The sequence below is a fragment of the Agarivorans sp. QJM3NY_29 genome, from assembly GCF_050870835.2.
GTDB lineage: Bacteria > Pseudomonadota > Gammaproteobacteria > Enterobacterales > Celerinatantimonadaceae > Agarivorans.
Map to the genome: position 1 here is coordinate 4,927,517 of NZ_CP194036.2, position 57,671 is coordinate 4,985,187.

Genomic DNA, 57,671 nt, shown 5'->3' on the forward strand with positions numbered 1-57,671 from the left:
GTAATATCCATAAAAATATGGATGATAATCACATGACTGGAGAAGGATAGTAAAAGCTGATACTTTGCGTTAGGCAAGAGGTTGAGTTAAAGCGATTAATCGCCTAATAGGCTTGTATCTAAGAGGCGAATTACAAGTGGTTAAATTGATGGTTGTTTGATTTTAAATTATTAATCAATGAGAAGATCCAAACCTAGATTAAGCGAATTATTCAAACTAAAAAGGGTGGTGATTTAGTGTTTTGAGGCTTAAGTATTCACTTGCCAGGAATTCAAACTACCCTTAAATCGTCACCTATAGGCGAATGAGTGAGGCACTAAAAATCGCTAGTGATTTTAAAATGACTCTGACCCCTTTTATACTCTTCAAACGGCCACTAACCGATAAACAATGAAGCTGGCACACCAAAACGCGCCGATAGTGCCTTAATGTGGTTGAGTGTTAGAGAGCGCTTCCCATTCAAGATCATTGATACCGTCGATTTTGCACCAATCTCTTCTTTCAAGTCACTTAAGGTCAATTGATGCTGATCGATGATAACTCTTAGCATGGCGATGCCGGGCTCTAGTTTTTCGATAGCTTGATTAAATTCACTAAACTGTTCCGCTTCTGCTTCATACCTTTCAATCACCGGAAACATCAAGTCGATCACTGGCTGATGAGCATCATAATCTTCGATAAGTACTTCCATCGTGGCAATCAGCTCTTGATATTGCTCTGGTGAAGAGATACCACTCACCCAAGGCATGACTTGGCTCAGTTGGTTAGCGACTTTGTCTAAAACTGCGATATCTAACATAGGGTTACCTTTTCAGCTTCTTTTCACGGTATTGCTTTGTAATGCAGTCTTACTCGGCATGGCTGACAATGTTCTTAATGAAGCATCGACTTCCTACAAATTCGATAAATGCAATAAGCCTAAGGTTGTTACCACCAATATCAATCACCCACCACTTATCAACATATTTAAAGTTGTCTAATGAGGGAAATACTTTTCGTAGCTCATCCGGGCTTTTTGCTTTACTCTCTTTTAACACCTTGTACGTTGCATCTAGTGCATCGGAATCGTTTGGATAGCGTTTTTTCGCATTTTCAAAAGGTTGCTTACTTATAACGTGCATGTACTATCCAGCCTGTTCACTATATGTGAACACTATACCTAAGCCAAGTTTAGTTCACCATATGTGAACATCAAGAAATTATTCAAATTTGAAGCAAAGTAACTAGTGGTGGTTAACAATGAGCAGCAAAGATAATTAGCGTTGCAAGCTTTTGGTTTACAAAGGGTTTATTATTTAAATCTACATTCAGATCCAAACCTAGATTAAGCGAATTATTCAAACTAAAAAGGGTGGTGATTTAGTGTTTTGAGGCTTAAGTATTCACTTGCTAGGAATTCAGACTACCCTTAAATCGTCACTTATAGGTGAATGAGTGAGGCACTAAAAGGCGCTAGTGATTTTAAAATGACTCTGACCCATTTTATAAGGCCTGCTTAGAAGCCAAAGTGGAACGCTCGCGGTTGGAGCAACGCTTACGCCAGTTGGATGAAGACATCGCTCAAAAGCAGCAAGCACGAGGCTTATTAGCGGCCCTACTGGGTGAAGGCTCACTGCGAGCTTGGCATCAACAGACCAATCAACTAGCGCCAGATGCTCATCTGGATTGGTTAAGGCAGCAAGGCTTTAATGAAAAACAGGCTTTGCATTTGAAATGGTTGTCAAAAGATATGAACGCACACGAGCAATACATGGCCGACTTTATGACGGTGTTCCAAAATTTAGAGCACTGGGGGCCCGGTACCGATGATGACTCGCTTAAGGCTTTGTTATCACTCCCCACCGAGCCGCAAAGCATCATTGATATTGGCTGTGGTAAAGGCTTTTCTACCCGGTTATTAGAGCAACATACCAACGCACAGATTGTCGCGGTAGATAACGAACAAAGCGCCCTCGATGAACTTGGCGAGCGCCTTGCTGAGCAACAATTAGGCTCGCGGGTTACCCTGAGCTGCGCCAGCATGACCGAACTGCCGTTTTCAGCTTCGAGCTTTGATTGTGTTTGGTCAGAGGGCTCGGCTTACATTATGGGGGTCGAACAAGCGTTAACACAGTGGCGACCGTTACTTACAGAGAATGGCTGTATGGTACTCAGTGACTTGGTTTGGTTAACCGACAACCCAAGCCCTGAGGCCTTGGCATTCTGGCAACAAGAATACCCCGATATGCAAAGAGTACCAAAACGCTTGGCGCAAATGCGCCAAGCAGGCTTTGAAGTAATTGACCATTTCACCCTAAGTGAACAAGCCTGGCTCAATTATTACCAACCACTTAAAGCGCGTGTTGCGCAACTCAAATCAAGCCTGCCGGACTCAGCAGCCATTGCTGATTTAGAGCGAGAGATTACGATTTATGAGCGCTACTTAAGCGAGTTTGCTTACCACATGTTTGTGCTACAGAAAGGAGCGTAATGCGACGCCTCTTATAGCAAACCCTGCACGGCTGGAAAGAACAGACACCATAATACCCATATAAATAAGCGCGCCTTTCTGCGTTGGCAGATGGCTATTACAAAGAACACTAGAAAATCGGCAAACTCTACTCGATAAAATCCTTCAAACTGCTATTTCTTAGCGCTAACAGCAGAATACGCAGCGCGCTCTTCAAACATGCAATCTTTCCATTTACTTCCAAATAGTTAAACTTTAAGCTCACAAGCTGTCACTCTAAGATGACTTGCATCATTTAACCGCTTTATTTAGATAGGAATTGTTTGTGACCAAAGATGATTTTTTAGAACTGCAAATGATCAGTACATGGCGCTTATTTTTCTATTCTGCGATTACTTTAGGGGTTTATTCGGGCTACTACATCAAAGCCTTAAGCCACAAAGTGAACCAACTAGACAATAACTTGCCCGCCATTCATAACACTCTGGTCGAGACTCTATTTGTGTTGTGCTGGCTCGGCCCATTGAGCCTAGTCAAAGAGATTTGGTTTAAGGATCAGCCTATCTTTGTTTTGGCCGATGCACTGCTTAACTGGCTAGGTTTCATTTTAGTCGTTGTTTGGGCCTTTAAAGTGCGCAACCGCATCAACCTTACCTTCGACTTTGCAAAAACAGATCACCAGTTTTGGTTCTATGGTTTCTGGTGCTTTGTGTTTAACTCGTTCTATATCAACTATCGACTCAATCACGTCTGTTTGTGGGTACGCGCAGACCAAGATACAGCTGCGCCCCCCGAAGATCGATAAACACCAGCTAAGACAGAGCAACAATACCAGCCCTTCACTGGTTCGCAATGCTTACCCCATCGTGAATCCGTGAGGCGGCCCTTGCAAATTAAGCGCTACTTTTAAACTAAACTCGATTAAACCTTGCGCTATAGCCTAGAATCATTACAGTATCTGCCCCCGAGCCTGAAGCTCACGTCCTAGGATTGTCATGAAAAAAACCTATCTGTTAAGTCACCCCAAACGTAATCTGGCACGCATTATTGAAGCCGCAAAACATGATGCTAAAAAGTACATTAAGCGAGAGAAGGGTAAAACCTTGCCAGCGGGTGATGACTTTTGGGATTTTGATTGCAAATACGGCATCAATGAAGCCGAGGCAGAGGTAATTCATGTCTCGCAAATTAATGCCTGCATGGATAAAGCAGAGCAGCAGCAACTGCCTTCGTTCTATCTAGAAATTATCGCCAGAGGCGCACAACGTCCACCAAAACCCTTGTTCAGCGAAACCGATGAGGCTGCAGAAGAAGTCGCACAAGAAACAAAAGAAGATGAAGCCGAAAGATAAAGGTGCTGCTAGCGCACTCTCCAATCAAAAGCCTTAATGGGAGCTCCATTAAGGCCTTGTTCAGAACAGAGTAGCGCGCGTTTAAGTCTCGTGGTTTAACGCGTCCCATAAGCCATTGATATACATGATGCCGAGGGCACGGTCATACAAACCATAACCAGGGCGAGCCCACTTTTCTTCTCCCCAAATATGTCGACCATGGTCCGGACGCACATAACCCTGATAGTTATGTTTGTAGAGCATTTTCACCACTTGTACAATATCAATCGAACCATCGCAGGCGCGGTGAGAACTTTCGATAAAATCACCATTGTCGAAGCGCTTCACATTACGAATATGCATGAAGTGGATCCGCTCGTGGAAAGTATCGATTAGATCAGGAATATCATTGTTCACCGATCCTAAAGAACCAGAACACAGGGTTAAGCCGTTATAAGGATTGTCCACCAAGCCTAGAAAACGTTGGATGTTTTCTTTATTAATAATAATTCGCGGTAAACCAAAGATCGGGAAGGCCGGGTCGTCGGGATGGATCGCCATCTTGATACCACATTCTTCCGCCACCGGAATAATTTGCTCAAGGAAGTACTGCAAGTTTTTCCAGAGATCTTCCGCCGTAAAATCTTTATATAGCTTAAAGGTTTCTTTTAAATTGGCTAAGCGTTCTGGCTCCCAGCCCGGCATGGTCACGTCGGTATTTTTAGAAATCGTTTCAATCAGCTCGATGGGGTCAATTTCGCTAATCTTACTTTTCTCAAAGAATAAGGCATTCGAGCCATCAGGTAAGCTTTTATAAAGCTCGGTACGAGTCCAGTCAAACACCGGCATAAAGTTGTAACACACCACCTTCACACCAAATCGGCCCAGCGCTCGCAGGGTTTGTTTGTAGTTTTCGATGTATTGGTCACGGCTCTCTAGCCCCAACTTAATATCTTCATGCACATTGACACTTTCAACCACATCGATATTAAAGCCAGATTTTTTGATCTGCTGTTCAACTTCAGCAATCCGCTGCTCGTCCCACAACACCCCCGCAGGCATGTCGTGTAAAGACCAAACGATGCCTTCCACACCAGGGATTTGCTTAATTTGGTCAAGGGTGATTTGATCGTTGCCCTCACCGTACCATCTAAATGTCATTTTCATTGCGAATATTCCTGACAGGTTTAATTCACTCGCGTAGATCAAACCTTAATCGTTATTTAGCTCATCAATTCAACAAGCTAACATTTAAAATCGTAGACTGACTGCTTAGCGCCTTTTTCAAGGAGCAACTCTAATGCATGCAGTAAGTTCGCCTTAAAGGCGGCTTGTTTGGCCAATTTAGGTGGAAAAATTGCACTTAACTGCAAAAACGCCTCGACCACTTCTTCGACCGATTCATTGGTCAGCCAAATGTCGGCAAACTGTTCTGCCATGGGGTCACGAACATCAATCACGGCACCACGTTCATCCACCCCTCGGGTATACTTCATCCAAGCGGCCAAAGCCAAATACAAACCCGGACTCTCAATATTGTGCTGTAAGCCATAGGCAATCGTTTGTAAGAAACGTGGCGGGATCTTTTGCGAACCATCCATGGCAATTTGCCAAGTACGGTGTTTTAAGGCGCTATTTTTATAACGGGCGATCAGTGAGTCTTTGTAATGCCCAAGATTGATCCCCTCAACGTTCAGCGATGGGCTGATTTCAATATCCATTAAGTAACGAATGAAGCGTTCATAAGCCTCATCTTGAATGGTTTGGTTAATGGTTTGATAACCCGCCAAATAACCAAGATAAGCCATGGCCGAATGGGTGCCATTCAGTAAGCGCAGCTTCATCTTCTCGAAGGGCGTCACGTCATCGGTAATAATAACATTGTCGATTGAGGTTTTTTCCCAAGCGGGTCTTTCATTACAGAACTTGTCTTCAATCACCCACTGTAAGAAGGGTTCGGTAACCAGCGATTGCTGGTCTTCAAGGCCGAGAGCCTGATTAACACGCTGCTGATCTGCGGTGCTGGTTTGCGGCACGATACGGTCAACCATGGTTGACGGGAAACTCACCTCGGCGGCAATCCAATCATGGAGTTTTGGGTCCAGCTGCTTGGCAAAATCTAATATGATATTTTGCAACACCACACCGTTGTGCGGCAAGTTATCGCAAGATAAGGGAGTAAAAGGCGCAATTTTATCTTCACGGCGTTTTTTGAGTGCTGCCACTAAAAAGCCAATCGCGGTATGCGGTTCACCTAGATGCGCCAAATCATGCTGGATCTGTGGATGCTCTAGATTCAAACGCCCTGTCGCAGGATGATGACAATAGCCTTTTTCGGTAATCGTTAAACTCACCACCTTCACCGAAGGCTGAGTCATATAACCAAGGATCGCATCCACTTGGTTACTAAAAAGTACTTGTTCTACCGCACCAATAATCGCCAGCGAAAGTGTCTCGTCTTGGCCGACCGCTACGGTATAAAGATTATCTTGGTTAGCGAAGCTGGCTTCAGGGCCGGTTTGTTCGATTGACTGACCTGCCGCTCCCCAATTACACACCCCAACAATTTTCCAATCGCCACCATGCTCTTTGAGCAAAGTATCCGTGATTAAAGCTTGGTGGGCTCGATGAAATGCGCCAAAACCAAGATGAACCATGCCCACCCCAGCATTCATGCTCTGTTCCGTAGGTTTACTTGCTGCGTTCGCGCTCGGCATAGAGCTTTTATTTAGTTTCATTAAAACCTCAATAGTAGCAGCGTTAAAGGCAAAGCTTTGCTGGCTTAGGTCCGTATATAAACAAATAAAGCAATACCCAAGCGCAGTGTTGAGTATTGCTTCGAAGTAATTTAGCTAAAAAAGCCTAAATCATTATTTGGTGTTTTGAATATCATTCAACATACCAACAAGCTCTGGGTTTTCAGTTTTAAATTTCTCATAAACTGATTGAACCGCTTTTTGGAATGCAGGAGTATCACTCTCAACAAAGGTAATCCCTTGTGATTCTAAGTCAGTGCGAGCTTTAGCAACGTAATCGCTCCAGTTTTTCTCTTGCACTGCAACTGTGGCTTGCGCATCTTTACGTACTGCTTCTTGCTCTGCTTTTGACAAGCTATCCCATACGCTGGTAGAAATAACCAATACGTCAGGCACCATGGTGTGACGGTCGTAAGAGTAAACTTTTTTCACTTCAAAGTGACGTGAAGAGTAGTAAGACGGAATGTTGTTTTCCGCACCATCAACCACACCTTGTTGTAAAGCAGAGTACAACTCACCATAAGGAAGTGGCACCGGCGTCGCACCTAGCGCTTTGATGATATCAATCGCTAATGGTGAGTTTTGCACACGAATCTTCATGCCTTTCAAGTCTGCAGGAGTCACAATCGCTTTATCTGTGTAGAAGCTACGAGCACCAGCATCTAAGAACGCTAAACCAACAAAACCTTGGTCACGAGAAGAAGCTAAAATACCTTGGCCAATTGGTCCATTTAACACTTTGTTGTAATGGTCAAGATCACGATATAAATAAGGCAATGACAAAATTTTGTAAGCCTTTGAGAAAGACTCTAGTGGCGCAGCACTTACTTTGGTAAATGCAATGGTGCCATTTTGAACCATTTGCAATAACGCTGTTTCATTCCCTAAGGTTCCATTTGGATAAACCTTCACTCGCAAGTCACTATCTTTGGTCACACTTTTCGCGAACCAATCCAAAGATTGGTGAACAGGGTGCTCAGTTGGTAATGCGTGAGCCAATTTCAAAGTTTTTGCATATACAGCCGAGCTACAAGACATCCCTGCAATCACACCAGCCAGTAAGAGTTTTTTAAATTTCATAATTTCACGTCCTTAATCAATTTATTATTAGGATTTATATCCTGCCAAGTGAGGCAGCCACATGGTTAGTGAAGGAAATACCACTATCAATCCGAGTGTTATTACCATAATTAAGAAAAGGGGCAGTAACTTAGGCACCACTTCTCCCAGTTTATTTCCAGATACACTACAGCCTACAAATAGAGCTGTACCCACTGGAGGTGTACAAATACCGATACATAGATTGAATACCAAGATAATACCGAAGTGAATTGGATCCACGCCTAATAGCACCGCTATCGGTAAGAATATCGGGGTAAAAATCAATACCGCTGGTGACATATCCATGAACGTGCCCACAACCAATAAAATCAAGTTCATGAGCAACATAATCACAATTGGATTGGTCGAGTAATTCAACACAAACTCAGCAATCGCAGTTGGAATGTCTGCATTCGCCATTCCCCATGACATGGCCGAAGAAGTTGCAATCATCAGTAATACAATCGAAGTGGTTAACACGCTATCAATTAAGATTGAAGGTAAGTCTTTGACTTTTAATTCACGATAAGCAAAACCGAGGATCAAGCTGTAAACCACCGCGATGGCTGAAGCTTCGGTCGCGGTGAAAGCACCACCCAAGATACCGCCCATAATAATCACGACTAAGAATAAGCTCGGCAATGCATCGAGAATAACTTTAGAAGTTTTTTCGGTTTGAACAATTTTTTCTTGAGGAATACCATTTCGTTTACCCAAGATGAAGATACCAAGGATGATACCTAAGCCCATGAGTAAACCTGGGACATATCCGGCAATAAATAGGTATTGAACAGAAGTACTGCTCACAAGTGCATACAGAATAAGAATGTTTGACGGCGGAATTAACAAGCCAGTCGGGCATGACGCCACGTTCACAGCTGTCGAAAATGCCCGCGGATACTTATGCTCTTTCTGCATTGGCCCCATGATGCCACCAACAGCCGCGGCAGCTGCCGCTGCAGAGCCAGACAAAGAACCAAACATCATGTTGGCAATCACATTCACATGGGATAAAGAGCCTGGTAAGCGACCACCAAGTAACATCGCAAAGTTAATTAAGCGTACCGCTAAACCTCCCCGGTTCATTAAATTACCGGCCACAATAAAGAACGGTAAGGCTAATAAACCAAAGCTATTTAAACCATTTGCTAACTGCTGCGAGACGAGTATCGAGGCTTTATCGATAGGGAAATCGAGAAAAATCGTCAATAATGCAGCACTACCAATCGCGAAGGCAATTGGCATACCGATGATAAGAAAGATAGCCAAGGTGCCAAACAAGACAATAATAGGCAATAGGTCAAAAAGATAATCAGGCATAACGCTGATATATTCTTGAGTGAAAATAAGATCAATTAAAGTCATTACTTATCACCTTTCTTGCCAGAGGCGATATTCGCGATAGAAGCAAATATATCTAACAAACCGTAATAGTTAATAAGAACACCGGACAAAGGCAATACCACGTATACGTAGCCGATAAGTAGATGATTTCCACCAATAGCAAGTCCAGGCGATATTTGATGATGCTGTAAGGTTGTTGCCACAACCATGCTGCCACCATAGATAAGCGCAATCGATGAAAAGGTTATCACCAATATATTAATAAAAATGCTCAGTAAATTTCTATTTCTAAAATTCAACTTCGGCATCACTAATTCTAAAGCGAGGTGCCGTTTTACTGAATAGGTATACGCCCCACCTAAAATACCTATCCAAATAAGTAGGTATCTAGATAGCTCATCGGTAAAGACTGAAGGATCGTTGATAATAAAACGGGTAAAGACTTGCCAAACCACCGTTAAAATCATCGCCCCCATAAATATAATCAGAACCGTAGCCAACACGCGATTGACGATCTGATTCAAGGTAGAAATAATCATTGTTAATTCCATGTATCCTACTTACCATTTTGAAGAAATAGCCAAGACTCCTTCAAAAACTCAACACCAAAGCCGCAAAGCTAACATAAACCGCTGGGAGGATATGAGCTTAAGCTCACACCAAATGTTAAATTTGAACTACAGTTTCAAAATTTGTGACCCAGCGAGTCATAATTGGTATCACTACATATAGGAGAACACCACTCACAAGCTTGACGTGTCACTCCAATACCCGCTCATGTTATACCAATTATCCTAAATAGAAGAGTGTCTATGTCTCATTTTGGAAAGTGGTATGATCAATTTTGCGATGAAATACACGAAATGGGAGAGAAATGGATGCAGGACTTAGTAAAACTTAGTTGAGTTTTGTTATTTTGCAAGCAAGACAGAGTCCCGCATGCCAAGAGGACGACTCGCCACCAATAAAACCACATACTTCCTTGTATGTAGACTCACTTAAACAATAGAAGAGCAACCCGGTAGATTGATTAAAGACGGGGAATAACAACAAACATATAGCCGAGATACAGCTCACAAGCTATCTGGACGCCAATATAGCAGCGGCTTTGTTAGGCTAAACCAATATTGAGCGGTTGAAACTCAACCACCGGATTATCAGTGAATAAGTAACGGTCATCACCGTCAAATATGGTGGCGTTAAATAACATTTGCTTGGTGTTCTCAAGATGCTGCCACATCGCTAACTTAGCCGCTTGCGGGTCTTTACGGATCAGCGCATCTAGAATTTGTTCATGATCACAACACCAGCTATTAAGACAACTTTCATCAATGTGCTCATGTAATTTGAGCCAATAAGGATTCTGCTCTCGATGCTCCCACAATTGCTCTACCATAATCAGCAATACTGAGTTTTGCGTCGCTTTGGCAATCTGAATATGAAATAGCTTATCCCACTTAGAATCACGGAGACGATCTTCTTTTAGAGCTTTGGCCTGAATTTTTTTCAGCTCAATAATATCTTGTTTGGTCACCTGAGAGGCAGCAAACTCAGCGATATTGCTCTCTAATAGCTGCCTTGCCTGCAGCAGTTCAAAAGGGCCGGAGAACAATAAGGTTTCACTTGCTTTATCGGCACTCTGGTTATTGCTTGGCATGTCCGTGGCAATCACGTGAATGCCCGAGCCCTTACGCACTTCAACAAAACCTTCAATTTCCAGCATAATGATCGCCTCACGCACCACCGTACGGCTCACTTCCATGGTTTCGCCGATCACGCGCTCCGAAGGCAAACGCTCACCAACCTTATATTTACCACTCACTAACTGCGCTTTTAAATCTGCGGCAATCTTCTGATAAAGACGTTTTATTTCAAATTCAGACATCAATTTACCCAAAATGTGCACAATGACCGATACAGCCACATTGACAAGGCTATCGTACCAAAACAGCCTGATCGCGACAATGCCTGCAGCGGTTCAAAAAAACTAAAAACCACGCTTCAGCCCATTTATTCTAAATCACCTTAAACCGACTCAAGACAGGGGGCTGAGCTTAGCCTGAGCCATCTGGCTCCAGAAAAGGGCACAAATCGAAAATCTAAAGCGAAACCCCAAATACAATCGGTCTAACCAATTAATTTTAGCTCAGTCCCCCTTAACAGAGTAAAAAAAACGCTCAAAATACTCAAAAACAACTGATGAAAAACAATGGGTGACAAACAAGTAACTGTTTTTACTTCAAAAAAGTTAACTTATAACTTTCATGAATAATACTATTTAAGTCAATAAGGTCTAGTGTAATTTTGCCGCAAACACGATTAGTGGGATCTAACTCTCAAGATCAAACTTTCTTGATGGGATAAATTTGTTATACCAGTTGAATAGGGTGTATTTTAAGAGAGTTAAAATAACCAAATTTGAGAGAACCTGTATGTCGACATTTTTAAGCGAAGATTTCTTACTGACCACAGACGTAGCTAAAGAGCTTTACCACAATGTGGCAGCACAGCAACCAATCATTGATTACCACTGTCATTTGCCCCCGACACAAATCTCTCAAGATTACCGCTTTAATAACCTCACCGACATTTGGTTACGTGGCGACCATTACAAATGGCGAGCCATGCGAACCAACGGCATTGACGAGCGCTTCATTACTGGAGACGCCAGTGACCAAGAAAAGTTTCAGGCTTGGGCGAGAACGGTGCCTCAAACCATTGGTAATCCGTTGTTTCATTGGACTCATCTAGAATTACGTCGACCTTTTGGAATTACCCAACGGATCCTCAACGCCGAAAGTGCCGAGGGCATCTGGAATGATTGTAATGCGATGCTAGCCACTCCCGAATTTTCGGCAAGAAGCATTATGCAAAAAATGAACGTTCGTATGGTGGGCACCACCGACGATCCTATTGATGATTTAGCCGCCCACAAAGCAGTTGCCGACGACAAATCCTTTCATGTAAAAATGCTCCCCAGCTGGCGCCCAGACAAAGCCTTTAATATTAATGCCGAAGATTACCTAAGTTATATCGCCACCTTAGGCGAATTAACCAATATCGAAATCTCTCGCTTTCATCAGTTATGTGACGCGCTGTTTATTCGTCTTGACCATTTTGCCGCTCACGGTTGTAGTATCGCAGACCATGCTTTAGACACGGTTGAATATGAAGAAGCAAGTGAACAAGAGCTTGATCAAATCTTAGCCAACCGCCTGAATAACAAAACCGTCTCGGCAACACAAGCTGCGCAACTCAAAACCGCAGTGCTGGTTTACCTCGGTAAAGAATACGCGCGTCGCGGCTGGGTTCAGCAATACCACATCGGAGCCCTGCGCAATAACAATCAACGCATGTTACAACTGCTTGGTCCCGATACAGGTTTTGATTCCATCAACGATGGCTTAGTGGCAGCACCATTATCAAAGTTAATGAATGCTCTCGCGCTTGAAGATGCCTTACCTAAAACCATCTTATATTGCCTCAACCCACGCGATAACGAAGTTCTGGCTACCATGTGCGGTAACTTCCAGGGCGATGGTATTGAAGGCAAGATCCAATTTGGTTCTGGGTGGTGGTTTAATGACCAAAAAGACGGCATGTTACGCCAAATGGAACAGCTCTCTCAGTTGGGCCTACTCAGTCGCTTTGTAGGCATGCTAACCGACAGCCGTAGCTTTGTTTCTTATACTCGTCATGAATATTTCCGCCGCTTAGTCTGTCGCCTATTAGGCCAATGGGTTGCCGACGGCGAAGCCCCACACGACATGGCACTACTCTCAAAAATGGTTGAAGACATCAGCTTCAACAATGCTAATAAATACTTCAACTTGAATCTGGAGAAATAATGAACACCCTTAATCGCGCTCAATTTGAAGCTAAACAATACACCACCCGAGTTCTTCAGTTTGGAGAAGGTAATTTCTTGCGGGCCTTTGTTGATTGGCAATTAGATATTTTAAATCATCAAACCGATCTCGATGCTGGCGTTGCCATTGTCCGCCCCATCGATACCGATTTCCCACCGCTACTGAACCAACAAGACGGCCTTTATACCACAGTGATCCGCGGTTTGAATGAAGACAATCAAGCGGTAGAAGAAACCCGAATTATTAGTTCGGTGAATCAAGAATTATCGGTTTACCAAAACTACGATGAATATTTGGCACTCGCCAAAGATCCCAATATTCAGTTTATCTTTTCGAATACCACTGAAGCCGGGATTGCCTATAACCAACAAGATAAATTTACCGATACACCGGCAAGCACCTTCCCGGCGAAGCTCACCTGCTGGTTACACGCTCGTTACCTCGCGTTTTCTGGTGCAAGCGACAAGGGCTTGTTCATCATTCCTTGTGAGTTAATTGACTACAATGGCGATAAGCTAAAAGAAATAATTAATCAATACATTGAGTTATGGGATCTCGGTAGCGAATTCAGCAGCTGGGTGAATGAAGCAAATACTTTTTGCTCCACCTTGGTTGATCGCATTGTGACGGGTCATCCACGTGACGAACTAGCTAGCTTGGAACAAAAATTGGGTTATCACGACCAATTTATGGTCACCGCGGAGTACTTCCATCTGTTTGTTATCCAAGGACCACAAGCGCTAGCCGAAGCTTTAAAACTAGAAGGGCAAGCTCTCAACATTAAAATTGTGGATGACATCAAACCCTATAAAGAGCGTAAGGTTGCGATTCTGAATGGGGCCCACACCGCCATGGTGCCAGTTGCCTACATGAGTGGCATCGATACGGTTGGCGAAGCAATGCAAGATCAACAATTAAGCAAGTTTGTTGAATCGCTACTCTCAGAAGAAGTGATCCCAGCCTTATCACTGGAAAAAGATGAACTGCAAGCCTTTGCTGATGCGGTTATCAATCGCTTTAAAAATCCTTACATTCAACATCAGCTCACGTCCATCGCACTCAATAGCATGACCAAGTGGCAAACTCGCCTGCTGCCACAATTGCTGACCAACGCCGAGCGTAACGGTAAAGCGCCCAAGTTAATGAGTTTCGCTTTTGCTGCTCAGCTATTGTTCTATCGCGGGCTTCGTGACGGTCAAAGCATTCCACTCAATGACGACCAACATTGGTTAGATTTGTTTAGTGAGCAATGGCAAGCCGTTGACTCGGGGCAAAGTACACCAGCCGAACTGGTCAGCAAAGTATTAGCGAAAGAAAAAAGTTGGGGCCAAGATCTCAATCAAGTGCCTCAATTCGCGCAACAGGTGACCGCCTATTTAACAGCGATGCTAACTGCTGGAACATCAGCAGCACTCAGTAAAGAGTTGGATGGATAAAATGAAGACTTGGATCCAAATACACCCACGAGATAACGTGATTATTGCCTTGGAGCCAATGCTTAAAGGCACCGAGATCAGCATTGCTGACCAGCATGTTTATCTGCAGCAAGACATCGACAAAGGCCATAAAGTTGCCATTGCAGAAATTGCGCCCAATGGGTTATTGGTAAAGTACGGTGAACCTTTTGGTCATGCGACAGAGGCGATCAATTGCGGAGAGTGGATACATAGCCATAACGCTAAAACGAACTTAAATGATAAAAGTAGTTACCAATATACACCAAGCGCAGCAGTTGAATTACTGAGCAAAACCGACCGTGAAGTACAGCTCTATCGTCGCAGCAACGGTGAAGTAGCTGTGCGCAACGAAATTTGGATTATTCCAACGGTGGGTTGTGTGAATGGCATCGCTCAGCAAATTGCCAAGCGATTTCTGGCTAAAAATGACACCTCGATGATCGATGGGGTACATGTGTTTACCCATCAATTTGGTTGCTCACAACTTGGCGATGACCATCAAACCACCAAGAAATTGTTACAAAGCATGGCCACTCACCCCAATGCGGGTGGTACCTTGGTGATTGGTCTTGGTTGTGAAAACAATCAAATCGTCCCCTTTAGGCAAGGCTTAGCAGCACACGATCCAGAACGCATCGAGTTTATGGTGGCGCAGCACAGCGACGATGAAGTGGAGCAAGGGCTGGTTCATCTGCAACGGCTGTTTGATAAAATGCAGCAGGACCGACGCGAGCCCGGCAAGCTTTCTGAAGTTCGCTTCGGCTTGGAATGTGGCGGCAGTGATGGCTTATCGGGAATTACCGCCAACCCAATGCTGGGTTTATTCTCCGACACCATGGTGGCGCATGGTGGCACCACGGTGCTGACCGAAGTTCCTGAAATGTTTGGCGCAGAAACGATTTTGATGAATCGCGCTAAAGACCAAGTGGTCTTCGATAAAATCGTTGACATGGTGAACAATTTTAAAGAGTACTACCTCAGCCACGACTTACCCGTGTACGAAAACCCATCTCCAGGTAATAAAGCTGGTGGGATCACCACCCTAGAAGATAAATCTTTGGGTTGTACTCAAAAAGCTGGCTCTAGCCAGGTGATTGACGTGATTGATTACACTGAAAAACTCAGTAAACCGGGGCTTAACCTCTTAAATGCGCCGGGTAATGACGCCATTGCCACCAGCGCCTTAGGTGCGTCGGGTTGTCATATGGTGCTCTTTACCACCGGACGAGGCACGCCTTACGGAGGCTTTGTGCCAACGGTGAAGATTGCCACTAACAGTGACTTAGCAAGCCGCAAACCGCACTGGATAGACTTTAATGCTGGGGCTCTAATCACCGACAACTTGTTAATGCCAGAGCTACTCGACCGATTCTTAGATCTCTTAGCCAAATTGGTGAGCGGCGAGCTCACCAAAAATGAGTACAATGATATTCGTGAGTTAGCCATCTGGAAAAACGGCGTCACTCTGTAACTGCCGCACTAAAAAGTAAACAGCACTATCACCGCTCTCGGTGATAGTGCTGACTCTCCCTCTTCAAGAGATAAGGCCCGCTAAGCGACGCCTCGACCAACATTTAAACAAAACATCACCCCGCAACCCTCATCCGCAAACGCGCTGCTATGCTTGGTAATCACTAAGGTACTCCAGATATTTATCTGAAAAATCAATTTCCAATTCTACCCAGAGCGGTAAATGGTCACTCATTTGGAAGGTTCGCCATTCCTGATAGTAGTCAAATAAAGACTCATCAGAGACCAGTACCGCTTGAAGGCTCGCTAACTTATCTTCGGCTTTTTTTAACTTTTTATTGGTGCTTGCGCAATCAACTTGCTGCTTAGCGAGCTGCAGTTTTGTCTGTATATGCTGCTTCAATAGCGGCTTATACAGGTTAAAATCACTTAAGCGAAATACACTATCGAAGAATTGGAATACCCGATCTTGACGCTCGGCTTGTTTCAATTGCAACTCGTCACGGCGCGAGATAAATGAAATTTGATCGTAAAATTTAGTCTGATCACGATTGCTGCCTTTGCGATTTTTTACGATAGTAAAACCATTCTGCTGCAAAGCATTAAATCCAGCGCTCCCATGCGCCTTGATGTTAAAGTCGCCCACCAGCACTTGGTTCAGGTCACTCACTTTCGCCTGTTTCGCCAAATACTTAGCTACCGCCGCGATCTCTTTAACCCGTCGCTCGTAGCTAGGTGAACGAGGAGAGTTACTCCCATAGAAAATGTGTACCGTTGAAAATAAAAACTTAAACCAACCCGATTGAAACTGCGCACCAAAGGGAGTTCGAGAAAATTGCCGTTTTTTATTTGAAGCATCACTAATAAGCATTTTATCGGGAAGGACTAATTCACCGGCAACCCCTTTAAAAAACACCTTGTTCTTGTCATAGATAAAGCCTAAACGCTCCTTATTACCACCGAGGCTACTATGGGTTACGTCGGTTAAAATATAACGATATTGCCGACCTAATATATCCATTAAAGCATCTAATGGTGCCAGATCCTGACACACCTCCTGCACTGCAATCACATCGAAGCGCGAGATGATTTCCGCCAGATAATACAAGGATTCTTGCAAGCGAGGCCCATAGTTAAAACGGTCATCATCAAAATTACGAATATTCCAAGAGCCAAGGATCAACGATTCTGCAGTCTTCTTTTCAGGAAACGCCTGCGCCTTAAACTGCTGCCGTAAACCTTGAATACCGGCCACGATTCGTTTTCGTTCTGGTTCGGGTAACTGTTTCAACGGTTTATAGTATGGCATGGCTGTCCCTCCGATTACGCAGCGACAAACACGAGCTGCTGTCTCCTCAGAGAATAGTCCAGCGCGGTTCATTATTCATTGACATAAGAATCAAAAATATTCTAGTAAGCCATCTTGACTAAACTCTGATTCAAGAAAAAAGGCATCCATAGGATGCCTTTTGTATCATCGAGCGTCGCGACCCAAATTGGCAAATCGCTATTTGGTTGACTCTGGATTATCGGGACAATTGCCACTCACGTAGAGCGGCAATCCAATACCCGGCGCAATCGGGATCAACTTCTCACCATCAGTTGCCTGCGGTCCCCAATATTTTGCGGGCAAGTTGGCTCTTAAGCCCTGCGCGAGTGGATAATCACAAAAGTCGCCACCACTGGTCGGTGCTTGCTGAGCAAACTCGGCTAAGCTACTCAGCGCTTCAAATAAGGCAATTCGGTTGAGCCAAATCTGTTTCTTCAATAATTCGGGTTGAGGTAAACCAAGATTCACCCCAATCACTGGCTTACCAGCGGCCACCGCCACCACATCAGCGCGCAGATCTTTACTAAAATTCACCGTTTCCCAACCCGCAACCGCAACCCCCAGTTGTTGATAATGACCCGTAGCCCCAGTGCTCACATGCCCAGCATCCAATTGAAGTTGTGAAAAACGACCAACCGATCCCTGAAATACACTGGCAATTTTCGCCATCACATTAACCGCCAAGCTCTGCACCACAAATTCATGCTCACTCCCCGGTTCGGCATCGGCATAGGGGCTAAGTAAACGAAAATCATCGGCCTCATCCTCAGCTAAACAGGCCACTGTCGGCAAACTACCCAACACAGCACCCGCTTGAATGCTGCTCATGTCGAGCTGACAATCGGTTTTTTGCAAATCACCATGTAAATCAAGCACAACTTCCGGGCGAAAAGCCAACACAGCGGCGACCATTGCTTGTGTTTCTACTGGCCGGATCGGTTGTTCGAGACCCGCATAGTGGTAACGGTTCAGATCATAACCACGACCCACGACCCCCACAAAATCAGCTTCGGAATTTTCAGTGAAGGCCCCGCCCGCAGAGGGGTCAACATTCTGTCGAGTCAACGCACAATCTTTGTCTAATACCATCCCAGGCTCAGGATCAATCGCACAAGCCCGCGGATCAGGTTCCCCACCATCGGGATTAGCGCGTAATAACATCACAATATCGAGGCGCCGCAGGATTTGTTGGACACTTTGACCAAATCCCATAGCGAGCCAACGCGCCACACTTAAGGCCGCTTCTGTCGCCGCAGGTTCATTCCCATGTTGCTGAGTAATCACCATCACTCGATAGCCATTTGGATTACCTAAACGCAAAGCCATCAGCTCTCGTCCCTGAGTCGAGAATCCCACTTGATTGGGATCGGTGTTGCCGCGCCCTCCATCATTCACGGTGCAGGCCACCGCCTGACGAATACTGGGGCCTGGTAAGTCTTCGCCACAGACCTGATAATCAATGTCTAAGCCAGCCGGTAACGGAACATCAATATCGAGGATCCCATAATGATGCGCCTGACGGATCAATGGCCCAGCACGCATCGGTCGCAACGCATAGAAAGGCAGAGAAATAACTTGATGACGTAATTGCTGGTAGCTCGAAAGCCCCCATAAGCCATGCGAATGAACCCGGAGCTTCCCAAAATCGTGCGCGCTCACCGGAATACAAAGCAGTAAACTCAAAAATAGGAGCCGGTAATTAAAGTACCGTTTGATACCTGTTGTAATACATATATTCATAATTCTTCCTTGATAAATGACCAAGGGCGAACAACATTTATAGTTGATTTTGTACAAAGATAGCCAACGTTAACACAACCACAATAACCGCTTAATAAGCTAGGCAAACATCGTTTTTACGCCCTTCGACAAACAAACTTTAAAATACCTTCGCCACAGCCTAAACGGCGTTTAGGCACTTGATGAATGAATAACAAAAATATAACTAACTGCTAATAATAGAAGCCTCAAGTATTATTACAACATTTATTAATTAGAGTTCAATCGAGTATTCATTAAGACAATCTACCGCCAACATAAGCGATCCACATTGCCAACAATCACGATAGTTCAGTTCAACTAGACGCTAACGCTCTGCGCAGGCAGCCCTTCCATAAATACCGGCTCAGGCTCAAAATGGCATCGGAGCCAATACATAAATTAGGCTTTGCTAAAGATAGCCAATTCACTTTTGCTAACCAACGCCTACACTTACTTAAAACGGCAACACGACTCACATGATGCCAACAGCAAGTGCGCCAACCAGCGAGAATCAACAAGTCCAATGAACGTCCATTCATAACTATGAGAACGTCTATGAGCACCACACCACGACCAAAACCACAGCCCTCCCCCTGGCAACATCGATTCCGCTATTTTTCAATTTCTTTCTTCGCCATTATTATGGGTTTTACTGGCTGGAGCATCTCTTGGAAAGTATCTGCACTAAGCATATCTGATCATATCGCGATGGTATTAGGCACGATTAGCTCGGTGATGATGCTGGTGATGACGCTACTCTACTGTATTAAACTCCGCTACTTTCCTGAAGAGGTATTTGCCGAGCTAAGACATCCCGTAAAACTCAATTTCTTCCCCGCCTTCTCGATTAGCTTGCTGTTGTTGTCGGTCATTTGGAATCAATACCCCAGCTTATCTGCCAATCTATGGGTCATGGGTACCGTTACTCAATTGGGTTTGACGCTTTACATCGTCAGCAGTTGGATAAATCATTCCCATTACTGTTTGTTACACGCCAATCCGAGCTGGTTTATCCCGGTGGTGGGTAATATGTTTGTGCCAATATCGGGTAATAGCCTCGGTTACATTGAACTCGGTTGGTTCTTTTTCAGCATTGGCTTATTGTTTTGGTTGAGCTTATTAACCATTATTCTGCACCGATTATTTTTTCATGAGTCCTTATCGGAGCAATTAATGCCGATGCTATTTATTTTTCTAACACCGCCTTCAATTGCTTTTGTGGCCTACACCAGTTTAATTGACGGCCTCGATACCTTTGCCCGAATCCTCTTTTATGTGGCGCTATTTTTTGGCCTACTGCTGTTCGTCAATATTTACCGACTAATCCATTTACCCTTCTTTATGTCTTCATGGGCTTATGCTTTTCCCTTGGCCGCGTTCACCATCGCCAGCAGCAAAATGGCCCATTTAAGCCACAGCCAAGGCTTAGCAGCATTAGCATTCGGTTTACTCATCGCTTTATCACTGCTGCTATTCGCACTGGTATTACGCACCTTAAAGGCAATCGTGAACCGTGAACTTTGCCAACCAGAACCCTAATCACGAAAAGTGATATTCACTTCATCGCAGACGCTTTGCGCCTAGCTATCGGGTCATTCATCGCAAAGAAAATGCTCATAAGCTAGAGATTTAGCTTAGCTAAGCTATTTTTAGTGTATATCCATTCATGATGTTCATACGCCATCACATCTTGGCTTGGGAGCAATACATGCGTCAATTATCAATATCGACCAAATTACTTTGGATCACTTCTGCACTGTTTCTGATCATTGTAAGTGTTTTATCTGCTAGCTTATGGTGGTCATTAAGCAGCAAAAATGCACAATTAGCAGCGCAGGTACAAGCGGCCCTGCAACAAGAAACCCAACAAGAACTTAGCGCCGAAGCAGGAGAGTATGGGGAACAAATCGCCGGATTTATCAATGAGGCCTACCGCATTCCGTATTCCTTTAGTGGAATAATCGAAACCACGACACAACAACCCCTCAGCAGAGAAACCATCGAAACGGCGGTCGCTGCGGTGTTACAAAAAAACAGCCAAATATCCTCCATGTATGCCCAATTTGAAGCCAACGGTTACGATGGTCGAGACCGGGAGTACACAGGCAAGTTTAGCCACAGTGTCCCCGGTACAGGCACTCTGGAAATCTATTACACCCGCAACAACGATGGCAGTGTAGAACACCATCAAGTCACCGATGCGGCTCCCAAATATGCCACTACGCTGAATGAGTTTGGCCAGCGAGAAGCCGAATGGTACTTATGTGCCAAAGACAGCAAAAAGCCGTGTTTAATGGAACCCTACCTCTATGAAATATCTCCCGGTAACGAAGAGCTCATGACCTCGTTAACGGTGCCCGTGATCGTCGCTCGGCAATTTAGAGGGGTGGTCGGGGTGGATTTGAATCTACCAGTGTTTCAAAAATTGATTGATGAATTATCGAATAAACTCTACCAAGGTCAGGCCAAGGTTACTCTATTAAGTGATAAGGGTTTAGTGGTTGCCGCTAGTCATTATAATAAACTGGCCCGCCCCCTCGCGGAATCAATCGACCCAAGCCTAGCTACTCAATATCAAAATTTGGACAAAAATGGCGCCTATCTAGAAACTAACGATCACATCATTGTCGCTTATCCTGTCAGCATCCCTATCGCCGATGCTCAGTGGTCGTTAATCATCGAAGTGGCCAAAGCCGACGCCCTAAAGGCCGCAATGGAAATGGATAAGGCCATGAATGATATGGAGACCGCCTTAGGCAGCCTATTGCTGATTATAGGCGGTATTGTCTCGGTCATTGCAGTTACCACCATTAGCATTGTGATCCGCTCCATTATTGCACCACTCAAGATGATCCAGAGTCGAGTTGAAAACCTCGCCAGTGCTGAGGGCGATTTGACGCAATCAATATCGATAGCATCTCACGCCGAGTTAATCGCTCTAGGCAGTGGGATTAACGGTTTTATCACCAAACTACGCTTATTAATTAGTGAACTTAAAGATCTAGCCTCTCGCTCGCAGAACGAAAGTAAAACCGCAACCAATATTGCCGAGCAGACCCGTGATAATGTTAATCGTCAGCATCAAGAAATTGAAAGTGTCGTGACCGCAGTTAACCAAATGAGCTCAACCGCCCTGCAAGTTGCCAAAGCATCAGAACAAACTGCCACAGAAACCGACGCAATGACCGCCAATGTAAAAACTGGCGAAGACAGTCTTAGTCAGGCGATGAACTATGTAAACAATATGGAACAAGAGTCACAATTAGCTAGGCAGGCTGTCGCTAAAGTAGCCGATAGTAGCACCAATATTAGTAAGATTTTGGAGGTCATCAGCGCAATTGCCGCTCAAACTAACTTACTCGCCTTAAACGCAGCGATCGAAGCCGCTAGAGCTGGAGAGCAAGGCCGCGGTTTTGCGGTGGTGGCCGATGAAGTTCGCTCTCTGGCCTCAAAAACCCAGAGCTCGACCGACGAAATCAGTAAACTGATTGATTCGCTACAACAAGAAGTCAACAGTGCGTCGAAGATCATCGAACAAGGCGCTGAAGGGGCTAAATTAGCGGTTGGACAAACCGAAATGGCGCTAGATTCACTCAATACCATCGTGAGCCAAATTGAAGAAGTCTCAAGCCAAGTCACTCATATCGCAACTGCAGCCGAAGAACAAAGCGCGGTCACCGAAGAAGTGAATCGAAACATGACCAGCATCTCGGATTCCGCTTCAGATCTGGCTCGCCTTGCCGATGAAGCCCAACAAAGCAGTAGTAGCCTGGCCGATCTGGTTTCTCAGCAACATCAACAACTGAGCAAACTCAAAACCTAAATCAGCCACAATCGATGCGACCTTGGCCATCGTCGGCCATGTCGCATTGTATTGCATCTTTTCACTCACTCGATAATCACGATTCCTCAGCCCAAGCTGACTTTATACCTGCCAGCATAACTAGGACATAAGCGTTTAACCTGCATCCTTGGTAGAAAGCAAACGAACTTCTCGTTGTGGAAAAGGGATCTCAATACCAGCCTGTTGCAGCGCCTTAAACACCGCTAAGTTAGCGGCAAACTTGGTTTGATGAAATTGTGGCGTCGGCACCCAAAAGCGATAACAAATCGTAATACCACTGTCGGCAAAGGCTCCTATCCCAACTTTCATCGCGGGTTGTTGCTGTACATCTGCGATGGCCATTAAAGTCACTTCTATTAATGCAATTGCCTGCTCCGGATCACAGCCATAGGCAACTCCAACCTCGCCCTCTACTAGGCTGCTCTGATTGGTATTCTTGAGTATTTCACCCACAATATGGCGATTAGGGATAGTAATTCGTTCATCGTCCTCATTCATCAACACCGTCGTCGCCAAGTTTATTTCTTCAACGATACCGGTATACCCTTTAACGGTAATGGTATTTTTAAGCACAAAGGGACGTGTCAAAATAATCGCCAAACCGGCACCATAGTTAGATAAGGTTCCTTGTATTGCCAAACCTGCGCCAAGAGAAACGGCACCTAACGCGGCCACAAAAGGGGTAATGCTAATCCCCAACTTACCTAAGGCAATCATCACCGTGATGGCAACAAACATGATCTTCACGAGATTCGCGATAAAATGGGCGAGCGTGATATCCAAGCCCTTTAACTCAAGCGCCTTAAATAGATACTTGCCGATCCTCCCGGCCACCCAAAGACCCAGTAACAAAATAATAAAGGCGCCAACCAGCTGAAAGCTATAACGCACCAAAAAGTCGATTATGGTTTGATACACAGATTCAAGTTGGGCTAGTTCTTGGTCAATCATCGATATTCCTTACTGAGCAATCATTTAAACGAATAAGGTAACTTTACAAAGCTTAGTTGATTTGAGCGATAGCTTCGTTCCACAGAACAACAAAAAATACGTCAACGCAAAGCAGTTTATCTTTTGCAGACAATGTTGTTCCCAATAAAAACATTTTAATTGCGTTGAAAACGGCAAAGCCGAGTCAACGAAATAGTTCCCTTTCAACCTTCCATTCAAAGGCAAATGGCCAAGCCGCAACCCCCACAGTTATTAACAAGCAACCAAACTCGACCCAAAGCCATTAACACACAAACAAAAAACGTGAGCAGAATCACCTATGCTCATTAAAATGCGCTATCTTTTTCACCAGTTAGCGATCTAGGTCACAAAAAACTAAAACCACACAGACAATAAAAACGCGAGGTTGATCACGTTAAATACTATTGACAAGCTAAATCTTGTTTGGATTTGGTTTTTTAGTGTGTATTTTCTTTAGCTGGATCACTAAATTTTGAGGGAAATGTTACGAGATTAAGAACTAAATCACAAAAACTCCGTTATCAGCTTCGCATACACCCCAATGTGGTAGATTGGACTTGAACAAGAGACCAAACGGTTTTGACGAACCGTCCACTAGAATCTAGCAAAGCATCAAACGGAGTTTGTTATGTTATCACCAGACGCAAAGGTAAGGGTACAAAATTTTGGCCGCTTCCTCTCGAACATGGTTATGCCCAACATCGGCGCTTTCATCGCCTGGGGTGTAATTACCGCACTATTCATTCCTACAGGTTGGTTGCCAAACGAAAAATTGGCCAGCTTAGTTGGCCCGATGATCACCTATCTGCTGCCATTATTAATTGGCTATACCGGAGGTAAACTGGTCGCCGGCGAACGTGGCGCGGTGGTTGGAGCGGTGACCACTCTCGGGGTCATTGTCGGAACCGACATTCCAATGTTTATGGGAGCGATGATCGTCGGTCCAATGGGTGGCTGGGCAATCAAAAAATTTGATGACGCAGTTGAGGGCAAAGTTAAAAGCGGCTTCGAAATGCTGGTGAATAACTTCTCGGCAGGCATTATCGGTATGTTATGCGCGATCCTCGCTTATTTGATGATCGGGCCGTTTGTTAAAGTCCTATCCACTGGTTTAGCTGCTGGCGTAGGCTTTTTAGTTGATGCTGGTTTATTGCCTCTTACCTCTATTTTTGTAGAACCGGCAAAAATTCTATTCTTAAACAATGCCATTAATCACGGTATTTTCTCTCCCTTAGGGATCCAACAAGCCAGCGAAGCTGGTAAATCAATCTTCTTCTTGATTGAAGCCAATCCTGGCCCAGGTTTAGGCTTATTATTGGCTTATATGGCTTTTGGCCAAGGCAATGCAAAACAATCAGCGGCAGGGGCGTCGATCATTCATTTCTTTGGCGGCATCCATGAGATCTATTTTCCCTATGTGCTAATGAATCCTCGGCTCATTTTAGCGGTGATAGCTGGCGGCATGACTGGCGTATTTACCCTTACGCTGTTTAATGCAGGTTTAGTCTCTCCCGCTTCGCCAGGCTCCATATTTGCAGTATTATTGATGACTCCTAAAGCCTCAATAATAGGCGTACTGTGCTCGATCATTGCCTCCGCTGGCGTTTCCTTTACGGTGGCTTCGCTGCTGCTTAAAACGCAGAAAAATACTAACAATGATGACGACGACTCACTCAGTAAAGCGCATTTACAGATGCAATCGATGAAGAATGAAGCAAAAGCAAATATCACCGCCAACAAGCCCGCGGTAAACATCGACCTGTCGCAAGTTAAAAAGATTATTGTCGCTTGTGATGCCGGCATGGGCTCAAGCGCAATGGGCGCCAGCTTATTACGCAAGAAATTTGCTGCCAGCCAATTGGACGTCAGCGTAACCAACACCGCCATTAATAACCTGCCCAGCGATGTAGATATAGTGATCACTCATAAAGATTTAACTGAACGAGCAAAACAGCATGCACCAAACGCGCATCACATTTCACTAACCAACTTTCTCGATAGTGAACTTTACAATCAACTTGTCGCAAATATGGTGGCTGCCAATACCCCGACGGCCGCCAATGATGACAGCTATCTCTCACTGTCTCCAGCAGTGTCCCCGTTGGCTGCCAACGACGATGTCTATGATCCAGCGACTCCTGTGTTTCAACTCAGTGCCAGCGACATTCACCTCGGTTTGCAAGCTCACACGAAACAACAAGCGATTCAATTCGCAGGTGAGCAATTGGTTAAAGCGGGATATGTTGAGCCCGATTATGTGGCTGCAATGTTTGAACGTGAAAAACTAGTCTCGACTTATTTAGGGGAGTCGATCGCCGTCCCCCATGGTACCGTTGATGCCAAAGATAAGGTGCTCAAAACAGGCATAGCACTATGCCAATACCCCCAAGGCGTTCGCTTTGGTGAAGATCCGGATGATGTTGCGCGCTTGGTGATTGCTATCGCCGCAAAAAATGACGAGCACATCCAAGTGATTACCGCTATCACCAACGCACTTGATGATCCCAATGCGATTGAACAACTGGCAAACACCCAAGACGTTCAAGATGTATTAACACTCTTAGCTGGCAAATCAGCCGCTTAAACGATCATCATCAAGCCGAACCAGGTTCGGCTTAAACGCTATTTTTAGAGGTAATCAATATGAAAGCAGTACATTTTGGCGCAGGAAATATCGGTCGAGGATTTATTGGTAAAGTCTTGGCCGATGCCGATGTCAACGTTACCTTCGCCGACGTCAACAAACCCCTAGTCGACCAACTCAGCCACCAGCAATCCTATAATGTAAAGGTTGTTGGTAGCGACAGTCACATTGAAAAAGTCACTCGGATCAACGCCGTTAATTCAAATAGCGCAGCCTTGATCGAACAAATGACCTACACCGACTTAGTCACCACTGCTGTGGGGCCAGCTATTTTAGATAAAATTGCGCAAACTATCGCTCAAGGGATCGAAGCAAGATTTAAGGCAGACAACCTCAAACCACTCAATATTATCGCTTGTGAGAACATGGTTCGAGGTACCACCCACTTAAAACAAGAAGTGTTTAAATACCTAGCGGCCAGCTATCACGACTTGGCCGAAGACAAGATAGGTTTTGTTGATTCCGCGGTTGACCGAATCGTACCACCGGCGGATGCGGCCAATGATGACCCGCTCGATGTCACCGTAGAAACCTTTAGTGAATGGATTGTCGATGAAACCCAGTTTAAGGGCGATATTCCCAGTATTGAAGGCATGGAAACCACCGCAAACTTGATGGCATTTGTAGAGCGTAAATTATTTACCTTAAATACCGGACACATTATCACTGCCTATCTAGGCGCTCTTGCGGGTTATAAGACCGTCCGAGAAGCCATCGAAGATCCCGACATTCGCCAGCAAGTCAAGGCAGCGATGCAACAAAGCGGAGCGGTATTAATTCGTCGCTATGGCTTTGATAGCCAACTTCACCAATCTTACATTGATAAAATCATCGAGCGTTTTGCTAATCCCTTTTTAGTCGATGATATCGAACGAGTCGGCCGCCAACCAATTCGTAAACTGGGCGCGAACGATCGCCTACTCAAACCGCTACTCGGAACCCTGGAATATAACCTAGACAATCAGTATTTAGTCAAAGGGATTGCCGCGGCGCTGTTTTACAACAACCCTGCAGACCCTCAAGCCCTGGAGTTACAGGACTATTTAAAACAACATGGGGTACGTGCTTGCTTGATAAAATACACCGGCTTAGGAGAAAATGATGCAATACTCGATAACATCGAAACCACTTATCTAGCACTGCAAAAGCAATATGTTTAGGAGGCATTAATCTTGGTGATTATTTTGGCCGCCAAGGGTGGTTTATTGAAACAAAGTATATCCGATGAAATTTCTTTGTCGGGACAGGCAACGTCAATGAACCACAACCCCAGCCCGAAGGGTTCGGCTAAAAGTCTCTTAAGACTTTTCTTTGACTGGAAAATTAGCCAGTATTTGCCGCTGAAACGAGGTCTTACACGATTCGCCAGCATTAAGATGCTGCTATGTCTAATAAATAGACAACAAAGGTCCACAGCCTCGCGGCCATATCATCCATTACTGAATGAGTGAATACGACAAAACTATGGATAAATACCAGCAAGAATTAGACAATATTGAGCAACTGAGTGAGGCTGTAACCCCGCGCAGCTTTTTCATTAGCTCAGTAGATATTTTTGAAGCAAGTATTGAAGACTTAGTGCAACGCGTGTTTCGTAAAGATGACCACGCCGTTAAGTATGCCGTTGAACCACTATTAAATAATAGTGGTCCCTTAGGCGAACTGGATGTTCGCCTAAAACTACTGTACGCCTTAGGAATTATCTCGCAGGATATCTATCAAGATATCGATAAATTTATTCAACTTAGAAATTTTCTAAATCAAGAGGCTAGTGAGTATCATTTCACCGATAGTGAAATTATAGAGCCAATTAAGACCTTGCACGAAGTCAAAAACATGGGGGTGGTCCAGCTAGATATCGCACCTCCGGCAGACGATGCCGAATTAAGCTTCTACCGCATGCAAATAGCCAGACAAGAGCAAGTGGTCCGCTCAACCTTAAGCTTAGTTGTCGCCGCCATTTGCCGTGCCCTTCATGCGGATAACCCCTTACTATAACCCTTTGCTCCGCCTCGGCTACCGGTTTAACTTTAAGCGCTTTGAACGCGATTACGACCGCCAGATTTCGCTAAATAGAGTGCCTGATCGGCACGTTTAAACATCGACTCCTCGCTATCGTCATCACAGAACTCGGTGACGCCAACGCTAATTGTATAAGTTGGTAAATCAGATTCTGTCAGCTGTTCTACTATTCTTCTCAACTGCTCAGCAACTTGACTAGCAGCCGCGACCCCTTGCATTGGTAACAGGATCGCAAACTCTTCACCGCCGACCCGAAACAGCAAGTCAACACTTCTCAATCTAGCCTTAAAGGTCGCGACCAAATGTTGCAGGATCTGATCGCCAACCTGATGACCATGTTGGTCATTGATACCTTTAAAATGATCAATGTCGAGCAACAGCAGACTAAATTTACTACCCCGTCTCGCTAAATCGAGGTGAATTGTAAGCTGCTCGTCCCACTTATGCCGATTGTAGGCACCGGTCAGTTTATCTTGTGTTGCCAGCACCAACAGCTGTTGTTCCACTTGCTCTCGATTGATGATCTCTTTGGTTAGGCGTCGCATCATCAACTTTAAATCTTGCTCGAGCTCAACCAGCTCATCCTGAGAAGAGCGAACCGCCCCTCCCACCTCTAAACCCGAATTATCGTCACGAAAAGACGATTCAAAGGCTCGTATTTGTTGTTTGATCCGAACGATACGGTAATCAAATATCCGGATAATATAAGTGGTGAGAATCAGCCCTAAAATGAGGGCGCTGAAACCCAAGGCAATATTAACCAACTTAAATTCTTGTTCATGTTTTTCGGTGTAACGGCCCGCTTCCAGTGTTAAAGTTTCAATCCGTCGCAAAATAACCGAGACACTGGCTTCCAACTCACTCGCCATGAGCTCCAATTGGCGTTGTTTCTCATCACTGATGTGCGTTGTCGATATCATTGCTAATAACTGTTGTTCAAAAACGTTACTTTTTTGATGATAAGTCTCAATATCCAACATAATTTGCTGATGAGATTTCAAATCATATCGAATCTCATGAGAAGACAAGCTATCGGCAATCACCTTAACGGCTTTATCCAGTAGCAGCCTCAACTGCTGCTTTTGATAAGCAAACTGTTTATTTTTCGGAGGCTTACTCTCTTTAGCTTGTTCTTTTAGCCGAAATTTTTCTAATAAGATATGCTGCTCAAGCTGCAACATCTCAATCTCATTCATAATTTGGCTTAGAGGTATGTCAACATAGGCAACCTCTTTCATCTCATTATCAATCATATTCAGTTTATAAATTGAATAGATAATTACCACCAATAAAAATGACAGCAACAATACAAACAAGCTACTCACTTTCTTACTAATAGAGGCGTTTAAAAATTTGAATGACAACATTACTTAATCTATTTCCATAAAAACTAGCGATCACAGTAAACGAACGCTCAACCTTTTCTTAGTACAATATTAGTCGGTGTATACGCGGTTGCGACCTTCTGACTTGGCCCGATACAGCGCTTTATCGACTCGTTTAATGATCGACTCTTCATTGTCATTCTTAAGATACTCTGTCACCCCAATACTAATGGTATAGCGAGGTAGGTCTTCATGATTAATTTGTTCTATCATCTCTCTTAATACTTCAGCCAAATGGGTCGCTGCTGCCGCATCTTGTAGGGGCAATAGAATTGCAAATTCTTCGCCACCCAGCCGAAACAATTGATCCACATTTCTAAGTCTTTCCTTCAACGCGGCCACCATATGAATCAGCACTTGATCGCCCACTTGATGACCATGTTGATCATTAATCAACTTAAAGAAATCGATATCCAACAAGATCAAACTAAATTGACCACCTCGTTTTGCCAAATTGAGCTGTACCTGTAGCTGTTCATCCCATTTATGTCGATTATAAGCACCCGTCAACTTATCCTGCGTAGCCAACACAAGCAACTGTTGCTCAACTTGCTCTCGATTGGTGATTTCTTTAGTTAAACGCCGCATCATCAACTTTAACTCTTGCTCTAACTCAACCAACTCATCCTGAGATGAACGCAACCCTTCTTTCTCTAGACTACGTTCTTCATCACTTAAAGATGATTCGAAAGTCTGTATTTGCTGCTTAATGCGAACAATACGATAGTGGAATAGTCTGATGATATAAGTGGTAAGAATAAGGCCCAAAATTAACGCACAACAGCCTAAAGCAACATTCACTAATTTAAATTCTTGTTCGTGTTTTTCGGTATAACGACCGGCTTCAAGAGTCATCGTTTCAATCCGCTCTAAAATCGACGTCACTCCGGCTTCTAAGTCATTCGCCATATCTTCCAACTGCTTCAACTTTGCAGCACTGTGGAGCGGCGAGGATGAGAGCGACTGCAACACCTGCTCAAAAAGATCACTCTTTTGATGATAGACCTCGATCTTCGCCATTAGTTGTTGATGGGCCATCAGATCGTATCTTATTTCGTGCGTAGACAAGCTGTTGGCAATCACCTTAACCGCTTTATCCAACAAGGACTTAAACTGCTTTTTTTGATAAGTAAACTGCTGCTCTATCGAAAAATCTTCACTTTTACGCTGTTCTCTTAACTCGAATTTCTCTAATAGAATATGTTGCTCTAATTGCAACATTTCAATTTCACTCATAATTTCATTCAAAGGAATATCAACATAAGCGACTTCCTTCATTTCACTATCAATCAGGTTTAATTTATATATTGAATAAATAATCACCACCAGTAAAAACGACAATAGCAAGGCAAACAGGCTGCTAATCTTTTTACTTATGGATGCGTTGATAAAATTGAATGGCAACATAACTTAAGCATTTCCGTTAAAAAGAGCGCATAAATAGGGTAAATTCGCATAAATGACGCGCTTTATTATTTGGTCATCTAAAAGCAAAGGCCGACTTTACACCAAACCCCCCCACAAATGCCCACAAACTCGATAAGATATTTCAGTGTAGACTGTAAAGATAAGCTTCTACACCTCGATGACTTTTTGTTGACCTTAAGAGGGAAACGTCTCAACGATGGTTTTTTGAGCAACTCAATGCTAATGAAAGCAAATTTTGTGGAATACAAGGCTCAACAGGATCACGAAGAAGTGCTGCGTTAAGGGGCCACAAAGTCATTGCAGACAAGTAACTCCGACTTTTCTCTTTGGAAGGAAGCTTAAGCGATATTTGCTTAAAGAAGCAAACAAGCCAACTCTCAGCGTAATTTAAACCGGCTAGTTCGGTGCCAGCCGCGACCCACCGTCGCCGCAGTCGCTCAATGTAAGAGAATTATTCATTATGGCACGCAAGCAAGGGATTGGGATTGCACCAGGGCATATTTTTTCCACCGACCATCGCTATGATCACTGTTTTCGCCTCAATGCTGGCTTTGGTTGGAACGCGGATGTGGAAAATGCCATCAAAATACTGGCGCAGTGGTGTACACAATCGCGGATAAGCGCCAAGTAAAAATGTGTAAGACGTTTCAGCTTATAGTGCTCGTCCTGAGTTCAAATACCCCTGAGGCTCACTACGCTGGAAAGTCCTTATTGACCAATAAGCACTGATCATGGGATGCACGGGGAAGACCTCATTTTATTTAAACAAAGCATCTGCAGCATCAAGGCAATGGTATTTTCCGCTCAAGTATCTTGTTTGATTGCTATTTTAAAATCCCCTCTTCCACGGCTTGATTGAGTTTCTTTTCGAGTAATGACCAAAGCGACTGACTACCTTCAGCAATTCGACGATTCACAGCGAAAACTTTTTCTTTAGGGACCTTATTTTCTTTCCAACTATGTCCGTCACCGTGTAAGTTATGAAGCAGCGGTGGCACACGATCAATTGCTTTCGCAAATTTAGAATCGGCGGTTTCCCCAGCTTCAAATTCAAGCCATAAAGATACATATTGTTCCGCTTGTCCTTCAGGAAGCAAAGCAAAAATGCGCGCCAAACCCGCTTGTTCTTTCTTTTTGAGTTCTGGTGTTTCACTTGCGTAAATAATGGTGTCACCGGCATCTACTTCACCCAAATCATGGATCAATAGCATCTTGATAACACGATCGATATTCACAGGCTGATTCGCAGAATCTTTCAGCATTAAAGCCGCAAGACAGACATGCCAAGAATGTTCTGCTGAGTTTTCATATCGTTCAAGACCAACGGGGCGTGTTTTTCGATGTACATCTTTTAACTTTTCAATTTCGACAATGAAGTCCAGTACTTTTTGAATATCACTCATCTCATACTCCGGGAAGGAAAATCTAAAGCCGTGTTCTCGTAACTATTCATGACGCGACGGGGATCATATGCTGCGAAATAACGGGGAAGCGTATATCAAGGCCTTCGCTTATTTAAATAAAGTGTCTGCTGAATCGAAAGAACAACACAGCCCGCGAAGCCTCTTACTTAGCGTTCAATAGTGCGTAATGTTGAGACTTGGACTGTCACATCTAATTGAGCCTGTTTTAGGCGTTCTTCAACTTTTAAAAAATCGTCTTTAGAGGCGGATGGATGCAACCTTATCTGCTTGATTATTCGGTTCAAGTCATAGGCTATTACATAACCATCGCCCTTTGTTTTGATGACGCGGTGGCTTTGCCGCTTCCCTTGTTCACTCATACAGCACGTGAATAAGTCGTTCTCATATGATGGTTTGCCATCTGCGTATACAGTCCCAAATTGCTCTCGATCAAATCCAGTCAGCTTAGAATACTGATTCATATCAACAACTAACCTGAACTCTTTTTCATGCCGATATTTTTCTTCTTTAAACTTTAGAGGTTCATTCATTGCAATTGATTTTTTCTGATCGCTATATGCTATCTCATAAAAACTTGAAGCATTTGTAATAGGTTCCGGTAGCAAACGAATAAGAAGCTGCTCGTCGCTAATGAGAGCAACGCCATCAGAACCATATTCATTCCACATTTCTGCTGTTTCAGTGACACCGGCGTACCAAGATGAAAGATAGTTATCTTTTCTATTTAGCTGCATTAGATTTTCATTCAGGTCGTCGAGGCGACTAAAAAGATCTTGGTTAACATCCCCCATTCTATGTTTCACTGCTTTAGTGATTGTCGAGCTATCATATAGACCTTCTTTGGGATCACTTTGACCAGCAGCAGACCCAATATACAAACCATGATCGGAGAGCAACCACTCAAATTTTTCTTTGCTGAGATATCGAATTAACACGCAGTGTTTCCTTAGAAATTAACGTCCACTTAAGCAGACAAAAATGCTTGGCAATCATTGTGGAGTGAAGCAAAACGTTATTTTAAATAATGAAACGCCATCATCGAACAATGAGCGACAGCCAAAAATTTACCTCCCTTTGAACACTCTCGCTAGGTTCTGCGACGCGCCAATTGAACCGTCGATATAACAAATATGACAGGAAGCAACCACATTGCGATCACCGCTAACAACGCTACCGGCTTAAAAATAACCCAAAACGGCATGTATAAATGATACCAAGGGAAATTTAGAGCCAGTGCAAATAGCTTAAAGCCGACAAATCCTTGGCATTCGAAGCCAATAAGCATCGCGTCATAGGCATAACATCCGACATATTCGGTAGTCTTCACGCCATATTCAACAAAACCCAGTATCGCCAAGTCTAACGCAAATAAACCAGCAACAATAATCATGTAGATTGCAGCTATTTTTTGAAGTCGCTTCCAATATATAATTTTCAATTAAGTCCCTAACGTAAATTAAAATCGAAAATACCAAACATGACACATCACTGTTAAGCATCTTTTTATGTTCTTATCTACAGCGCTACGACGGCCGCTACTTCTATTTGTAAGTCGGGATGAATTAACCCACAAGAGAACAGGCAGATAACCTTCATAGAAGTGACATCGTTGTTCTCGAATTGAGGGTAACAAGCTAATTTGCGAACCAAGATGGTGAGTTTTACTCAATCAATTTTTGACCGCCGTTCATACTCAAGGATCGCTGACTCCTGACCAAGAATGTCCGAACGTTGCCCACTCATATCAAATGATTGATCCTTAGTTCCATAAACAGTAAGCCCCGATATATAAAACGTTTTATTATGTTTAGTCGCATCAACATAAGGACCTGCAACTTGAGGTAAACCTTGGTCATTAACCCTTTCAACCACTGAATGCCTCCTTAGCACATGATGCATCTATCCAACAAATCGACTGATAATCACTTGATAATTTAATGCAGTAGATATGCCGCTAACTCGTTATACAGACCGCTATTGGTAAAATTCTAATTTTATTGCCTTGTTATGAGTATTTTTCAATAACCAGCGATGCCTGTTTGCTGTTGTTGGCATTCATAAAGTAAAACCCAATCGCTGCAAATATAGAAATAGCGATCACACTGAACCAAGTAAAACGATAACCATAATTATCAATTAAATAGCCGATCACAATAAAACTTGGCATCAACAAAACATTTCTGAGCGTCACAAGTACCCCCTGAATTCTCCCCCGGTGACTAGATGGAGAGTTATTCGCGAGATATACCCCTTCTTTCGTCGACAGCAAAACTTCTCCGGCGGATAAAAATAACCACGCTAAAAAGTGTATCGGAATTGTTGGATACAACATGACAAGCAAATACCCGAATGCAAACATTAAACCTGCATATGCCAAGCTAATTGTTTCTGTCTTACTGGAAGTTAATTTCATTAATAGCGGGGTAATAAGTACAACCAATACACACGCATAAGTCATTAACTGTCCAAATAAAACGGGGCCCGTTTCTCCAAAAATATGACTCAAATATAATGGGCTTGCCATCGTCATTTGGTTAAGTGAGTAACACAGCAGACCGCAAAGAAAGGTGAAAAATAATAGTCGTGGTCTTGCTTGCAGAACGGTCCAAACTGAGCCCGAAACCGCTTGCTCTAACTCACTTTCGTTTGTCGCTTCCGTTTCTGGTTGCACTTGAATAAAAATGGCAATAATCAAAACGCCAAATAATGCAGCCAAACCATTACCAAAAAATATCCACTCAGTATGCTTCCAGAATAAGTACCCTGCGATGATAGGGCCTAAAGCAGAGCCAAAATTATATGCAAGGTAGCTCAGTGACATCACCGCATCACGATTCTTAACATGAGAAAGGTCGGCAACCAAAGCGTTACTGGCTGGTAATGCCAAGCCAATAAAGAAGTAAGCACCGCACAAAAATGCAGGGACTAAAACGGGAGAATCAGAAACGAAACCACAGTAAATAAGTAACAGAGCCCCTATCAACTCACCGACAACCATGACCCGTTTATGACCCAGGATATCTGATAACTTCCCACCTAAAAAGCTACCCAAAAGATAAGTTCCTGTAACACCCATCGCAAGGGAGCCTGCGACTGTGACTGAATAACCTAGCTTGTCAGTTAGTAGTAAGACTAAAAACGGAATAATGAAATTACCCATTCCTAGAATCATCCTCGCTATCGCCAAGTAATATATATTTCTCGGTAAACCGCGATAAATCGATATCGCAGATAAAAACTTGTGAATGACAAAACCCTCAATGAATTGAATTTACCTGAAGAAATGAGCGCCGCTAGCGTCGAAGCGAAATCATTGAACCAAAAACATAAAACCCAAGCTTGAACAGAGACACCAAGCCTTGGAAATCACTCTTAATGTTTGATTATTGGCTATCTCCCACCAGCCAAATCGATAAAAGAACCGGTAACATAAGAAGCTTCATCAGATAGTAACCAGACAATTGCATTGGCGACTTCATCAGGGGTGCCACCCCGTTGCAAAGGAATCTGGGGAGACAAACGCTCAACTCTATTTGGCTCACCGCCATCGGCATGCATGTCGGTATAGATAAAACCAGGTCTTACCGAATTAACTCGGATCCCCTTTGGAGCTAATTCCAATGAAAGACCTTTAGTCAAAGAATCCATTGCACCTTTCGATGTCGCATAATCGACGTACTCAAATGGAGCGCCACTTCGAGAAGCGGCAGATGAAACATTAACGATAGAACCTGTCGCTATAGGGTCTATGCGCCTAATAAACTCACGAGAACAAAGAAAGCAGCTAGTCACATTAGACATCATCACTTTATTGAATCGTTCTAGATCAATCTCAGAGAAAGTCATTTGCGAAAACAAAACGCCTGCGTTATTGACTAAATGAGTCACAGGGCCAAACGCTTTCTCCGTTGCGTCAAATAAAGAGATGACATCACTTTCATTGGAAACATCCGCTTGAAACGAAAATGCTGAACCACCTAACTCTCTTATTTCACAAACCACTGCTTCCGCAGCTTGAGCATTTGCAAGATAGTTTACACAAACTTGATATCCTTTTGCGGCCAATAACTTTGAGGTAGCCGCTCCAATTCCTCGACCACCGCCAGTGACAATGACAACTTTATTCATGCAAATACTCCTTATGAATTTTTACGCTCTGGTGTAGAGAATGCCCTCATCATCCATCGGAAATTTCATAAAGTAAATACGCTAGCTTGGTTTGATTGAGTAAATATCGCCAAAAAAAATCCTATTAACCCTCTGGACTAAAGCACTCAGGATGCGCAAAATCCCCAGCCCCCAAAAATACTGCTTGAATATTAGCCACCAAATAAAACTTTTTATTTCAGACTGTTACATGCACACTTTTGCTCAACTGGCGTATCAAAAGGTATATCGCACAAAATCAAAACATTGAACAAGTGATAAAAACGGCCATTGAAAGCTGCAATCAAGCGAGTTGGGGTGAGTGTTTCAATAGTTTATTCTTTTGTAAGGAGACCAAGGTGTCAGCTACGCGCTCGCCGCACTCCAAACCGACAACCACAGCGCCACTCGACCATGCCCTTGTTGCCAACCCCCCATGCACTGCACAGGCATTAGCCGAACGAGCTAGCCAAAAGGCGAACAGTATAAGGAGAATGGCAGGGCTTAACGCCATTCACCCCGTCTTAGCCAAACTCGCCTTGGGCTCGCCAGCATCAACAGCGTTATTTACTATAGAAAGGAGCATCGGGCTTGTTCAACACCCGAATAAGGTGGCGGCTACGCGACACCTATTCTTATTTGTATGGATAATTATTAAGAAATATGAGTAAAGTGAGACTCAGGCTTAAGCAGCAACTTAAGCTTCTATTTAATAGCTCGATATTCTTAAGGCTCCTTTCAAAGGCCGATAACAAACGTGAGCATTAAGTGGAACTCCAAGCACCACACTCGAATAGTCTACAGGGTCTAGAACCCGTATTACGCAATATAGAGTCAGCTTATTATGAATACAGTAACAAATAAATGTATTAACGTCGGTGTCGATACAGGTAAAGAACAACTTGATGTTTATATTAGACCCCTCGACATTTTCTTCACTGTCTCCAACGATGATAAAGGTATCAAGCAAGCCATAAAAATCATTCAAAAACACACGCCATTACGAGTCGTGATTGAAGCTACAGGTCGATTAGAAATGCCTTTTATTATAGCTTGTCACAATGCCAAACTACCGTATGTAATAGCCAACCCTGTTCATGTAAGACGTTTTGCAGGCGCTATCGGGCAGAGGGCTAAAACAGACAAACTTGACGCAAAACTTATCGCGCACTACGCCGAAGCTATAAAGCCCAATTTAACGACACTAAAGCCAGATTCTATGCGACTCATGGCAGATTTAGTCATCCGAAGAAACCAGCTTCTTTCGATGCAAACAATGGAAAAAAATCGCATGAAAATTATGCCCTCGCAACTCATTCTGACGATTAAACCTATTTTAACTGCGTTTAAAAATCAGATAGAGAAAATTGAAAGCAAGATTATCAAGCTAATTGAAAGTAACCCTGAGTATCAAGCCAAGAATGAGATATTACAAAGCATGCCAGGAATAGGGAAAATTGCAGCGGCGTCTATCATTAGTAACCTTCCAGAGTTAGGGTTAATAACCAATAAACAAGCCTCATCTCTCGTCGGAGTGGCCCCAATGAACCGAGAAAGTGGCCGCTATAAAGGGCTCAGAAAAATTCAAGGGGGACGAGCTCAAGTAAGAACCGTTTTATACATGGCCATGATGTCAGCCATCCAATGTAACCCCATTTTTAAGAGCACATATCAGAGGCTTTTAGCTGAAGGGAAACCTAAAAAAGTAGCCATCATTGCATGCGTAAGAAAGATGGTAACCATCCTAAACTCAATGCTACGAGATGGCGCCTTATGGGATGCAAAAATAATTTAATCTAACTTATTGACACCATAGTCGTTTGTTGAACGAAGCCGCTCTGCGGCAGAGTGCATAGCACCTGATATCTCATACTCAATGTGACACGGCCAATCGGTCGTGATGAACCGGAGTATGCAGCATGAACCCTACCCAACAACATCGTTATCATGTTTTATATAAACAACACCTTACCAATTTAACCTTACAAGGGAAACGACCAGCCACCATTGATGCGTACTCGCGTGCGGTACGTCGGATTTCTGCCCACTTTGACCGCTCCCCCGATACCTTAAGCACCGCTGATTTAAAGGCCTATTTTGCTCAACTGATTCGCAGCCATTCTTGGAGCACCGTGAAGCTAGACCGCAATGGCTTGCAATTTTTTTATCGCTACACCCTCGAGAAACAATGGCAGTGGCTAAACATTGTGAAGCCTCCTCAAGTGAAGCGCTTACCCGATATCTTAAGCCCTGCGCAAGTCGGCTTAGTGATAAGCATGACGTCGCAACCGCGCTATCAAGTCTTCTTCTTGGTGTTGTATTCCATGGGGCTGCGATTGAGCGAGGGCTTACACTTAAGTATTCATGATATTGATAGTCAGGCCATGCAAATCCATGTGCGGGATGCTAAAGGCGGCAAAGACCGCTTCGTGCCCATGCCGCGTCGCACCCTTCAGGTTTTACGTCACCATTGGCAAAGCCATCGCCATGCTCGTCTGCTGTTTCCACGCCAAGGTAAACAGGTGGATGTGCCTATGGATAAAGGCGGCGTACAAAAAGCCTTGAAGCGGGTATTGCGCGATTGCGGTATTCATAAACCTATTAGCCCGCATTCGCTGCGCCATTGTTATGCCACCCATCTGCTTGAACAAGGCTTGGATTTACGCTCCTTGCAACACTTGCTGGGACACGCCAGTTTAAATACCACTGCACGTTATACCCAGTTGACCCAAGTGAAGCAATTAGATGCCGTAAAGGCAGTGAATAAACTCACTGACTCTCTCACACTCATGTGGCCGTAACCATGAGCACCTTTATTGATTTACTTCACCAACATGAGGCCGAGCTTGCACCGCTTTTAAGGGCGGATGCTAAACGGGCAATGTATGCCATGCTGCGTTGTAAAACTGAGCAACAAGGTCACAGCCTTTGGCAGTGTGAACATTGCCCGCATCAAGACCAATTGACGCTGTCTTGCGGCCATAGGCATTGCCCGCAGTGCCAACACCATTGCACCACTGGCTGGTTAACTCGCCAACAACACAAGCTGCTACCCACGACTTACTTTATGGTGACCTTCACCCTGCCTCATGAGCTAAGGGCTTTAGCCCGCGTGCAGCCTAAAGCCTTATACCAAATCATGTTCAAGGTGGTATCAAGCCTGTTAAAGGACTTTGCCAAACGCCAGAACCAGGGGGAATTAGGGTTTACCGCCGTACTGCATACCCATAGCCGCCAGCGTAACCTGCATCCCCACTTACATGTATTGGTGGCCGGTGGGCGCTATCACCGTGCGAAGCAGCAGTGGCATCACTGCAACAAGAAGTACTTGTTTAACGCCTTTGCGCTGGCCAAGGTATGGCGAGGGAGAATGCTAGATGCGCTCAATCAACACCCAAACATCAAGTTGCCCCCGCATATCCCCACCAAATGGGTGGTCGATTGTCGCAACGTAGGTTTTGGGCTGCCCGCGCTACAGTACTTATCTCGCTACTTGTATCGCGGGATCTTATCCGATAACGACATCATCAGTACCAATAACGACCAAGTGAGTTTTAGGTATCTAGATAGCCAAAGCCACACCACCAAAATCCGCACCTTGCCTACCTTAAGGTTCTTAAGGCTTATCTTGGCGCATGTATTGCCCAAGGGATTACAGCGGGTGAGAGATTATGGTTTTTTACGGGGCAACGCCAAACACATATTGCGGCGCATTCAGTTACTCCTGCGAGTGCCGCAACGCGTGAACCTCGCCGCGCTCCAAACCGACAAGCACAGCGCGACCCGGCCATGCCCTTGCTGCCAGCACCCCATGCACTGCACAGGCGTGAGTCGAACGAGCTAGCCGAAAGGCGAACAGGATAAGGAGAATGGCAGGGCTTAACATGAGGATGAATACATAAAAAAAATAACAGCTTAGCATCATGTATGACAGGTAAAGGCTTAACGCCATTCACCCAGTCTTAGCCAAACTCGCCTTGTAAAAAGTAACAAGGCCTTGGCCCCGCCAACATCAATACCGTTATTTACTATAGAAGGGAGCATCGGGCTTGTTCAACACCCGAATAAGGTGGCGGCTACGCGACACCTATTCTTATTTGTTATAAAGCTATTTATACGTACTGCCATTATGCTTTAACCAACCGTCAACATGACGACCATTAGGGTCATAATGAGTCCAGTGAACTACACCACCTTTTTCATTCCATTCATATTCACCATAAAATTGAACCTGATCACCTTTAGATATTGAATCGATTCTGGGAGCAAGATCAATGTTATGAGCAATTAGAATCGTTTGGCCTGATGGCAACTTTAGAATAAATTTTTGATGACGCGAACCTTCATTATCATCTTTTAATATACGAATTACCGTCCCACTTCCTTTAACCTGTACATCGCTTTGATGGTTTTCATAGGCTGATTTTACTGACGCAGCTTCAACAAGATTAATAGATTGCAGTAAAACAAATACGACAAATATGGATTTAAATAATTTACGCATATGCCAAACCTTCCCCAGCTTTATAGACATAATGACCCCCACGAGGTGCTAGCCTCCATTGTCGAGGGTTAGCGCGAAGCCAGAGCCATACTTAGTGTGTTAACAACTAAAGCTGGAGGCTAGCATGAATAACGATAACATAATTTTTATTGGCTTAGATACGCATAAGTCCTTTATACAAGTGGCTGTATTACAAGAACATCGTGGGGCTAAACCTGAGCACTTAGGCCGGATTAAATCGAACAAATCGGCGCTCATCAAACTGGCTCAACAACTGCAATCCAAGTATCCAAAAGCTACGTTACATTTCGTCTACGAAGCAGGACCTTGTGGATATTGGACCTATCGCCTGCTCACAAGTCTTGGGCATTGCTGTTACGTCGTTGCGCCATCACTTATCCCTAAAAAACCTGGAGATAGAATTAAGACTGACATGCGTGATGCAGCCAAGCTTGCAAAACACTTCAAGGCAGAAGAACTCACTCCTATCTATGTTCCTGAAGCAGAAGACGAGGCGATACGCGACTTATCCAGAGCCAGAGAAACTGCAATGAAAGATTTAAAAGATGCAAAGTTTCAGCTCAAAGGATTCTTACTACGCAACAACATACAAGCCAAGGTGAAAGACAATTGGTCGAAACAACACCTTCGTTGGTTAACCGAGCTTATATTGCCACACCATAGCCAACAGAGCGTCTTACAAGAAATGATCATGACTATCAGCGAGAGAATTCAACGCTTACAACGTCTCGACAATGAGCTGCTCCATCAAGTTAAAAATTGGCGATACTATCCCGTTGTGAAAGCGATTCAAGCCATGCGCGGGGTTCGTCTACTCGTCGCATTAGGAACCATCGCAGAACTTGGAGACTTGAGACGATTCGATCACCCAAGAAAATTGATGGCTTACCTCGGTTTAGTGCCGAGTGAAAACTCAAGTGGAAATAAAACACGACGAGGCAGTCTAACCAAATGTGGGAATGGTCGAGCAAGACGCCTGCTCATTGAAGGCGCTCATTCCTATAAACACAAAGCTAATATTTCTACTGAATTACAACGGCGACAAGAAGGGCTACCTAAAGAAGTTGTCGATATTGCTTGGCACGCACAACAACGATTATGTCGTCGTTATCAACGTTTACTCCAACAAGGAAAGCACCGAAACATTGTTGTGGCAGCAATAGCTCGAGAAATGATCGCGTATATCTGGACAATCGCCAGAGAGGTCGTTGTGAGTATCGTTGACCCTAGAACACGTATCTCGAGATTGCCCGCATGAGCCAAGAATTAGTGTTATCGCATTGGATGAAGCATCGGGTGTGGCACAACCACCGACGGCGTTAGGATGGCAGTAAAGCGCAGGCTTTATTGAACCTCGAGCATAGACTGAAGCCAGGTGCCACGACGAAATAAGTAAGGTTGGCTCTACTCATCAAATAGTGAGTAATCCACGCATATCAGCATGAGAACCGACGAAGTTACTTGCTTCATCTATGCGGTAACACTATACCCAAAACAAGTAGTAGGCTCTCAAATGTAAGAGTCGAAATTTCTGCGCTTTATATTGACTGTGGGGGTCATATCAACGCCTAATTAACAGGCAAAAATTTGTTGGCTAAAATAAGCGACGAAGGAGCAAAAGCCAACTGTTTTTTGTCCTTGTTTAATTTCTTGTTATATGGATTATTCCACAATGCTTGAGAAAACTGGATCTTGTCGTTTATTTATTTCAGTCTCTTTAGGAGCTAAAGAAGCACCTTGTTTTTTGAGCTGTACATAGGCATATAGTGGCCAAAAGACACATCTAATTGAAATAAATAACATTATAAGTTTACTCATAGCCAACTTTAAATTGTCAGCTTCATAAGTTGACGGCTCCCAGTTTAAAACTCCAGAAGCATAGTTAAAGGAATATAGAAACAGAACCATATAAAAGAACAAGACTGGATTTTTTAATCTATTAAGGAAAGCAATAATAGAAAAAACCACTACGAGAAAAGAAAAAACTAATTGAACAAGCTGAACCTGACTTAGTTGGTCTACAAACATTTCACCAGTAAAAATTGCAGCAAACAAAATAAAAAGAGTAAAAAACTCTAATAAAAAAACAATAGTGATATCTATAAGTAATAATTTATATACAAAACCTCGTTTTATTTTTTCATCTGTCTGTGTAGATAAGCCTTTCTTTTGCAAGATGACAAAAGGAACTGCTAAAGGGCCCATAATAGAACCTATGAAAGCCCACACTGATATACTTTTACCTTTATTTGAAGCTAATTTAGCGCAAAAAAGACCACTCAATAAAGAAGCAGGTATTAATATTAATAACCCAAACTCGAACTCGTGCATTCTGAAATCCATATAACGCTAAGTAGGCCGCACGTGCGGTCTATCCCATTCAATGAGCGCGCGTCCTATCACAAAAAACATGATCTTCATCACGTTCGCTCATCAATTTATGATTTGATATTAACCCATTGTCTACCTTAGTTTTTTACTCGGAATCAATCAATCATCGATCCATTTCTATCATTGATTACTTTGACAAATGACGCAAACGAAACTAAAAATACTGTATATGTATGGCTCTTCACCGAATGTAGTGGAAACACTTTCAACAAACATTAATGAGCGAGATAATAAGTAAACGTTCATGAATACCTCGCGACCATGCAAGACACGACGCTTTATCAATCCATTCTTGGATTAACTCATCCTTGGGCTGTTTCATCTGTTGAACTCAATGAGTCAACCCAAACCATCACCGTACGCGTTGACTATGACCGAGCTTCATTAACGGCTTGCCCCTCTTGCGGTAAGGCTGTTCGTCGACACGATACTCGGCGGCGGGTTTGGCGACATTTAGATACCTGTCAGTTTGAAACACGTATTGAGGCTGAAGTCCCTCGAGCTGATTGCCCAGAGCATGGAGTGCAAACACTTCAAGTGCCTTGGGCGACAAGTAACAGTCGCTACACAGAGCTGTTTGAGGCTCGCGTTATAGAGATGCTTAAAGTCAGTTCCTTATACGCGGTGAGTAAAACCTATCGGCTTAGCTGGGGAGCCATCGACCGTATTATGGCACGAGCCGTTCAACGCGGTCTGACAGCCAGAACCACCATCAACTACCAAGACCTGTTGGTCGATGAAACGGCATTTAAGAAAGGCCATGACTATGTCACGGTATTATCCAATAGTGATGGTCAGGTGATATCGGTTGAAGACGGTCGAACAGGCATGAGCCTATCTGCTTGCTTTAAGGCATTGCCCCCTGAGTCAACAATGGTTACACGTTCCATATCGATGGACATGAGCAGAGCATATATAAACGCAGCATATGACTACTTCGGTGAGCGGGCTAAGCAAATGATAGCCATAGACCATTTTCATATCGCAAAGGTGCTCACTAAAGCGGTGAATGAAGTGAGAAAAAGCGAACTCATGGCGTTGCCCCAGCATTTAAAAAGAGAGTGCCACCAAACACGGTATGGATGGTTAAAACGAAACAGCCACCTACATGGGACATTGAGAGAAAGAGTGAATGCGCTGGCCAAAATGATGCAAAATACTGGCTTGAGCTGGATATTCAAAGAGCAAGCAAGAGCCATTTGGTATGGCGATGCAGCTAACGCCAAAGCGGCTTGGAATGATTGGTTGGCACTCATAAAGGTCAGTCAAATCAGGCCGATGATGACAGCAGCAGAAACCGTGAAAACGCACTTAAAGGGCATCATCAATGCGATGCGTTATAAGGTATCAAATGGCTTAGCGGAAGCGATAAATGGAAACATTCAGCGCCTAAAAATACGTTCGATGGGTTTTAGAAATAAAGAACGCTTTAAGCGAGCTATTTTATTTCACTTTGGAGGGCTTGATATGACTTTCCACCAAGAACGGTGAAGAGCCATATGTATACAGACAAAAAGTGCGCAACATGTCAAACACACCATTGCGGCTCCAGCAGCGATTTAGAAATACGATTTATCAGCACCATTACAGTATTCGCACCGAGCAAACCTATTGGCATTGGATAAAACGTTTTTTGTATTTTAATCACAAGCAGCACCCAGCAAAGCTCGGAGCTGCTGATATTGAACGATTTCTAACTCATCTAGCGGTCGATAGGCAAGTCGCTCCGGCGACTCAAAACATCGCATTTAATGCCTTAATGTTTCTCTATAACAAAGTACTACGTATCGAAATGATTGGAATTCAGGCGAAACGCGCGAAAAAAACAAGTCAACATTCCCGTAGTTTTTACTCGAGCTGAAGTGAGCCAAGTGATTGCGAATTTACCCGCGGATTATCAGATCATGGCTTCACTGCTTTACGGTTCGGGACTAAGACTCAGTGAATGCTTGAGATTACGGATTAAAGACTTAGATTTTGATCAAAATACAATCACCGTACGGCAAGGCAAAGGAAATAAAGATCGCGTGACTTTGTTACCCCCTAACTTGATCCCAAAGCTTCGCGATAACATTCTCCTGAGCAAAAGTGTTTTTGCTCACGATATGAGTCTACATTATGCTGGAACGACGATGCCTTACGCGTTAGCCCGAATAATAAACTAGACATCCATTCTAAAAACAAAAATCTTTCACACTCTCGATAGCCAAGATTACGCTTTTAAATCCCATCATCTTCGCCGAGTCGCGCAAATGAACAAGGGAGCAAAGTTGAAGTCTGTTTGAGCGTAGTGTTTACTTCAACGCCCTTGAGAATGAGCAACGCAGGGTTTAAGAAGATGCAGGGCGAGCTTTCTTTTTGCTTAGCTAAGCTTTGCTCGTTGAAGCTTAATGACGTCGCCGTAGGCGAAAGCTTTTACCCCGTTGCTAACACAGAACGGGGCAAAAACGTTTTAGAAATGGCAACGTCCACATCGTGAGCGCTGCCATTTTAATATGACACTTTAATACTTGGTGCGAGACTTTATGGTCCGCCGACAGCTTGAACCATCACCGCCGAGTCGCTATTCCACAGTGACCGACTTGGCCAAGTTACGTGGTTGGTCTACATCGGTGCCTTTAATCAATGCGACATGATAAGACAAGAGCTGCATCGGAATGGTGTAAACAATAGGCGCGATCAGCTCATCAACGTGAGGCACATTAATCACCCGCATGGTTTCATCGCTGCTAAACTTAGCGTCTTTATCGGCAAATACATATAAAATGCCACCTCGAGCCCGAACTTCTTCAACATTAGATTTAAGTTTTTCTAATAACTCATTGTTCGGCGCCACCACAATAATTGGCATTTCTGCATCAATCAGGGCTAAGGGGCCGTGTTTAAGCTCACCCGCCGCGTATGCTTCGGCGTGAATGTAAGAAATTTCTTTTAACTTCAACGCACCTTCCATGGCTATCGGATATTGAGTTCCGCGGCCGAGGAACAAACTATGATGTTTGTCGGCAAAGTCTTCGGCCAATTCTTCAATCGCACCATCTAAAGTTAAAGCTTGCTCGATTTTCGCGGGTAAAGCCAACAAAGCACTCACGATCCGCTGCTCCATTTCTGCACTTAGCCCTTGATTACGACCAATGGCTGCTACCAACATCAATAAACCCGCCAATTGCACGGTAAAGGCTTTAGTGGAAGCGACTCCAATTTCGGCACCCGCTTTCATGATGTAGGCCATGTCGGATTCACGTACTAATGATGAGCCTTCCACATTACAAATCGTTAAGCTGGCGGTATAGCCTTGCTCTTTCGCCAGACGCAGCGCCGCTAAGGTATCGGCCGTTTCACCACTTTGCGACAAAGTGACTAACAAGCTATTTTTCGGAGTGCAGGACTTGCGATAACGAAACTCTGAAGCGATCTCAACATTACAAGGAATGCCAGCCAACTCTTCAAACCAATAACGAGCCACCATGCCCGAATTATAAGAGGTTCCACAGGCAATAATTTGCACATGCTCAATGCTCGGCAAAATAGCAGCGGCTTTTTCACCAAAGGCGCTGTCGAGCACCTTACCCGCTTTTAAGCGACCTTCTAAGGTTCGCTGAATAGCAATCGGTTGCTCATAAGTTTCTTTAAGCATGTAGTGACGGTATTGACCTTTATCACCGGCATCGTGTGCCGCGGTTGACTCGGTAACTTCGCGCTCAACCGATTGACCATTGGCATCAAAAATAGTCACCGAATGACGTGTCACTTCGGCAACATCACCTTCTTCTAGGAAGCTAAAACGGCGAGTGACGGGTAACAAGGCTAATTGATCGGAAGCAATAAAGTTTTCACCCACCCCATAACCAATCACCAAAGGACTGCCAGAACGAGCGACCACCAAACGAGAGGGGTCGCGTTTATCCATAATCACCATCCCGTAAGCGCCTTCCAGCTCCGCCACTGCAGACTGAACCGCCTCTAACAAACTTTGGTGATGCTTTAATTTATGCTCCACTAGGTGAGCAATCACCTCGGTATCCGTTTCAGAAGAAAATAGATAGCCTTTCGCCTGGAGTTGTTCGCGCAGCGGCTCATGGTTTTCAATAATACCGTTATGTACCACCGCAATGGTTTCACATGAAACATGCGGGTGAGCATTGCGTTCGCTTGGCTCGCCATGAGTCGCCCAACGGGTATGAGCGATGCCAGTGCCGCCCAATACTGGGGATTTGACTAAGGCATCGGCTAATTCTTGCACCTTGCCTAAACAGCGCACTCGGCTTAATACGCCATCGGGAGTCAACGTTGCAACACCAGATGAATCATATCCGCGATATTCCAAACGACGTAAACCTTCCACTAAAATATCGGCAACATCTCGTTGAGCAACAGCTCCTACAATTCCACACATATTTATGTCCTTGTGATAGATACTATGGTGCTATCACCAAGTTGACGCCTTGAGCCCGTATTTGCTCTGCAACTTTGGTTTCTAGCTGATTGTCTGTAACTAAAGTTGAAATATTTGACCAAGCCAACTCTAGATTGTGAATTTTTCTGCCTACTTTATTCGATTCGACTAAGACCACGACTTCACGAGCAACCTCTGCCATCACTTGGCTAAGACCCACCAGCTCATTAAAGGTAGTTGAACCCCGCAGTACGTCGATCCCATCTGCACCAATAAACAATTGATCAAAATCGTAGGCCCTTAAGACCTGCTCCGCGACCTGCCCTTGAAATGCCTCTGAATGACGGTCCCAAGTTCCTCCGGTCATCAAAAGTGTAGGTTCGTTTTCCAACTCGCGCAGCGCAGCAGCAATGCTTAAAGAATTGGTCATCACCACTAAACCTTCTTTATCTGATAACTCAGGTAACAGTGCAGCGGTCGTGCTACCACTATCGATAATGATACGATTATGATCTCGAATTAAACCCGCCGCAGACTTAGCAATAGCTTGTTTTTGAGCAGAAATTAGCTCATCACCATGCTCATGAATTAACTCGCTAGGGATCGGTACCGCACCGCCGTAGCGTCGCAATAACAAACCATTTGCTTCTAAGCTCGCCAAATCTTTTCGGATGGTCACTTCTGAAGTTGCACAAAACTGAGCAAGTTCGTCAACCTTCACCTCACCTTGCTCGGTCAGCCTTTCCAATATTAAACGACGTCGTTGTTGAGTATTTCTTTTGATCATATCTTTCGACTTAAGTTTCGAATCGAAAGATATTATATTTAAGTGAAACTTAAGATCAACCCTTGTCGTAAATATAGACAAGCTTGATTGCGAAAACTGCAACTTTAATCATATAAAAAGCGTAGCTGGGCTGACCGTAAATACCAGTCCAGCGACTCTATTCCCAAGCAAGAATAATGAACCTCGGGCATAGACATCCCCTAACCAAGATTATTTTTCAATCCAAAGATCACAAAAAATTTGCGCACGCCATACAGCAATTTAACAAGCACTAACGTAAATAAGCATTTTTGTGAGCTTGGTAACGCTTTCAGGCAATACTGTGATCGGTGTCACGCAGTTATCGTGGAAAAGAAAAGCTTTTACTGTGAAAATCACCCCAATTAAGCGGCTGATCATCAAGGTCAGATAAACTCTCCCCAACGAATAAGCATCGCGATGAACACAAACAAACCCAAATTACGTTTTTGGCAGATCTGGAACATGAGTTTCGGATTTCTTGGTATTCAATTTGGCTTTGGTTTACAAAATGCCAATGTCAGTCGAATTTTCGAAACGCTTGGTGCAAGCATCGATCAAATACCTATTTTGTGGCTGGCAGCGCCAGTGACTGGTTTATTGGTCCAGCCTATTATTGGCTATATGAGTGACCGCACCTGGAACGGACTAGGTCGCCGCCGTCCGTATTTCTTGGTGGGTGCGATTATGTCGTCCATAGCGCTATTGGTTATGCCCAACTCTCCTCATCTTTGGATTGCAGCGGGCATGTTGTGGATCCTCGATGCGTCAATCAATATTTCAATGGAACCTTTCCGTGCCTTAGTCGCAGATAATCTCCCCTCGGAACAGCGCACCCAGGGTTTTGCAGTACAAACCTTCTTCATTGGTGTCGGTTCAGTAATTGCCTCAGCCATGCCTTACATGCTGTCGAATTGGCTTGGTATCGCCAATACCGCACCGGAAGGTATGATCCCGCCTTCGGTTAAAATTTCATTTTATGCCGGTGCAGCCGTATTCCTTTGCGCAGTATTATGGACGGTGTTTAAAACCAAAGAATATAGCCCACAAGAGATGGAACGCTTTGAACCCTCCCCAGAAGAAGCTGAACCAGAGAATCGTTCAGGATTCGCTACCGTTATCGCCGACCTAAAAAAAATGCCAGCGACCATGCGCCGCCTAGCTATCGTTCAATTTTTCTCGTGGTTTGCCTTGTTTGCAATGTGGATCTATACCACCTCGGCAGTCACCAGTAGTATCTACGGCACCAACGATACTGCTTCAAGCTTATATAACGAAGGAGCTGACTGGGTAGGCTTATGTTTTGCGATGTATAACGGTATTAGCGCCCTTGCCGCTTTTGCATTGCCTTGGTTGGCTCATCGAACTAGTCGAAAATTTGTTCATGCCGTTTGCTTATTGATTGGTGGTATTAGTTTAGCTGGCATGCACTTTATCGCCGATCCAAAGATGTTACTGTTAAATATGGTCGGTATTGGTTTCGCCTGGGCCAGCATCCTTTGTATGCCTTATGCCATCTTAGCCGGTTCGTTACCAAGCAAAAAAATGGGTTTCTTCATGGGAGTATTTAACTTCTTCATCGTTATCCCGCAAATTTTAGCCGCTGGCTTGTTAGGCTATATTACCCGTGAAATATTTGGCGGAGATTCGATGATGGCCTTGGTATTAGGGGGCGCGTCAATGGCTATCGCCGCTGTAATCACTCTCACCATCAATGATCAAGATGACCCCAGCTTGGTTAGCGAACCAGACTCAAACACAGCAACAGCACAGCCAGCCTAAACAGGGTGAGGTTTAATTAAACACCAAAAAGCCGAGCATGCGCTCGGCTTTTTACATGCCGGATGAGCTATTCAGCATCCCATTCAAAATCTGGCGATTCCTCTGGCTCTGCTCGGTATTTAAGCTGCAAACCGTGTAAAAAATTGCGCATCACCTGATCTTTACAAAGACGATAATGTTTATGATCAGGCTTGCGGAAAAAGGCGCTCAATTCATGTTTACCCAACTGAAACCCAGTTAAGCCTAATACCGCTAACATATCTTCCGCTTTTAAATTTAAAGCTATTTTTAGCTTCATTAATATCTGATTGTTATTTAAACGTTTTTCAGGCTCTGGCTGAGCCCCTTCCCGCTTGCCCCGTCGCTCGTTAATAAAACCATTCAGAAACGTTGCCAAAGTTTTATCGGTGCAATTTTTATAAGCCGGATCATCGTCTTTCTTGAGCCAGTCACTCACTTCAGCGCGACTCACTTCAACATCAGCTTGAGCAAAAATGGCAATCATCTTGTTATCATTCAAGTTAAAACAATAGCGAAGGCGACGAAGAATATCGTTATTAGTCATGTAAACATCCTAAATCAAACAAAAACGGCAAGCCGAGGGCGAAAAATCTGCAGAATTCTACTTCAATGGCGTTAAAGTAGATACTCTCTCAAAGCTTATTATTGCGTTTAGTCAACATAGTTTGCCTTGCTCTCAATGGCTTCAGGCAGTTGAATTTGATAACGAGCCAACTGTGAGCGACTAAATAAATAACGTCCTTTGGCGGCCGTAAGCGGACCTAAACTGCGGGGAACCACAGGCTCTCCTTCAAGTATTGTTTTCGCTAAGCCCGCAGCTAAGCGCCCTTGTTCAAAACCATCCACCACCAGACCGCCAATGGCTTTATTTTCACCAACGGCAAAATCCCAAAAACTAAAGGGAGGCACTGGTGAATGAGCCACTGACCAAGTTAACACTTGTTCGGTGGTCACATATTGATTGGCACTATCACGGATCCCCTCAAGCGAGCCAAAAATTACCGCATCAAAGCCCTGTTGTTGCATGCTTTCAACGTTTGCTTGCCAAGCTTGCCAATGATTAAGCAAGCGCAATTCCAGTTCGACACCCGCCACCTGCATGCTTGTTTGATTTGCAAAGAGCTCTTGCTGAATAATTTTTGACGCGTGACTGTCGTCAAACAATAATAATACACGCTTAGCTTTACTGGCTAATAACTGACTAATCATTGCCACCGACGGTTCAAGCAATGGTCGTTCTAATACACCTGTGATATTCACTCGCCGATCAACATGGTAGGTACGAGGGCTATGATTAATTCCCAAATAAACCACTGGTAGTTTTGTTTTGGCAAAACGAGGACCCAGATATTGCAGGGCTTCATCGTCACCTAGAATGACGAGTTCAGGCCGTACATCCAAATAATATTGCCAAGCGATTTCACCTCGACCGCGATGCTGTTTTTCGGGTAAATTTTTGGTATTCATTTGAAAATATTCGAGCTGATAATCGGCTGCGAGCAGCGATTTCAAACCCGCGATATACTGGCTGTCCCATAATTCTTGCTGCTGATAGCTTTCAATCACCAAGATTTTTGGTTTTGCTTGAATCGTCCAACAGCAAAATAGCGCCATGATGCAGAATAATCGAGCGTAAAGTTTGTTCACGAGCCAACTTAACTAAATGATGAAGTGCTTACAGTATAACCAATGCCCCTGCAAGCGCCTCAGTGGTATATCACGGAATGAGCGTTAGCTGTTCTCGCCCATGCGGCTGGTCTAAACCCAAATCAGGTCCTTTCGGCACCACCCCTGTTGGGTTAATCATCCGATGACTCTGATAATAGTGTTGCTTAATATGCGCTAAATTGATGGTCTCACGAATACCTTCCATTTGATACAAATCCAGCATGTAAGCATGCAAATGAGGATAGTCGGCTATGCGCCTTAAATTACATTTAAAGTGCCCGACATAGACCGCATCAAAGCGGATCAAGGTGGTAAATAAACGCCAATCCGCCTCGGTTAATTCAGAACCCAACAAATAACGCTGAGCGCTCAAGACCTGCTCTAAAAAATCTAAACTTGCAAATAAGGGGACCACAGCCTCTTCGTAAGCCGCTTGGCTGGTGGCAAAACCAGCCCGATAAACGCCATTATTCACCGTCTCATAAATCCGTAGATTAAGTGCGTCGATGTCTTCGCGCAATGCTTGCGGATAGTAATCACCGAGTTTAGCGCCGAGTGAATCAAAAGCAGAATTAAACATACGAATAATGTCCGCCGATTCATTAGACACTATGGTTTGCCGCTGTTTGTCCCAGAGCACTGGCACGGTGACTCGCCCCGAGTAATCTGGAGCGGCAGCAGTATAGATTTGATGCATAAATTCAGCATGATGAAGCGGGTCTTTCACCACCCCTTCGCCCTCAGCGAAGGTCCAGCCATTTTCAGCCATGTACCAATGTACCACCGAATAATCGATGAATTCTTCCAGTCCCTTAAGCTTACGAAAAATTAAAGTCCGATTCGCCCAAGGACAAGCCAAAGACACATACAAATGATAACGGCCCACTTCGGCTTTAAAACCCGCCTCTCCAGTCGGGCCTGCGGAACCATCGGCGGTAACCCAATGGCGAAACTGAGCTTCACTGCGCTGAAAGCGTCCTTGATGCTTCGCCGTGTCGTACCACTGATCTTGCCATTCACCGTCAACCAATAAACCCATACCCGTTCCTCGTTGTTCAAGCTTAAAATCGATTATTTTGAAAATCGTCGAAGGCCTGCAGTACTTCTTCACGCGAATTCATCACAAACGGGCCTCCCCAGGCCACAGGCTCGTTCAAGGGCTCGGCACCAACTAACAATAGTCGACAAGCTGAATGACTGCTTAATTGCAACGCCTCACCAAAGTCTAGTACCGCTAACTGGTAAGCATTTAAAGGTTCTGGGTCATCCGCCACCTGAAGTTGCCCTTCAATCACGTAGATAAAAGCTTGTTGAGATTGTACCAAATCCAGCTGCAACTGCCCGCCCGCCACCATGCTAATATCCAAATAAGTCGCCGTTTGGTGCACCACTTGCACAGGGCCTTGAGTACCATCTGCCAACTCACCCGCAATGACCCGAATCAGATTACCTTGTAAATCTCGGCTTTGCGGGATCTGCTCGGCACTAAACTCTTGATAGCTTGGTGCCGACATTTTCTGCGCGGCCGGCAAATTAATCCAAAGCTGAAAGCCCTTTAATAAGCCGTCTTGCTGCTCTGGCATTTCGGAGTGAATAACCCCTCTGCCAGCACTCATCCATTGCACCCCACCAGCTTCAATCACCCCCTCATTACCGACGCTATCTTTATGTCGCATTTTGCCATTAAGAATATAAGAGACGGTTTGAAAACCACGATGCGGGTGTTCGGGAAAACCAGCCAAATAATCATCTGGCTGATCTGACTCAAAACAATCCAACATTAAAAAGGGATCCAGCATGGATAATTGCTGACTACCAAGAATCCGAGTTAACTTAACACCAGCCCCATCCTGGGTGGCTTGACCTGTCACTCGCTTAATCACGGTTCTGCGATGTTTCATTTTTAACTCCTAGCACTGAGAATCTTGAGCACAATTGATGTTTGTTTAGCACAAGCAAGCGCTATGCTTTTCGATTATCCAAGGAATAAGCACCAGCACCATGAGCAACTAATAATAGAAAGCCGCCCGCAACCGAAATATTTTTCATAAATAGGATCATCTGCATCTGGTCATCAACATTGCCGTGGAACAACAGCGCCGCCACGACACTAAAGCCTGCCAACAAAAAGGCCACGATACGGGTATTCCAGCCCACAACAATGGCCAAGCCACCGACCAATTCAAGGGCAATCACTAAGGGTAATAAAGCACCCGGCACTCCCATTGCCTCCATATAACCTTGAGTACCGGCATAAGCGCCAATTTTTCCAAAACCAGAAAGGACAAACATTAATGCTAAAAGTAAACGGCCAAGCGGTTGAGCCAATAATTGTATTTGTTTCATCTTCATTTCCTAATTGATGTGAGATCGACTGGGTCTCCCCAACTATTAGACTCAGCATAACCATCAATATTGGTTCAATAAATAGTGTGTTTAGCAAATTATTGTTCCTATAATAGCAACAATAGAACGATTCAAACGTTCAACTCGCGAGGTAAAGATGGGCCAGTTAGAAGACATGCAGATTTTTGTACGGGTGGTAGAAGCCGGTAGCATTACTCGAGCCGCCGAGCAGTTGGGAATGGCTAAGTCTGTGGTTAGTCGACGCCTAAGTGGCTTAGAGCAACGCTTGGGGATCAGCTTAATACAGCGTAGTACGCGCCGCTTAAAACTAAATGATTATGGCCAAAGCTATTACCAACGCAGCCTCGCAATTCTGGATGACATTAACCAACTCAACCACCAAACAAGCCAGCAAAATACCGCACTCAGTGGTTCCTTACATGTCGCCGTTCCTTTGTCATTTGGCCTCAGTCATCTCAATTCAGCCTTCGATGCTTTTATGCAGTTACACCCGCAGCTACAGTTAAAGATCAGCCTGACCGATAGCCAACAAGATTTAGTCGCCGAAGGAATCGACCTCGCATTGCGCATCGCCGAGCTAAAAGATTCGAGCCTCAAGGCACGAAAAATCACCCCAATCAACTTCCTTCTGGTTGCTTCAGCGAGCTATTTACAGCGGCATGGCACCCCCCAACACCCTGAAGATCTGAAGCAACATCAAATATTGCATTACAGCAATCTACCCACGACCAACTTTATTTTGTTCGATAGCAAAGGACTGCGTCATCAGGTGAATTATCAACCGCATATCTCCGCGAACAATGGTGACTTTTTAAAAGACATGAGTATTGCTGGTCATGGAATTAGCTTTAGCCCTAGTTTTATCGCTTGGCGTAGTATTGCCACTGGTGACCTAGTACCAGTATTGCCACAATATCGAACACCAAGTTTATACGCCTGGGCTATCTACCCGAATACTCGTTATTTATCACAACGAGCACGCTTATTAATTGATTTTTTATGTCAGCGCTTTGGCAAAAACCCCTACTGGGATCAGGCGATTGCTCAGCATTTAAAACAGCCCGCAGAACCACATTCGTGAGTCTCGACAAACTTTGAAGCAAGCTTTACTCATTTAATCACATGACTATCAAAAAGCGCTGTATTCTCAAGAGGTTTTATGTTTATCTTGCAACTTAATAAATATAATAGGCACGGCGAATCAAGCCAAATTTTGCTGAATTCAGCTTAGCCCGCTCAACCACTATTCGCAGCACCCATCATTTTTAACTCATCGCTAAGGAAAGTCATATGCCGATCGTTTTTGATTATGTTCTCACTGTTCAAGTCGCGCTGCTGATTTTTGCACTATTTGTGCTGAAATCATCGATTAAATTTGTGCCACAAAATGAAGCCTGGGTGATCGAACGCTTCGGTAAATATCAGTCCACCAAAGAAGCCGGGCTGAACTTTCTATTACCGATGATCGATCAGGTTGCAGCACGCCGAACCCTAAAAGAACAAGCCTTCGATATTCCGAGCCAAGCCGCAATTACCAAAGATAATATTTCACTCACGGTCGACGGCGTATTGTACTTTCGAGTCCTTGAGCCTTACAAAGCCACCTATGGTGTAGAAGACTATGTTTTCGCAATTACCCAGCTCGCACAAACCACCATGCGCTCAGAAATCGGTAAAATTGAATTAGATAAAACCTTTGAGGAACGTGACACCCTCAACGCTGAGATTGTCAATTCAATCAATGAAGCATCCGCCTCTTGGGGCGTCGCAGTCATGCGTTATGAAATTAAAGATATTACGCCACCAGCATCAATTATGGATGCGATGGAATCGCAAATGCGTGCCGAACGTGAACGTCGCGCTAAAATTCTCGAATCGGAAGGTGAAAAAGCCGCCGCGATTAATATTGCCGAAGGTCAAAAACAATCGCGTGTTTTAGCTGCCGAAGCTGAAAAACAAGAACAAGTATTAAACGCTCAGGGTGAAGCACAAGCATTAATAGCAGTTGCCGACGCACAAGCACAGGCGATTAATACTATTGGTGCCTCTGCGGCGACCGAACAAGGCCAAAAAGCGGTACAACTAGACTTAGCGACTAAAGCCATTGAAGCGAAATTGGCAATAGCCAAAGAATCAACCGTGGTATTATTACCTGATAGCAGCAGTGAAGCAGGCTCTTTAGTCGCCCAGGCAACTAGTATTTTAAATACCCTAAATCGAGGTTAAATCATGACTGAGCTGTTTGCCAATCACATTCCACAAACCATGGTTGCGCTAGGCTTGATCTTGCTGACCATTGAAGTTGGCCTGATCGGCTTTGCCACCTTTATTTTATTTTTTGTTGGTTTGTCGTTGGTGCTGACAGGCTCTTTAATTTGGTTAGATTTACTGGCTGATAGCTGGAATAGCATCTTGCTGTCGAATGCGATTGCCAGCAGCGTATTAGCCGGTTTGCTGTGGAAACCGATGCGCAAACTACAAAATCATTCCGATGATAAAACAGTAAGCAGTGACTTTGACGGTCACCGTTTCTTTTGTGAGCAAGCCATCGATAGACGCGGTCAAAGTAGCTATAAACATTCAGGGATTAGCTGGGTGTTAAAAAGCGAACACCCCATTGCCGCCGATACTGAAGTAGAAGTGATTAAAGTGGAAGTGGGAACCTTTTGGGTCAAGCCAGTTGATTAAATGCTTTCACTGGTAGAGCAATTGCTCTCACCAGTCCCTTTCAGTATACGCCATCACTTCTCAGTAGAATGCTCTGTTAGCGAACAGGCGCTTGATTCAGCATGCAAAACCCAAACAATTATGCTTAACTTAAGCCTGTTCTCCGCTCACTCTCGTAGGCTAAAATGGATGCTTAAATTGTTCACTAAACCCACTGTTTTATTGCTTATTATTGCTTTGAACGGCTGTAGTAGTATCGCCCCCACCGAAGCTCCCAAGGTTAATTTAGTCTCGGTTGTACCAGTCGGCAGTGATG

At 44.2% G+C, this 57,671-nt stretch carries 52 protein-coding genes (1 of these 52 cut by a window edge); 24 read left to right on the forward strand and 28 right to left on the reverse strand.

Translation table 11 applies throughout. The features are described 5' to 3' along the window. Positions 1–376 precede the first annotated feature (376 nt). Complete coding sequence (locus ACRRS0_RS22445; protein ID WP_432455371.1) at positions 377–799, reverse strand: helix-turn-helix domain-containing protein; 423 nt, start codon at positions 797–799, stop codon at positions 377–379. 49 nt (positions 800–848) lie between these two features. Further along, positions 849–1,121 carry a type II toxin-antitoxin system HigB family toxin gene (locus tag ACRRS0_RS22450; RefSeq protein WP_432455370.1) on the reverse strand — a complete coding sequence of 91 codons (273 nt, stop codon included), beginning with the start codon at positions 1,119–1,121 and terminating at the stop codon, positions 849–851. A 386-nt stretch (positions 1,122–1,507) separates the two neighbouring features. On the opposite strand from ACRRS0_RS22450, the gene ACRRS0_RS22455 reads away from it, so the two are divergent. From ACRRS0_RS22455 to ACRRS0_RS22465, 3 genes are all read left to right on the forward strand, one after another. Continuing rightward, entirely contained in the window at positions 1,508–2,470 is a 963-nt protein-coding gene (locus ACRRS0_RS22455) for a MerR family transcriptional regulator (RefSeq protein ID WP_432455368.1), read from the forward strand. A gap of 304 nt (positions 2,471–2,774) precedes the next feature. Then, a complete protein-coding gene (locus tag ACRRS0_RS22460; RefSeq protein WP_432455367.1) occupies positions 2,775–3,254 on the forward strand; it encodes a DUF4234 domain-containing protein in 480 nt (159 codons plus the stop codon). 190 nt (positions 3,255–3,444) lie between these two features. Beyond that, positions 3,445–3,801, forward strand: a complete 357-nt coding sequence (locus ACRRS0_RS22465) for a DUF6172 family protein (protein WP_432455365.1) — start codon at positions 3,445–3,447, stop codon at positions 3,799–3,801. 81 nt (positions 3,802–3,882) lie between these two features. Here ACRRS0_RS22465 and uxuA read toward each other — a convergent pair whose 3' ends face one another. The 6 genes from uxuA to exuR form a co-directional block, all read right to left on the reverse strand. Next, positions 3,883–4,947, reverse strand: a complete 1,065-nt coding sequence (gene uxuA, locus ACRRS0_RS22470) for a mannonate dehydratase (RefSeq protein ID WP_432455364.1) — start codon at positions 4,945–4,947, stop codon at positions 3,883–3,885. 77 nt (positions 4,948–5,024) lie between these two features. Further along, positions 5,025–6,518, reverse strand: a complete 1,494-nt coding sequence (locus tag ACRRS0_RS22475; RefSeq protein WP_432455362.1) for a mannitol dehydrogenase family protein — start codon at positions 6,516–6,518, stop codon at positions 5,025–5,027. A gap of 132 nt (positions 6,519–6,650) precedes the next feature. Further along, a complete protein-coding gene (locus ACRRS0_RS22480; protein ID WP_432455360.1) occupies positions 6,651–7,616 on the reverse strand; it encodes a TRAP transporter substrate-binding protein in 966 nt (321 codons plus the stop codon). A 27-nt stretch (positions 7,617–7,643) separates the two neighbouring features. Then, on the reverse strand, positions 7,644–8,957 hold the full coding sequence (locus tag ACRRS0_RS22485) for a TRAP transporter large permease (protein ID WP_432456122.1): 1,314 nt from the start codon (positions 8,955–8,957) through the stop codon (positions 7,644–7,646). Between the two features lie 44 nt (positions 8,958–9,001). Next, entirely contained in the window at positions 9,002–9,532 is a 531-nt protein-coding gene (locus ACRRS0_RS22490; protein ID WP_432455358.1) for a TRAP transporter small permease, read from the reverse strand. Between the two features lie 560 nt (positions 9,533–10,092). Next, positions 10,093–10,866 carry a transcriptional regulator ExuR gene (exuR, locus tag ACRRS0_RS22495; protein WP_432455357.1) on the reverse strand — a complete coding sequence of 258 codons (774 nt, stop codon included), beginning with the start codon at positions 10,864–10,866 and terminating at the stop codon, positions 10,093–10,095. 547 nt (positions 10,867–11,413) lie between these two features. On the opposite strand from exuR, the gene uxaC reads away from it, so the two are divergent. Genes uxaC through ACRRS0_RS22510 form a run of 3 tightly spaced genes read left to right on the forward strand, consistent with a single transcriptional unit; the run spans position 11,414 to position 15,778 of the window. Continuing rightward, entirely contained in the window at positions 11,414–12,829 is a 1,416-nt protein-coding gene (gene uxaC, locus ACRRS0_RS22500) for a glucuronate isomerase (RefSeq protein WP_432455355.1), read from the forward strand. Further along, positions 12,829–14,286 (forward strand): tagaturonate reductase, encoded by a 1,458-nt coding sequence (locus tag ACRRS0_RS22505; RefSeq protein WP_432455354.1) that lies wholly within the window; start codon positions 12,829–12,831, stop codon positions 14,284–14,286. The genes uxaC and ACRRS0_RS22505 overlap by 1 nt, the downstream gene beginning before the upstream one ends. Beyond that, positions 14,279–15,778: a UxaA family hydrolase gene (locus tag ACRRS0_RS22510; protein ID WP_432455353.1), complete on the forward strand. Its 1,500-nt coding sequence runs from the start codon at positions 14,279–14,281 to the stop codon at positions 15,776–15,778. Before ACRRS0_RS22505 ends, ACRRS0_RS22510 begins: the two co-directional genes overlap by 8 nt. A 147-nt stretch (positions 15,779–15,925) precedes the next feature. On the opposite strand, the gene ACRRS0_RS22515 is transcribed toward ACRRS0_RS22510, so the two are convergent. Together ACRRS0_RS22515 and ACRRS0_RS22520 are read right to left on the reverse strand one after the other, a co-directional pair. Further along, positions 15,926–17,086, reverse strand: a complete 1,161-nt coding sequence (locus ACRRS0_RS22515) for an endonuclease/exonuclease/phosphatase family protein (protein ID WP_432455352.1) — start codon at positions 17,084–17,086, stop codon at positions 15,926–15,928. Positions 17,087–17,284: 198 nt separating this feature from the next. After that, positions 17,285–18,847 carry a M14 family zinc carboxypeptidase gene (locus tag ACRRS0_RS22520; RefSeq protein WP_432455351.1) on the reverse strand — a complete coding sequence of 521 codons (1,563 nt, stop codon included), beginning with the start codon at positions 18,845–18,847 and terminating at the stop codon, positions 17,285–17,287. 576 nt (positions 18,848–19,423) lie between these two features. Between ACRRS0_RS22520 and ACRRS0_RS22525 the strand changes: the two genes are divergently transcribed. Continuing rightward, positions 19,424–20,407 (forward strand): SLAC1 anion channel family protein, encoded by a 984-nt coding sequence (locus ACRRS0_RS22525; protein WP_432455350.1) that lies wholly within the window; start codon positions 19,424–19,426, stop codon positions 20,405–20,407. A 169-nt stretch (positions 20,408–20,576) separates the two neighbouring features. Continuing rightward, positions 20,577–22,691 carry a methyl-accepting chemotaxis protein gene (locus ACRRS0_RS22530; RefSeq protein ID WP_432455349.1) on the forward strand — a complete coding sequence of 705 codons (2,115 nt, stop codon included), beginning with the start codon at positions 20,577–20,579 and terminating at the stop codon, positions 22,689–22,691. A gap of 135 nt (positions 22,692–22,826) precedes the next feature. Here the strand turns inward: ACRRS0_RS22530 and ACRRS0_RS22535 are convergent, their stop codons facing one another. After that, positions 22,827–23,663, reverse strand: a complete 837-nt coding sequence (locus ACRRS0_RS22535) for a mechanosensitive ion channel family protein (RefSeq protein WP_432455348.1) — start codon at positions 23,661–23,663, stop codon at positions 22,827–22,829. A 649-nt stretch (positions 23,664–24,312) separates the two neighbouring features. Here ACRRS0_RS22535 and ACRRS0_RS22540 point away from each other — a divergent pair. The 3 genes from ACRRS0_RS22540 to ACRRS0_RS22550 all read left to right on the forward strand — a co-directional run bounded on the left by ACRRS0_RS22540 (position 24,313) and on the right by ACRRS0_RS22550 (position 28,326). Next, a complete protein-coding gene (locus tag ACRRS0_RS22540) occupies positions 24,313–26,268 on the forward strand; it encodes a PTS mannitol transporter subunit IICBA (protein ID WP_432455347.1) in 1,956 nt (651 codons plus the stop codon). Between the two features lie 59 nt (positions 26,269–26,327). Continuing rightward, the gene (locus ACRRS0_RS22545) at positions 26,328–27,488 is read left to right on the forward strand and encodes a mannitol-1-phosphate 5-dehydrogenase (RefSeq protein WP_432455346.1); all 1,161 of its coding nucleotides are present in this window, start codon (positions 26,328–26,330) and stop codon (positions 27,486–27,488) included. Between the two features lie 304 nt (positions 27,489–27,792). Then, positions 27,793–28,326, forward strand: coding sequence for an MltR family transcriptional regulator (locus tag ACRRS0_RS22550; protein ID WP_432455345.1), 534 nt, complete (start codon positions 27,793–27,795; stop codon positions 28,324–28,326). A gap of 32 nt (positions 28,327–28,358) precedes the next feature. On the opposite strand, the gene ACRRS0_RS22555 is transcribed toward ACRRS0_RS22550, so the two are convergent. Next, on the reverse strand, positions 28,359–29,717 hold the full coding sequence (locus ACRRS0_RS22555; protein WP_432455344.1) for a GGDEF domain-containing protein: 1,359 nt from the start codon (positions 29,715–29,717) through the stop codon (positions 28,359–28,361). Positions 29,718–29,786: 69 nt separating this feature from the next. After that, positions 29,787–31,142 (reverse strand): GGDEF domain-containing protein, encoded by a 1,356-nt coding sequence (locus tag ACRRS0_RS22560; RefSeq protein WP_432455343.1) that lies wholly within the window; start codon positions 31,140–31,142, stop codon positions 29,787–29,789. Positions 31,143–31,623: 481 nt separating this feature from the next. Here ACRRS0_RS22560 and ACRRS0_RS22565 point away from each other — a divergent pair, with 481 nt between their 5' ends. Further along, positions 31,624–31,794 carry a hypothetical protein gene (locus tag ACRRS0_RS22565; RefSeq protein ID WP_432455342.1) on the forward strand — a complete coding sequence of 57 codons (171 nt, stop codon included), beginning with the start codon at positions 31,624–31,626 and terminating at the stop codon, positions 31,792–31,794. Between the two features lie 193 nt (positions 31,795–31,987). On the opposite strand, the gene ACRRS0_RS22570 is transcribed toward ACRRS0_RS22565, so the two are convergent. The 6 genes from ACRRS0_RS22570 to ACRRS0_RS22595 form a co-directional block, all read right to left on the reverse strand. Next, complete coding sequence (locus tag ACRRS0_RS22570; protein ID WP_432455341.1) at positions 31,988–32,566, reverse strand: HD domain-containing protein; 579 nt, start codon at positions 32,564–32,566, stop codon at positions 31,988–31,990. A gap of 167 nt (positions 32,567–32,733) precedes the next feature. Then, positions 32,734–33,522, reverse strand: a complete 789-nt coding sequence (locus ACRRS0_RS22575) for a DUF2971 domain-containing protein (protein ID WP_432455340.1) — start codon at positions 33,520–33,522, stop codon at positions 32,734–32,736. A gap of 152 nt (positions 33,523–33,674) precedes the next feature. Continuing rightward, on the reverse strand, positions 33,675–34,025 hold the full coding sequence (locus tag ACRRS0_RS22580) for a hypothetical protein (RefSeq protein ID WP_432455339.1): 351 nt from the start codon (positions 34,023–34,025) through the stop codon (positions 33,675–33,677). Positions 34,026–34,252: 227 nt separating this feature from the next. Further along, positions 34,253–34,459: a hypothetical protein gene (locus ACRRS0_RS22585; protein WP_432455338.1), complete on the reverse strand. Its 207-nt coding sequence runs from the start codon at positions 34,457–34,459 to the stop codon at positions 34,253–34,255. Positions 34,460–34,592: 133 nt separating this feature from the next. Next, positions 34,593–35,747: an MFS transporter gene (locus ACRRS0_RS22590; RefSeq protein ID WP_439022892.1), complete on the reverse strand. Its 1,155-nt coding sequence runs from the start codon at positions 35,745–35,747 to the stop codon at positions 34,593–34,595. Positions 35,748–35,977: 230 nt separating this feature from the next. Next, positions 35,978–36,715: a glucose 1-dehydrogenase gene (locus ACRRS0_RS22595; RefSeq protein ID WP_432455336.1), complete on the reverse strand. Its 738-nt coding sequence runs from the start codon at positions 36,713–36,715 to the stop codon at positions 35,978–35,980. A gap of 862 nt (positions 36,716–37,577) precedes the next feature. On the opposite strand from ACRRS0_RS22595, the gene ACRRS0_RS22600 reads away from it, so the two are divergent. The 3 genes from ACRRS0_RS22600 to ACRRS0_RS22610 all read left to right on the forward strand — a co-directional run bounded on the left by ACRRS0_RS22600 (position 37,578) and on the right by ACRRS0_RS22610 (position 40,577). Further along, a complete protein-coding gene (locus ACRRS0_RS22600) occupies positions 37,578–38,528 on the forward strand; it encodes an IS110 family transposase (protein ID WP_432452353.1) in 951 nt (316 codons plus the stop codon). Between the two features lie 124 nt (positions 38,529–38,652). Continuing rightward, positions 38,653–39,534, forward strand: a complete 882-nt coding sequence (locus ACRRS0_RS22605) for a site-specific integrase (protein WP_432454067.1) — start codon at positions 38,653–38,655, stop codon at positions 39,532–39,534. 2 nt (positions 39,535–39,536) lie between these two features. Beyond that, a complete protein-coding gene (locus ACRRS0_RS22610) occupies positions 39,537–40,577 on the forward strand; it encodes an IS91 family transposase (RefSeq protein WP_432451860.1) in 1,041 nt (346 codons plus the stop codon). A 264-nt stretch (positions 40,578–40,841) separates the two neighbouring features. Here the strand turns inward: ACRRS0_RS22610 and ACRRS0_RS22615 are convergent, their stop codons facing one another. Next, entirely contained in the window at positions 40,842–41,237 is a 396-nt protein-coding gene (locus ACRRS0_RS22615; protein WP_432455335.1) for a DUF3465 domain-containing protein, read from the reverse strand. Positions 41,238–41,361: 124 nt separating this feature from the next. On the opposite strand from ACRRS0_RS22615, the gene ACRRS0_RS22620 reads away from it, so the two are divergent. Beyond that, positions 41,362–42,516: an IS110 family transposase gene (locus tag ACRRS0_RS22620; protein WP_432455334.1), complete on the forward strand. Its 1,155-nt coding sequence runs from the start codon at positions 41,362–41,364 to the stop codon at positions 42,514–42,516. A 404-nt stretch (positions 42,517–42,920) separates the two neighbouring features. Here ACRRS0_RS22620 and ACRRS0_RS22625 read toward each other — a convergent pair whose 3' ends face one another. Further along, a complete protein-coding gene (locus ACRRS0_RS22625) occupies positions 42,921–43,589 on the reverse strand; it encodes a hypothetical protein (protein ID WP_432455333.1) in 669 nt (222 codons plus the stop codon). 321 nt (positions 43,590–43,910) lie between these two features. Between ACRRS0_RS22625 and ACRRS0_RS22630 the strand changes: the two genes are divergently transcribed. Genes ACRRS0_RS22630 through ACRRS0_RS22640 form a run of 3 tightly spaced genes read left to right on the forward strand, consistent with a single transcriptional unit; the run spans position 43,911 to position 45,814 of the window. Further along, a complete protein-coding gene (locus ACRRS0_RS22630) occupies positions 43,911–45,140 on the forward strand; it encodes an ISL3 family transposase (RefSeq protein ID WP_432452351.1) in 1,230 nt (409 codons plus the stop codon). A gap of 34 nt (positions 45,141–45,174) precedes the next feature. After that, positions 45,175–45,510, forward strand: a complete 336-nt coding sequence (locus tag ACRRS0_RS22635) for a phage integrase N-terminal SAM-like domain-containing protein (protein ID WP_432455332.1) — start codon at positions 45,175–45,177, stop codon at positions 45,508–45,510. Between the two features lie 43 nt (positions 45,511–45,553). Beyond that, entirely contained in the window at positions 45,554–45,814 is a 261-nt protein-coding gene (locus ACRRS0_RS22640; RefSeq protein ID WP_432456121.1) for a tyrosine-type recombinase/integrase, read from the forward strand. Positions 45,815–46,212: 398 nt separating this feature from the next. Here the strand turns inward: ACRRS0_RS22640 and glmS are convergent, their stop codons facing one another. Both glmS and ACRRS0_RS22650 read right to left on the reverse strand, forming a co-directional pair. Further along, positions 46,213–48,045 (reverse strand): glutamine--fructose-6-phosphate transaminase (isomerizing), encoded by a 1,833-nt coding sequence (gene glmS / locus ACRRS0_RS22645; RefSeq protein WP_432455331.1) that lies wholly within the window; start codon positions 48,043–48,045, stop codon positions 46,213–46,215. A 22-nt stretch (positions 48,046–48,067) separates the two neighbouring features. Continuing rightward, complete coding sequence (locus tag ACRRS0_RS22650) at positions 48,068–48,832, reverse strand: DeoR/GlpR family DNA-binding transcription regulator (protein ID WP_432455330.1); 765 nt, start codon at positions 48,830–48,832, stop codon at positions 48,068–48,070. Between the two features lie 438 nt (positions 48,833–49,270). On the opposite strand from ACRRS0_RS22650, the gene ACRRS0_RS22655 reads away from it, so the two are divergent. Beyond that, on the forward strand, positions 49,271–50,632 hold the full coding sequence (locus ACRRS0_RS22655; RefSeq protein WP_432455329.1) for an MFS transporter: 1,362 nt from the start codon (positions 49,271–49,273) through the stop codon (positions 50,630–50,632). Positions 50,633–50,699: 67 nt separating this feature from the next. Here ACRRS0_RS22655 and ACRRS0_RS22660 read toward each other — a convergent pair whose 3' ends face one another. The 5 genes from ACRRS0_RS22660 to ACRRS0_RS22680 form a co-directional block, all read right to left on the reverse strand. Next, positions 50,700–51,197 (reverse strand): DUF1456 family protein, encoded by a 498-nt coding sequence (locus ACRRS0_RS22660; protein ID WP_432455328.1) that lies wholly within the window; start codon positions 51,195–51,197, stop codon positions 50,700–50,702. Positions 51,198–51,304: 107 nt separating this feature from the next. After that, on the reverse strand, positions 51,305–52,300 hold the full coding sequence (locus ACRRS0_RS22665) for an ABC transporter substrate-binding protein (protein ID WP_432455327.1): 996 nt from the start codon (positions 52,298–52,300) through the stop codon (positions 51,305–51,307). 70 nt (positions 52,301–52,370) lie between these two features. After that, positions 52,371–53,360, reverse strand: coding sequence for a glutathione S-transferase family protein (locus tag ACRRS0_RS22670; RefSeq protein ID WP_432455326.1), 990 nt, complete (start codon positions 53,358–53,360; stop codon positions 52,371–52,373). A 22-nt stretch (positions 53,361–53,382) separates the two neighbouring features. Further along, complete coding sequence (locus tag ACRRS0_RS22675) at positions 53,383–54,222, reverse strand: pirin family protein (RefSeq protein ID WP_432455325.1); 840 nt, start codon at positions 54,220–54,222, stop codon at positions 53,383–53,385. A gap of 61 nt (positions 54,223–54,283) precedes the next feature. Next, on the reverse strand, positions 54,284–54,667 hold the full coding sequence (locus ACRRS0_RS22680; protein ID WP_432455324.1) for a DoxX family protein: 384 nt from the start codon (positions 54,665–54,667) through the stop codon (positions 54,284–54,286). A 157-nt stretch (positions 54,668–54,824) separates the two neighbouring features. On the opposite strand from ACRRS0_RS22680, the gene ACRRS0_RS22685 reads away from it, so the two are divergent. The 4 genes from ACRRS0_RS22685 to ACRRS0_RS22700 all read left to right on the forward strand — a co-directional run. Then, on the forward strand, positions 54,825–55,769 hold the full coding sequence (locus ACRRS0_RS22685) for a LysR family transcriptional regulator (protein WP_432455323.1): 945 nt from the start codon (positions 54,825–54,827) through the stop codon (positions 55,767–55,769). A gap of 209 nt (positions 55,770–55,978) precedes the next feature. Continuing rightward, positions 55,979–56,914, forward strand: coding sequence for an SPFH domain-containing protein (locus ACRRS0_RS22690; RefSeq protein ID WP_432455322.1), 936 nt, complete (start codon positions 55,979–55,981; stop codon positions 56,912–56,914). Positions 56,915–56,917: 3 nt separating this feature from the next. After that, positions 56,918–57,376 (forward strand): NfeD family protein, encoded by a 459-nt coding sequence (locus tag ACRRS0_RS22695; protein WP_432455321.1) that lies wholly within the window; start codon positions 56,918–56,920, stop codon positions 57,374–57,376. Positions 57,377–57,544: 168 nt separating this feature from the next. Then, positions 57,545–57,671, forward strand: the beginning of a protein-coding gene (locus tag ACRRS0_RS22700; protein ID WP_432455320.1) for an LEA type 2 family protein. 359 nt of this gene lie beyond the right edge of the window; the window shows 127 of its 486 coding nt (coding positions 1–127); it begins with the start codon at positions 57,545–57,547; its stop codon lies beyond the right edge, outside the window.

Bases quoted from the DNA above. Each gene is read 5' to 3' on its own strand.
- ACRRS0_RS22540 (WP_432455347.1), top strand. From the start codon at position 24,313: ATGTTATCACCAGACGCAAAGGTAAGGGTACAAAATTTTGGCCGCTTC.
- ACRRS0_RS22490 (WP_432455358.1), bottom strand. From the start codon at position 9,532: ATGGAATTAACAATGATTATTTCTACCTTGAATCAGATCGTCAATCGC.
- ACRRS0_RS22560 (WP_432455343.1), bottom strand. From the start codon at position 31,142: ATGTTGCCATTCAATTTTATCAACGCATCCATAAGTAAAAAGATTAGC.
- ACRRS0_RS22625 (WP_432455333.1), bottom strand. From the start codon at position 43,589: ATGCACGAGTTCGAGTTTGGGTTATTAATATTAATACCTGCTTCTTTA.
- ACRRS0_RS22660 (WP_432455328.1), bottom strand. From the start codon at position 51,197: ATGACTAATAACGATATTCTTCGTCGCCTTCGCTATTGTTTTAACTTG.
- ACRRS0_RS22620 (WP_432455334.1), top strand. From the start codon at position 41,362: ATGAATAACGATAACATAATTTTTATTGGCTTAGATACGCATAAGTCC.
- ACRRS0_RS22510 (WP_432455353.1), top strand. From the start codon at position 14,279: ATGGATAAAATGAAGACTTGGATCCAAATACACCCACGAGATAACGTG.
- ACRRS0_RS22670 (WP_432455326.1), bottom strand. From the start codon at position 53,360: ATGGGTTTATTGGTTGACGGTGAATGGCAAGATCAGTGGTACGACACG.
- ACRRS0_RS22530 (WP_432455349.1), top strand. From the start codon at position 20,577: ATGCGTCAATTATCAATATCGACCAAATTACTTTGGATCACTTCTGCA.
- ACRRS0_RS22465 (WP_432455365.1), top strand. From the start codon at position 3,445: ATGAAAAAAACCTATCTGTTAAGTCACCCCAAACGTAATCTGGCACGC.
- ACRRS0_RS22475 (WP_432455362.1), bottom strand. From the start codon at position 6,518: ATGAAACTAAATAAAAGCTCTATGCCGAGCGCGAACGCAGCAAGTAAA.
- ACRRS0_RS22680 (WP_432455324.1), bottom strand. From the start codon at position 54,667: ATGAAACAAATACAATTATTGGCTCAACCGCTTGGCCGTTTACTTTTA.
- ACRRS0_RS22690 (WP_432455322.1), top strand. From the start codon at position 55,979: ATGCCGATCGTTTTTGATTATGTTCTCACTGTTCAAGTCGCGCTGCTG.
- uxuA (WP_432455364.1), bottom strand. From the start codon at position 4,947: ATGAAAATGACATTTAGATGGTACGGTGAGGGCAACGATCAAATCACC.
- ACRRS0_RS22570 (WP_432455341.1), bottom strand. From the start codon at position 32,566: ATGAGTGATATTCAAAAAGTACTGGACTTCATTGTCGAAATTGAAAAG.
- ACRRS0_RS22605 (WP_432454067.1), top strand. From the start codon at position 38,653: ATGAACCCTACCCAACAACATCGTTATCATGTTTTATATAAACAACAC.
- ACRRS0_RS22445 (WP_432455371.1), bottom strand. From the start codon at position 799: ATGTTAGATATCGCAGTTTTAGACAAAGTCGCTAACCAACTGAGCCAA.
- ACRRS0_RS22515 (WP_432455352.1), bottom strand. From the start codon at position 17,086: ATGCCATACTATAAACCGTTGAAACAGTTACCCGAACCAGAACGAAAA.
- ACRRS0_RS22535 (WP_432455348.1), bottom strand. From the start codon at position 23,663: ATGATTGACCAAGAACTAGCCCAACTTGAATCTGTGTATCAAACCATA.
- ACRRS0_RS22505 (WP_432455354.1), top strand. From the start codon at position 12,829: ATGAACACCCTTAATCGCGCTCAATTTGAAGCTAAACAATACACCACC.
- ACRRS0_RS22675 (WP_432455325.1), bottom strand. From the start codon at position 54,222: ATGAAACATCGCAGAACCGTGATTAAGCGAGTGACAGGTCAAGCCACC.
- glmS (WP_432455331.1), bottom strand. From the start codon at position 48,045: ATGTGTGGAATTGTAGGAGCTGTTGCTCAACGAGATGTTGCCGATATT.
- ACRRS0_RS22600 (WP_432452353.1), top strand. From the start codon at position 37,578: ATGAATACAGTAACAAATAAATGTATTAACGTCGGTGTCGATACAGGT.
- ACRRS0_RS22555 (WP_432455344.1), bottom strand. From the start codon at position 29,717: ATGTTGTCATTCAAATTTTTAAACGCCTCTATTAGTAAGAAAGTGAGT.
- ACRRS0_RS22480 (WP_432455360.1), bottom strand. From the start codon at position 7,616: ATGAAATTTAAAAAACTCTTACTGGCTGGTGTGATTGCAGGGATGTCT.
- ACRRS0_RS22695 (WP_432455321.1), top strand. From the start codon at position 56,918: ATGACTGAGCTGTTTGCCAATCACATTCCACAAACCATGGTTGCGCTA.
- ACRRS0_RS22550 (WP_432455345.1), top strand. From the start codon at position 27,793: ATGGATAAATACCAGCAAGAATTAGACAATATTGAGCAACTGAGTGAG.
- ACRRS0_RS22635 (WP_432455332.1), top strand. From the start codon at position 45,175: ATGTCAAACACACCATTGCGGCTCCAGCAGCGATTTAGAAATACGATT.
- exuR (WP_432455357.1), bottom strand. From the start codon at position 10,866: ATGTCTGAATTTGAAATAAAACGTCTTTATCAGAAGATTGCCGCAGAT.
- ACRRS0_RS22590 (WP_439022892.1), bottom strand. From the start codon at position 35,747: ATGGGTAATTTCATTATTCCGTTTTTAGTCTTACTACTAACTGACAAG.
- uxaC (WP_432455355.1), top strand. From the start codon at position 11,414: ATGTCGACATTTTTAAGCGAAGATTTCTTACTGACCACAGACGTAGCT.
- ACRRS0_RS22650 (WP_432455330.1), bottom strand. From the start codon at position 48,832: ATGATCAAAAGAAATACTCAACAACGACGTCGTTTAATATTGGAAAGG.
- ACRRS0_RS22615 (WP_432455335.1), bottom strand. From the start codon at position 41,237: ATGCGTAAATTATTTAAATCCATATTTGTCGTATTTGTTTTACTGCAA.
- ACRRS0_RS22640 (WP_432456121.1), top strand. From the start codon at position 45,554: ATGGCTTCACTGCTTTACGGTTCGGGACTAAGACTCAGTGAATGCTTG.
- ACRRS0_RS22485 (WP_432456122.1), bottom strand. From the start codon at position 8,957: ATGCCTGATTATCTTTTTGACCTATTGCCTATTATTGTCTTGTTTGGC.
- ACRRS0_RS22545 (WP_432455346.1), top strand. From the start codon at position 26,328: ATGAAAGCAGTACATTTTGGCGCAGGAAATATCGGTCGAGGATTTATT.
- ACRRS0_RS22520 (WP_432455351.1), bottom strand. From the start codon at position 18,847: ATGAATATATGTATTACAACAGGTATCAAACGGTACTTTAATTACCGG.
- ACRRS0_RS22630 (WP_432452351.1), top strand. From the start codon at position 43,911: ATGCAAGACACGACGCTTTATCAATCCATTCTTGGATTAACTCATCCT.
- ACRRS0_RS22685 (WP_432455323.1), top strand. From the start codon at position 54,825: ATGGGCCAGTTAGAAGACATGCAGATTTTTGTACGGGTGGTAGAAGCC.
- ACRRS0_RS22655 (WP_432455329.1), top strand. From the start codon at position 49,271: ATGAACACAAACAAACCCAAATTACGTTTTTGGCAGATCTGGAACATG.
- ACRRS0_RS22595 (WP_432455336.1), bottom strand. From the start codon at position 36,715: ATGAATAAAGTTGTCATTGTCACTGGCGGTGGTCGAGGAATTGGAGCG.
- ACRRS0_RS22450 (WP_432455370.1), bottom strand. From the start codon at position 1,121: ATGCACGTTATAAGTAAGCAACCTTTTGAAAATGCGAAAAAACGCTAT.
- ACRRS0_RS22565 (WP_432455342.1), top strand. From the start codon at position 31,624: ATGGCACGCAAGCAAGGGATTGGGATTGCACCAGGGCATATTTTTTCC.
- ACRRS0_RS22525 (WP_432455350.1), top strand. From the start codon at position 19,424: ATGAGCACCACACCACGACCAAAACCACAGCCCTCCCCCTGGCAACAT.
- ACRRS0_RS22610 (WP_432451860.1), top strand. From the start codon at position 39,537: ATGAGCACCTTTATTGATTTACTTCACCAACATGAGGCCGAGCTTGCA.